Here is a 57,671-nt window from a genome sequence, read left to right on the forward strand (position 1 = left end):
CGGACGTCTGCGTCGTGGCTAGGGACTCGCTCGCCGCCTCAGCCGACGGCTCGGCCGCCAACTGGCCCGCGATGCAGGCCACGAACTGCTGCAGCAGCTTGTCCGAGACGTCCTGCATGACCCCGCGGCCGAACTGCGCCGGCTTGCCGGTGATCGCCAGGTCGGTCGTGACATCGACGCGCGTGCCGCCGCCCGAGGGCGTCAGGTGGATCGTCACCGTCGCCCCCGCGGTCCCGTTGCCGCGCTTGTCCTTGCCCTTGGCCTCGATGATCGCGTGATGGTCGGCGTCGTCGCGGGCGAGGAAGGACCCGGACCCGAGATAGACGAGCGCGATCGGGCCGAGCTTGACCTTGACCGTCCCCGAGAAGCCGTCCTCGGTCACCGAGTCAACCGTCGCCCCCGGGAAGCACCCCCCGACGCGTTCGAGGTCCATGAAGGTCGCCCAGACGTGGTCGACCGGCGCCGCAACGGTGAAGTCGTGGGTCAGCTCCATCGGCCTCAGCCTCCCGCCGCCGCGAGCACCGCACGCCGGGTCAAGACGGTGGCCAGATGCCGCCGATAGTCGGCACCGCCGTTGAGATCGCTGGGCGGGTTGGTTCCCTCTGCCGCCGATGCGGCCACCGCCCGGACCGCCTCGTCCGTCGCCGGCGTCCCGACGAGAGCCGATTCAACTGCGCTGGCACGCAACGGAGTCGAGCCCATGTTGGTCAGGCCGATCTTGACTTCGGCGATCGTGCCACCCTCGACCCGGACAGTCGCGCCGACCGCGACGATCGACCACTGGTGCGCTACGCGCACAAATTTCTCGTATGCCGCTCCCCACCCGGTGTGCTTCGGGATCCGGATGGCGGTGAGCAGTTCGTCGTCGCCAACGGCGGTGGTGAACAGGTCCTCGAAGAAGTCGGCGGCGGCCACCGTCCGCTCCCCGCCCGCCCCAGTGATGACCAACTCGGCGTCCAACGCCAGGACCGGTGCGCCGACATCCCCCGCGGGGTCCGCGTGAACCAGCGCGCCGCCGATCGTTCCGCGGTGCCGGATCTGGGGATCGGCCACCGTCTCGACGGCGGCGGCTAGCACAGCGGCGTGCTTGCGGACGAGATCGGCGGCGAGGATCTCGGCATACGTCGTCGTGGCTCCGATGACGATCGCGTCCCCGTCCTCCCGGACCCCGCGAAGTTCCTCGATCTTGCCGAGGTCGACGACCACCTCGGGTGCGTTAAGGCGCATCCGCAGGATCGGGAGGAGCGACTGGCCGCCGGCGAGGACCTTGGCCTCGTCACCATGCTCGGCGAGTGCGCTCAGCGCCTCGGCGACGGTGGGCGGTGCGACATAGTCGAAGGCGGTGGGGATCACTGCGCGTTCCCTTCTCCCGTGGTGCCGGGATCGGCATTCGTCGAGGCGGCCTGGTCGAAGTGCGCTTGAGCTTCAGCGCTCACCGAGCCGTCGTGCGTGCCGGCCGACTGGATCGCCTTCCAGACGCGCTCGGGGGTGCAGGGCATGACAACGTCGTGAATGCCCATGGGCCGCAATGCATCGACAATGGCATTAACCACAGCCGGTGTTGACGCGATCGTTCCTGCCTCCCCGACTCCCTTGGTGCCCAAGGTGTTTGTCGTGGACGGTGACGTCGTGTTCTCGGTCACGAAGGAGATCGTGTCTGCCGCGGTCGGCAGCGTGTAATCGACAAACGAGCCGGTCACCAGCGTCCCGTTCTCGTCGAAAACCGCTTCCTCCCAGAGGGCTTGGGCGATTCCCTGCACAAGGCCGCCGTGCACCTGGCCTTCGACGATCAGCGGGTTGATGATGTGCCCGACGTCGTCGACGCAAACGTACTTGCGCATGGTGCTCGCGCCGGTCTCGGTGTCGACCTCCATCGCGCATAGGTGAGTGCCGTGCGGGAAGGAGAAGTTGTCGGGGTCGAAGGTCGCGTCGGCGTCGATACCGGGCTCGATTCCCTCGGGGTAGTTGTGCGAGGCGAAGGTCGCCAGCGCCACCTCGGTGATGCCGATGCCCTGGTCGGTGCCCTTGACGCCATACCGGCCCCCGGAGAATTCCAGGTCGTCGACACTGGCCTCGAGCAAGTGGGCCGCGAACCCCTTGGCCTTCTCGATGACCTTGTCGGCGGCCCGCACGACCGCCTCACCGCCGACGACGAGCGAGCGGGAGCCATAGGTGTCCAGCCCCTTGTAGGCCACCTGGGTGTCGCCATGCAGCACCTCGACGTCCTCGAAGGGCACACCCAGCCGGTCGGCGACGATCTGACTCCAGGCGGTCTCATGGCCCTGCCCGTGCGGCGAGGTCCCGGTGATCACCTCGACCTTGCCGGTCGGCAGCATCCGGATCGAGGCGCTCTCCCAGCCGCCCGCGCCATACGACAGCGAGCCGAGGACGCGCGACGGCGCCAGCCCGCACATCTCTGTGAACGTCGAGACCCCGATGCCGAGTTGCACCGGGTCGCCCGACTCCCGGCGACGGGCCTGCTCGGCACGCAACTCGTCATACCCGAAAAGCTCCTTGGCCCGGGCCGTCGCTGCCTCGTAATTGCCGCTGTCGTAAGTCATTCCGGCCACCGAGGTGAACGGGAACTCCTCGTGCGTGATCCAGTTCCGCTCCCGGATCTCCAGCGGGTCGACCCCGACCTCAGCCGCCAGCTCGTCCATCAACCGCTCGATGGCAAAGGTCGCCTCCGGACGGCCGGCTCCACGGTAGGCGTCCACCCAGGTGGTGTTGGTCAGCACCGTCTGGCAATTGAACTGGTAGGCCGGGAACTTGTAGATCGCGTTGAACATCCACGCCCCGAGCACGGGCACACCACCACCGACGATGGCAACATACGCGCCGAGGTTGGCGAGCAACTCGACCTTGAGGCCGGTGACCGTGCCGTCCTTGGTCGCCGACAGCGTCAGCTTCTGGTATTGGTCGCGGCCGTGATGACCGGAGACGAGCGACTCGCTGCGCGTCTCGGTGTATTTGACCGGCTTGCCGAGCTTGCGGGCCACGGCGAGCGTGATGAACTCCTCCGGCGTCGTCTGCAACTTGCCGCCGAACCCGCCGCCGACGTCGGGGGCGATGACCCGCACCTTGGACTCCGGTATGCCGGTCGTCGCGGCGATGAGGAAGCGCAGGATGTGCGGGATCTGGGTCGCGGAATAGACGGTGATCTGCTCGCCGGTCGGGTCGACAACGGTCGAGCGCGGCTCCATGAACGCCGGCACGAGTCGCTGTTGGCGGTATTCGCGCTCGATGACGATCCCGTCCTCGCGGGCCGCGGCAATCGCCTCGTCGACATTGCCGCCCGTGCCGGCCTCGGCCGAGTCGAGCTTCCAGAACGCCGACTTGTTCGTCCCCTTGTCCGGATGGGCGAGGATCTCGTCCTTCATCGCCTCCTGGGCATCGAAAACCGCTGGCAGTTCCTCGTATTCGACGTCGACCAGCTCCGCGGCATCGCGCGCCTCGGCCGCCGAGCGGGCGACGACGGCGGCGACGATCTCACCGGCACACGCCACCCGCTCACCGGGCATCGGCAGGTGATCGGGGGTGACCTGCTCCGGAGTGATCGGCCAGGCGTTGGCGCACGCGCCCATCCCGTCGGGGAAGTCGGCGGCCGTGACCACCGCGACCACATTGTCCGCCGCTGCCGCGGCGCTGGTGTCGATCGAGACGATCCTCGCGTGGGCGTGCGGGCTGCGGACCATGGCCAGGTGCAGCATGCCCGGCAGCACGATGTTGTCGGTCCACTTCGTCCGGCCGGTGATCAGCCGTTGGTCCTCCTTGCGGAGGCGGCGGTTGCCGATCTCGCCGCCGGTGGGCCGCTCGTCGGGCCGGTCGATCTCCGGGCTTTCTTCGGCGATCTCGACGAGGGCGTCGGGACTGACGGTCATCTCACTCACCACCTTGGGAGCCGGCGCACTGGGCGACGGCCTTGACGATGTTGTGATAGCCGGTGCAGCGGCACAGGTTTCCCTCCAAGCCGGCGCGGATCTCCTCCTCAGAGGGGTTCGGATTCTCGTTCAGCAGATCGATCGCCTGCATGATCATGCCGGGCGTGCAGTAGCCGCATTGCAGGGCGTGGCACTCGTGGAAAGCTTGCTGCATCGGGTGCAGTTGCCCGTTGCTGGCGATCCCCTCGATGGTGGTCACCTCGTGCCCGTCGGCCTGGACGGCCAGGACATTGCACGACTTGACGCTGCGGCCATCGAGGTGAACGGTGCAGGCACCGCAGTTGCTGGTGTCGCAACCGACGACGGTGCCGACCTTGCCGAGGTCCTCGCGAAGGTAGTGCACGAGCAGGGTTCTGGGCTCGATGTCGTCGGTGTAGGTGTCCCCGTCCACCGTGACGGTGATGCGCGTCATGCGGTCACTCCTTCGTGCCCTTGATTCTCCGCAGGTTTCGGTTGCGCCCGATCCTGCCTAACCGCCGGGGAGGTGACAAGGGTCACTCAGTCGTATGCCGCATCTGCGGTTCCACTCTGCTCGGCTGTCGCCGGGTATGCGGTCGCGCCCGGCAGGAGCTGCGTCAGCGAGCGGCCCGCCAGGACACCGGTGTCACGTCGCCGGGGACCAGAACGCGTTTGCCGGAACCGTCGAGCGACCGCATGACATACAGCTGGTAGGGCACGTCGGAGTCCGGCTGGTAGCGCGCGGCGATCAGCTTCCCGTCCGGGGACCACGCATAGTTCGTGGCGAAGTCATCTACAGAGTCACTGGCGGCGCTCAGCACGTATTCGTTCCCCGTTGACCACGGTGGTCGCGCTGGGCGCACCGGCAGCAGCGGGCATGGCGCCCACGCCCGCAGACACACCGGTTAAAGCGAGCCCGAGGGCCGCGAGAAGCGACGAGGCCACGCGGATCGATTGCGTTCCCATGATTGTCCTTCCCGCCCCATGTCTTGTCATGGCACTCACCCAACGTCGACGGGGGTGTGCCGGTCGCCCTTGCTTCCGTCTCCGAGCTGTCCGTAATTGTTTCCGCCCCAGCACATGATGCGCCCGCTGGTCATGAGCAGGCAGACGTGCGAGGCTCCGGCCGACGCGAGGGCGGCCGACCCGGAGGTTATCCCCACAACCGGGACGGGTGTGCGTCCCCGGGTCCAGCGCAACGACCGTGATCATCGAGTTCATCGACCGCGATGGGGTCCGCCGGGCCGCGCTCCAGTATTACGGCGAGGACCACCGCGGCTGGCAGCTCGTGCACGTGACGAGCTGCTGAGGGGGCCGGTGGAGCGCGCCCCGCAGCCGCCGCCGACCGGCCGAGCGCGTCACAAAATCAACCGCGCCGGCGAGAGCGTCACCTCGAACGGTTGTCGCGCCGTCCACGCCTGGTCGCCGACAACGTGCGCCACCTGCTCATAGTCCCCACCCACGAGTTCGTATGCCGTCAGGCTCGGCTCGCGGGGATCGGCCAGCCAGAAGGACGGGCACCCCGCCCGGGCAAACCGGGGCAGTTTGCGCGTGCGGTCGACCCGCTGGGTGCTCGGGGAGAGCACCTCGATCGCGAGCAGCGGCGGGCCGGGAAGGTCCTTGTCGGTGAACTCGGCCCGCGGCGCCACGAGCAGATCGGGTTCGAGGACGCTGATGTCGTCGAGCGCGACATCGAACGGCGCCATGAGGACTACGAGTCCAGGGGGGCACGCAGCGCGGAGCGCGAGATGCAACTCACCGACCATCCCCTGATGGCCGAAGCTGGGTGACGGCGTCATGATGAGGACACCGTCGATGATCTCGTGGCGGTAGCCGTCATCGGGCAACGCATCCAACTCGGCCCGGGTCCAGATGTGATCGTCGCGGATCACCACCGCATCGCTTCGGGTCACCGTCATGCCGTCCATGATCCCCCCTTCTTGTCATGTGTGCCAGCTTGGCAGGCCGATCATCCCAGGCGGCTACCGCACGAGGACAGCCTGTGGATAACTCAGTGGTGAATCGGGCCGTCCAACCCGGCCAGGCGCTCCCCGCCCCCGCCCCACTGCAGCGCAATGATCTCGGCGGCGATGCTCACCGCGGTCTCCTGCGGTGTGCGGGCGCCCAGGTCGAGGCCGACCGGCGAGGACAGCCGCGCCAGCTCGCGCTCGGTGAGCCCCACCTCGCGCAGCCGGGCCAACCGGTCGTGGTGGGTCCGCCGCGACCCCATGGCCCCGACATAGCCGACCTCGGGCAGCCGCAGGGCAATCTCCAGCACTGGCACATCGAACTTCGGGTCGTGGGTGAGCACGCAGATCACCGTCCGCCGATCGATCCGCCCGGCATCCGCCTCCTGGGCCAGATAACGGTGCGGCCACATCACGACGACCTCCTCGGCCGCCGGGAACCGGCTGGCGGTGGCAAAGACCGGCCGGGCGTCGCAGACGGTCACGGCATACCCCAAGAAGGTGCCGACCTCCGCGACGGCGGCGGCGAAGTCGATGGCCCCAAAGACGATCATCCGCGGGCGCGGGGCGTATGCCGCGACGAAGACCCGCATCCCCTCACCGCGGCGCTCGCCGTCCGGCCCATAGGTCAGCGTGTCCGAATGCCCGTGCGCCAGTTGACCACGGGCGTCGTCGACGATCGCGGCATCGGCGCGCTCGCTGCCCAAGGTCCCGGCAAACGCCATGGGGCGCACGACGATTCGCCGCCCGACGCGGGTGGGATCAACGTGCTCGACAACCGTGGCCACGGCAACCGGGCGCCCCTCGGCGATATCGGCGGCGACCTCGCCCAACTCCGGGAAGCTCGCGCGATCGACCCTCTCGACAAAGACGTCGAGTATGCCGCCGCAGGTCAGCCCGACCGACTCCGCGGTTTCGTCCGAGACGCCATACCGTTGCAGCACAGGGTGATCCGACTTGAGCACCTGCTGCGCGAGTTCATAGACAGCTCCCTCGACACAGCCGCCCGACACCGATCCGACGGCCTCACCGCCGGGTCCGACGAGCATCGCGGCACCGGGCGGGCGGGGCGCGGACTGCCAGGTCGCGACGACAGTTGCCATGCCAACGGCCGCATCAGCCGACCACCAGGCGAGCAGCTCCGCCAGGCCCTCACGCATCGGCCACCACCTCGATCAGCTCCTCGAACGCCGCCAGCGAATGCCCGGCGACGAAGTGATCGAGGTGCGGCAACGCCGCAACGATGCCCCCTTGGACGGGCTCGTATGCCGCTCGCCCCCGGTGCGGGTTGGCCCACACCACCGCGTGACTCACCGCCCGCAGCCGGCGCAGTTGCTCCCCCAAGGCGGCCGGGTCGCCGCGCTCCCACCCGTCGCTGAAGATGACGACGACGGCGCCGCGCGCCATGCCGCGCCGGCCCCAGCGGTCCAAGAAGGCCTTGATCCCCTCGGCCAGGCGCGTGCCGCCCGACCAGTCGGGCACGGCATCGCCCACCGCGACCAACGCCCGATCGGCGTCCCGATGGGCCAGCGCGCGGGTCACGTGGGTCAGCCGCGTGCCGAGCGTGAAGACCTCGACGGGCATCCGGCTGCGGCAGAAGGCATGTGACAGGCGAAGGAGGGAATCGGCATACGGACCCATCGATCCGGAGATGTCGACAAGCAAAACGACACGGCGCGAACGCTGTCCGCGCCGACGCCGGTGAATCCGCCCGGGCTCGCCCATGCGACGCAACGAGTCCCGCAATGTGCGCGGCGCGTCCACCGGTCCACGCGAGGCGGGGTGGTGGCGGTGATCCCGCCGTAGCGGGGGCCGCGGGCGCAACTGCCCAAAAAGTGCCGCCAGCTGGCGCTTCTCGTCAGCCGACAGCCCCGAGACGTCCCGGTGGCGCAGCACGTCGGTGGTGCTGGCGGCGGCGCGCACCACATCGGGATCGTCGCCGGCACCCTCTCCGGCATCCCCGCTCAGATCAGTGGTCGAGGTCGGCCGGGACAGCGCCGGGTTGCGTTTGGTGCCGCCCTGCTCGCCGGCGAACCAGGAGGCAAAGACCACGTCGTGCCGCTCCAGATCGGCTGGTGAGCCGCACAGCGTCGCCCGGCCGGCGCGATAGACGTGCGCCGGGTGCTCCAGGCCAACAGCGGCGACGGCTTCCAGGTAGGCGCGCTCCCGGTCGGCGCTCACCGCGACCCCGGCTGCCCGCAACGCCCGGGCAAAGCCGAGAAGGATTTCGGCGCCGCCACGCAGCGGGAGGTCACGTCCGCCCAGCCGTGCCTGGTCACCAACCGGACCGGTCACGGGGTCAGCACCTTATCCAGCGCGTCGCGCACCCGCTGCGCATCCTCGCGGTACTTCACCGCCACCCCGAGCGTGGCCGCTGCCGTCTCGGTGTCGAGCGTCCGGGTGCCCAACTCGTGCAGGGCCCGCGCCCAGTCCAACGTCTCGGCGACCCCTGGAGGCTTGAACAACTCCCTGTCGGCGCGGATCCGGTGCACGGCACGGACGACCTGGTCGGCGAGGGCCGGCTCGATCTGCGGGACGCGCACGCGCAGGATGGCCAGCTCACGCTCGATTCCGGGGTGGTCGATCCAGTGATAGAGACAGCGTCGTTTGAGCGCGTCGTGCAGGTCGCGGGTCCGGTTGGAGGTGAGCACGACGGCCGGGGGTGTGGCGGCGGTGATCGTCCCGATCTCGGGAATCGTCACCTGCCAGGTCGAGAGGACCTCCAGGAGGAAGGCCTCGAACTCATCGTCGGCCCGGTCGACCTCATCGACGAGCAGGACGCTCGGCGCCCGGAGCGCGCTCAGCAGCGGCCGGGCGAGCAGGAAGCGCTCGTCGAACAGTGATTCCTCGACGCTCGCGACATCCCGGGCCGCGCCGGCGACCGCCTCGAGCGCCCGCACGTGCAAGATCTGGCGGGGAAAGTCCCAGTCATACAGCGCTTGGGTCGCATCGATCCCCTCGTAGCACTGCAGCCGCACCAGGGGCAGCCCGCTGGCCATCGCCAACGCCTCGGCCAGCGCGGTCTTGCCCGTCCCCGGCTCACCCTCCAGCAGTAACGGCCGGGACAGGCGCAGCGCCAGCCACCCGACCGTCGCCAGGGCGTCGTCGGCCAGGTAGCCGGTGGCACCCACGGCGCCAGCGAGGTCTCCCGGAGTTGGATAGGCGGTGCGCAGGTCCATGCCCCCAGCATGGTCCACGCGCCGGACCGGCGGTAGCAACTGCCGGGCGCGCTCGCGCTCAGCGCTCGTCAAGATCGCTCGGGGTGTCCGCGTCGCGCCCGGTAGCCAGGTCACCGCACTCGATCAGCGAGACCTTGGCGTCGGCCAAGAAGTCGCGCGCGCCCCGATCTCCCGAAGCGGCCGTCATCGCCGCCGGCCAGTGGTCTCGGCCGATCAGCACCGGGTGGCCCGGCCGCCCGTCGTATGCCGCCCGCGCCAGCCGGCGCTCCACCGGCGGGCCGTGCGCCGACGGCCCGGCAGCTGTCGCCAGGACCCGGGCGACGACGTCGGGGCCAATGTCGGGGAGGTCGACCAGCAGGACGAGCGCGGCGGCGGGGCTATCGGCGGCTGCGGCTGACCAGCCGGCCTGGAGCGAATCGAGGCCGGCTCGCAGTGAAAACCCCATGCCTCCAGCCCAGCCCGCAGCCTCCACAACAGCCGCGCCGGCAGCCCTGGCGAGTTCCCCGACCTCGTGCGCTGCCGCACCGACAATGACGACGACCTGGGCGCAGCCACCCACGCGCAGCGCGCCGATCCCGCGCTCGACGAGCGTCGGCCCGTCGGGCACCGAGCGGATCAGGGCCTTGGGCCGGCCCATCCGCCGGCCGGCGCCGGCCGCGAGCAGCAGCCCGGCGACCGGCGGCGCGGTGCACTCGGTCGCGTCAATTCCGGGCGCCGCGGGCGAAGGCACCGACCAAAGCGGGCAGGAAGAAGAACAGCCACGACCAGCCCCAGCCGTCGAAGACGAAGCCGCAGATGAAGAACAGCAGCATGGCGATCGTGCCGCTCGCTGCCGTCAGCCCGCCGAGCCAGTTGGTCCGGCCGACGGCCGAGGCGCCGGATTGCCAGCCGGAAGGCGGGGTTCCAACCGGCGGTTGGGCAGGCGATGGCTGGACCACGGGCGGCTGCGCGGCCGGTGGTGGCGCTGACGTGGGCGGCGGAACCTGGATGGGCTGGATGGGGCCTGGCTGCCCATCCTGCGGTCCATGCGTGGCGCCGTAGTCGCCCGGGCTGGCCGGGCCTGCCGGACCGCTCATGTGCCCGAGCCAGCGGGAGGCGGCAGGGGCGGAGGGGGCGGGTAGTTGGACCCGGATCCGGTCGACGGCTGACTCGGCGGCGGCGGGGCGGCGGTGCTGGCGCCGGAGGGATAGGTGGGGGCGCCCCCGGAGTCGCTCGGCTGACCCTGGGGGGTCTGGCCGTAGTTTGGCGGTGGCGGGGCCTGGCCATAGCCCGGTTGCTGGCCGTAACCGGGCTGCTGGCCGTAGCCGGTGCCGTAGGCCGGCGGCGGGCCCCCCACCTGATTGCGCTCCCGACCGGAACGCACCATCTTGACGATCCCGACGATCGTCAAGATCAGCCCGAGCAGGCCGGCGATCGTCGCTCCGCCGAAGCCGAGCGCCACCGGCAGCAGGGTGCCGCCGATCATGCCCTCGACCTTGTCGCCGGTGATGACCTTGGTCGGACCGGCGGCGCAGGAGATCGTGTAGTCTCCGGCACCGGTCGCCTGGAAGACCCCGGCGCTCTCGTAGCGGCGGCCGCTCACAGTCGCGGTGATCTTCTCGGCGTCGGTCGCCGCGAGAGCGCTGCCATCCGGACCGGTGACATCGCAGGACTGGGTCGCCGTGCCGGTTTCCACGTTGAACTCGGAGCCGCTGCCGGCGGCCCCAACGTCGACCATGACCAGTGCCTTTTCGTTGGCATCGAGTGTCAACGTCCCACCCTGGGAGACGGTCTGGGCGGAGTCGGCGACATCCTTGATGTGCTTGACGCCATACCAGGTGCCGATGCCAAAGAGCAGCGGGGCGACCAGCAGCATCAGGACGAGCCCGGTGATGAGCAGGCCCAGCCCGCGCCGTTTCGGTTTCATGATCTCACCCTTTCGTGAAAGCGCCCGCTCCGCATCCCCAGCGGCTGCAGTGCGTCAGCACATAACTTATGCGCCCCGATGACGATAGCGTCGCAGATGTGACTGACAACGACGTCGAGTTCCGGACGGTTATCGAGCCCTTCCGCATCCACTCGGTCGAGCCGCTGCGCATGACGACCACCGCCTACCGGCGCCGGCAAGCGGCTGCCGTCGACTACAACCTCTTCCAACTGCACGCCGACGACGTCCTTATCGACCTGCTCACCGACTCCGGAACCGGGGCCATGAGCCGCGACCAGTGGGCCGCGATCCAACACGGGGACGAGTCCTACGCCGGCTCGCCCAGCTACTTCGTCTTCCGGGACGCCGTCCAGGCCCTCTTTCCCTACCGGCATGTGATTCCGACCCACCAGGGCCGGGCCGCCGAGCGCATCCTCTTCCAGGTCCTGGGCGGGCCGGGGAAGGTCGTCCCCAGCAACACCCACTTCGACACCACACGAGCAAACGTCGAATACACCGGGGCCGAAGCCGTCGACCTGGTCATCGACGAGGGCCACGACCCCCGGGCAGAGCATCCGTTCAAGGGCAACATGGACATCGCCCGGTTGGAGCGCCTGCTCGCCGAGCGCGGAGAGGACGTTCCGGTCGTCATGATGACGATCACCAACAACTCCGGCGGCGGCCAGCCGGTGTCGCTGGAGAACCTTCGGGCCGTGGCCGACGTATGCCGCGCCGCCGGCAAGCCGCTCTTCCTCGACGCCTGCCGGTTCGCCGAGAACGCCTGGTTCATCAAGCAGCGCGAGCCTGGGCAGGCCGAGCGCGGCATACCCGAGATCATCCGCGACATCGCCGCCTGCGCCGACGGCATGACGATGTCGGCCAAGAAGGACTCGATGGGAAATATCGGCGGCTGGCTGGCCCTCGACGACGACGACCTGGCCCAGCGCTGCCGAACCCTGCTCATCCTCACCGAGGGCTTCCCCACCTATGGCGGCCTGGCTGGTCGTGACCTCGAGGCGCTCGCGCAGGGTCTGAAGGAGACGGTCAGCGAGGACTATCTGCGCTACCGGATCCGTTCGACCGCCTATCTCGCCGACGCTCTTGAGCGACTCGGGATCCCGTGCATCCGACCGGCCGGTGGCCACGCCGTCTATATCGACGCGGCCGCCTTGCTCCCCCACATCCCGCCACTGCACTTCCCCGGCCAGGCGTTGGCCGTCGCGCTGTATGAAACCGGCGGTGTCCGCTCGTGCGAGATCGGCTCGGTCATGTTTGGCCGCCACCCGGACGGCAGCGAACAACCGGCGGCCATGGAACTGGTCCGGCTGGCGATCCCGCGGCGCACCTATACCCAAAGTCACATCGACTACGTCATCGAGGTGGCCGAACGCGTCGTCGCGCAGACTGCGGACCTGACGGGCTATCGGATCATCGAGGAACCGCCGACGTTGCGGCATTTCACCGCCCGCTTCGCGCCGATTCGCTGACCGAGTGGTGCTGGGTGCCGGCCGGACGCAGTTAGGGCCCGACCCCCGGGATGGGGTCGGGCCCTAACCTGCTGTTGCGACGCAACGACTACTCTCGTCTGCCGTTGCGCCACTTCCGGTTCACGGAAGCCACCACATCCCGCCATCGCCGTGGCCGTTTCCGGTGCACTCCGGCGCGGTCGAGGTCGGGGTGCATCCGGTCGGGCCGTCGGCGTGCGCCGGCGCGGCCAGGCCGAGGGTCAGGGAGAGGGAAGCGAGCAGGAGGGCGGGGAGTTTGCGCATGGAGGCGTTCCTTCGTGGACGAAATGTCGGGGCTTCCGCATCGATCTGCATCGAGCCGTCTCCAGTCCCCGCCGCGTCTTGCGGGTTCCTTCGACACCATGAATTCAATGCGCTCTTGCGCTCCCCCACAAGGACCTTCGGCTGTCCTTGGTTGGCCAGGAAATGACCCAGTCCGGACACGGCTATCCACCACTGAGGACTGCTGTCTGATCCCGTCGTGCATCGTCAATACAGTTGTCCCCCAGGGGATTAGATCGACTACTACATGCACGGGAAGGCGCCGCCGTTGCCGGAGCGAACCGAGCCGGTGAACAACGCACCAACACCACGCATCCGGCAAATAGCTCAGGGCCCGACCCCCTTGGGGGATCGGGCCCTGAGCTTCGTTGCGCTGCCGGCTATCGCGCGATGGCGTCGGTCCGGGTCACGGGGGCCACCACATCCCGCCGTCGCCGTGACCATTGCCGGTGGTGCACGCCGCTGCGGTCGAGCCGGGCGGGCATCCGACGGGGCCATCGGCGTGGGCCGGAGCGGCCAGGCCGAGGGTGAGGGACAAAGAGGCAAGGAGGAGGGCAGGCAGGCTGCGCATGGCGAGGCGTTCCTTCGTGGACGTTTTCGGTTGGTTCCCGCATCTGTCGCCGGTCCCCACCGCGTCTTGCGGGTTCCGGCGACGCAATGAATTCAATGCGGGATCGTCTCCCGCCACAAGGACCTCCGGATGTCCTTGGTAGGCCACGGATTGGCCCAGTCCGGACACGGGCAGCGATCTCGCTCTCCACTTGTGTGAATCCCGAATACAGTTGGGCGCCAGAGTGTTCGCGGACTCTCGGGGTGATTTGTCTGGCCGGTCCACCCCATCTACGAATCACTTTGGTGAATAACGGATTAACGCATCTTTGGGGGCATCAGGGTGGCCGCCTCGGCGCCGATGACGACCGGCTTGCCGTGGTCCCTGACCGTGATGGCGACGTGCCGTCCTTTGTCGGCTTGGGCGCGACGCAACACCCGCAGCCCCTCCCAGGGAGCCCTTGCTCACCGAGACGGCCGCGATCACGTCTTGGGGTCCCGTTGCGGTGAGCGGGCCATAGACCCGGCGCACGCTCGTCGACGGCTTGACCTTGGTGGTCTTGCGTTGCGCCTGCAACGGTTTGCTCCGGAAGAGCGCCTCCTCGAGTTTGGGGCTGAGCAGCGCCTGGGACAGGCGCGTTCGGTCGTACTTCTTGCCGAAGGCCGCGGCGTAGGCGGTGGCCAGCGCGGCATCCTGGGTCCGGTAGAACGACTTTGCCCCGGCGAGGGTCATGGCTGGCTGGGGTGGTGGCGCCGACTGGGCGGCCGGAGCCGACGACGTCGTATCCCCGACGGTGCACCCGGCGACCAGCGCCGCGCTCGAGACGAGAAGGATCCCCTCTGGCCGCGAGGAACACCAGGCCTTCATCACCGCGACGATCTCCAGTGCCGCCTCGCTCGTCGCGGACAACATCCACGCCCGCTGTGTGTCGATCTTCCAGAACTGGCTCGCCCCGGCCGGCGCGTCCTTTGAACACCTCCACAAACAACTCGTCGCCATCGACGAGATCGGCGAACGCACCCGCGCCGAATACGAACGGCTGCAATCCGATCCCACCCTCTATCAGCGCTGGGGGCCCGAATTCGCCCGCCAGCATGGGCTACTCATCGCCGAGAACGCCTACGCCGTCGCCTTTGCCGGTGTCGGACACCGCTATCCGGGCGTCGACATCTACACCAAAGTGACCGGAGTGCCCTGGGACCTGCCGGGTGAAGTGATCAACGACTGGGCGGACATGCTGCACGCAACAACCCCGCCCGCTTCGAGGGCGGCACCAATGTCTTCATCAACACCGTCGATCCGTGGACGGTCGCGGGCCGGGTCAAGCAAGTCCTCCACGATCTGCGCGAATCCGGCGCCCTGGCCGACATGACGATCGGCTGAGTTCAACAGCGCCGGCCGGCCCGGCACTCGCGAGCAAGCCGTCAGCGTCGCCCCAGCCGCGCCACCGCGGGCAGCAGCGGCTCGACCTGCTGCCAGCGCGCCTCGATGATCGTGGTCAGCCAGTGGGTGCCGGCGGCAACCACATCCTCATCCAGACCCTGGATCGCCGAGACATATGCCGTTCCGGCCGCCGCCGCGGCGGCCGTCGCCTCGAGGAGTTGAGCGGGAGCGGCGGGGGCTGCGGAGAGGAAGAGGCGGCATACGGAATCAATCTGCTCCGCAACCGCGCGCTGGTGATCGACGCGGTGATCCATCTTGGTCGCGAGCGCCGTCAGGCGCGAGAGTCGTTCGGTGCGAGCAGAATCCAGCGCCGCGAGCGCTCCCTCCGCGACAAGCGGACCGAGTTCCGAGGCGGCGAAGAAGGGAGCACGCACCTGGCGATGCCACTCCTGCAGCGCGTCCAGGCTGGCCACATAGGCGAGGTTCTTGGCCACGATGCGGTTGATCGCCCGATATTCGGCCGAGGCCGCGTCTTGGGTCATCGACGGCGGCGGCCCGACGATCGTCAGGCTGTCCTCCCGGATCACGTCACTGCGCAGGATCGAGCCCGCGCCGACCGTCGCGCCATAGGCGACCTGCACCGGCCCGACGGTCCCACCTTGGCCGCCGAGGAAGATGGGCCGCTCCCGCAGCATGACGCCGCGGGGGATGTCGCCGAACAGGCTCGGGGTCGTCTTGTCCCCGGTGGGGGTGAAGTTGAAGTGAATATAGGACGAGCCGACCTCGCTGTGGTCTTTGCGGCTCGTGCCGCCGGCCATCAGGCAGTCGCAGAAGTTGATCAGGCTGCCGAGGGTGACGAAGGGCAGCAGGATCGTCTGTTTGAGCCCGACGCAATGGGCGACACTGGCCTCCTCCTCCAACAGCGTGCCTTCCCGGATGTGGTGGCCCAGACCAAGGCTCGCACCGGCGAGGAAGACCGAGCGGGCGGCATACCCGCCCTTGAGGGCGACTTTGGGCCCGAGCTGGCAGTCCTCGACCGTGACCGGCCCTTCCCGGCCGAGCTCACAGCCGGCGCTGACCACCGTGCTCGCGCCGCGCAGCCGGGTGCCGGCATGCAACACCACGCCGTCTGCGCTGATGCGGTCGGGATCGATGCCGTCGAGGTCGACGCTCTCGGGGCAGCGGATCGTGACGCCCTTGGCCAGCAGGGCAGCGTGCAGCTCGCTCACCGCTCCACCCAATCACAGGCTCGTGGACGAGGACGGCAGCGGCCCCGCGAGGGCGGTCACTGGCCCGGCAAGCGCCGGCAGGTCGCTGAGCCCACGGAGCAGGTCATTCAAGTGAGTGCAGGTGGTCGGACCGAAGAGATCGAGCGAAACAAAGTCCCGCAGGACGCTCAGTGAGCGGCCGACGATTCGCTGGGCGGACGCCGCCCCGAGAGGACACTCGAGGTGGGGAAGCACGTGCGCGGTCACGTCGATGGCGCTGACCCGGCCCGCGGTCGCCTGCAGCCGCACCGAATATTCGTGCAGCACCCGGACAGTGCCGTCGACGTCGGCGAAGGTGTCGCGGAAGTTAACATCGGCCACCAGGGTGTCCGGTCCATCGGGCCGGACGTCGAGCCGGCGGGCGCGGCGCATGGCATGAACTGGGAGATCGGGCTGGGAGTGTGTGCCGATCGGATCGGCGGCGGCCAGATCGGGAGCCGGGGGGTTCCAGTGGGGTGGCGACGCGCCGCCCCGCGCCAGGCGGCGAGCCGCGTCACTATCGCTCGCCCAGCCGATACAGACGTCGAGCCGCCGGCTGGCCGCGGGCGGCGGCGGGGGCACGCCGGCCGCCTTGGCGGCGCGGCGGCGCGCGAACCCGCTGATCACCATCGCGCCGGGGACGTCATCGAGCAGCAGGTGCACCGGCGAGCCGTCGTCATATCCCTGCGGCAGCGCCCGATAGACGGCCGTCCGGAAGCCCGCGCTGACGCTGCGGCCGACCAGGGCGGCCAGCGCGTCACCGCCGGGGTGAGCGCCAACCTCAGCGACGCGCCGCTCGTGATCGACCCGCAGCCGGAGCAGGCCGGTGGCGCTGGCCCGGGTCCGCCCGTCGCGCTGGGTCACCAGATCGCGCGCGCGGCCGGCCAGGACGAGCGTGCCGTCGGGCTGGGGCAGCAGGTCGAGATTGGTCGTGCGCCGCACCGACCCCGGCAGCCGCGGTGGGGTCGTGGTCGTCGGCCCGGCGAGGCCGGGCCGCCCACTGATCGCTGCGGTCACGGGTCGAGTATGGCCTGCGAGTCCCAAATTGCCTGCGCACCGTCCGTCCCCTCGCCCCCGGGATCCGCCGTCGCAATAGCCTGACCACATGACGCCCACAACCGATTCGCTGACCTTCCTGGGAGCGGCTCAGACCGTCACCGGCTCCAAGTTCCTCCTGCAGATCGGCGAGCGCCGGATCCTGATCGACGCCGGGATGTTCCAGGGCGAGAAACAGTGGCGGCTGAAGAACTGGGAGGACTTCCCGGTTCCGGCCGACACGATCAGCGACGTGATCTTGACCCACGCGCACATGGACCACAGCGGCTATCTGCCGGCGCTCGTCAAGAACGGCTTCGCCGGGCCGGTATGGTGCACCGCCGGCACCCGGGACCTCGCGGCGATTGTGCTGCGGGACGCCGGCTTCCTCGCCGAGCGGGAGGCCCGCGACGCCGCGGCGGGGGGCTGGTCGAAGCACAATCCGCCGCTGCCGATCTATACCCCCGAGGATGTCGAGCGGACAATCCCGCTGCTGACCCCGGTCGACTTCGACCGGGAAGCCGACCTCGGCGACGGAATCGGGGTGCTGTTCACCCGCGCCGGCCACATCCTCGGCTCCGCCTCGGTGACCGTGACCACGCCGCTGACGTCGGTGTTGTTCTCCGGCGACCTGGGGCGGCACGACCACCCGGTGCTGCGCCCACGCGACATCCCCCCGGGCGCTCCGGTCGTGCTCGTCGAGTCGACTTATGGCGACCGGGAGCATCCCGAGCCGGTCAACCTTCCGCACGAGGACTTCGCCGACGCCGTCCGGCGCACCGTGCAGCGTGGCGGGTCGGTGCTGGTTCCCGCGTTCGCGATCGACCGCACCGAGGTCGTGCTGCGCACGATCGCGCAACTGCGCGCCGACGGCCGCATCCCGGACATCCCGGTCTATGTCAACTCCCCCATGGCCAGCGCGGGGCTGGAGGTCTACAAACGGGCCGGGGGCGAGTTGCATCCGGACATCGACGTGGGTGGCTTCGCCAAGATGTCCAATGTCCACATCGTCCGCTCGGCCGAGGAGTCGATGGCGCTGACGAGCGGCCGCCGACGGGAGCCGCACATCGTGATCAGTTCGTCCGGCATGGTCAATGGCGGCCGCGTGCTGCACCACCTTGAACGGATGCTGCCCGATGCCCGCAACACGATCATCCTGACCGGATACCAGGGCGCGGGGACCCGGGGGCGGGCGCTGCTGGAGGGCGCGACCCAGCTGAAGATGCACGGCCAGTATGTCCCGGTCCGCGCCGAGATCGTCGCCGACCGGGAGTTCTCGGTGCACGCTGACGCCTCCGACCTGATGGACTGGCTGCGCGCGCTCGATCCCCCGCCCCGGACCGTTTATGTCGTCCACGGCGAGGAGGAGGCCGCCGCGCGCCTGGCCGGGCGGATCCGCGGCGAGCTTGGCCTGCTCGCGGTTGTTCCGTCGTATGCCGAGCGCATCTTGCTCGACGCCCCAGGCGGCGAGGTCGCGCCCGCAGCCACCTCGGTCCCCGCGGCCCCGGTCGCGGCGGCGTCGGTCCCCGCGGCGTCGGCTCCTGCAGAGTCGGTCCCGGCGGCATCGTTGCCGGTCGCCAGCGCGGACCTGGAGGGGGCCACCGTCAACAGCGACTTGACCATCCGGACGCGCTCGGCCGGGGAGATCGTCCTGGAAGGAACGATCACGATCCGGCTGGCCGCAGGGAAGAACCCGGGATGAGCCGCGGTTGCCCCTGACGTGAGCGCCGAACCGATCCCTGCCCCCGACCCCACCCCTGACGCCGCGCCGCGGCGGTTGGAGGCGCCCACGGACCGGCCGCATGTCGTCATCATCGGCTCCGGCTTCGGCGGGCTGTTCGCCGCCCGGGCCCTGGCCGGCGACGACGTCGCTATCACGATGATCGCCGCGACCAGCCACCACCTCTTCCAGCCGCTGCTGTATCAGGTCGCGACCGGCATCCTGTCCCAGGGTGAGATCGCCCCGTCGACGCGGGAGGTGCTCGCCGGGCAACGCAATGTCAGCGTCGTCCTCGGCGAGGTGACCGGGATCGACCTCGACGCACGAACGGTGACGGCCGAGGTTCTCGACGACACCTTCACCACGGCATACGACCAGCTGATCGTCGCCGCGGGCGCGGCGCAGTCGTGGTTCGGCCACGACGAGTTCGCCGAGTTTGCGCCGGGCATGAAGACGATCGACGACGCGCTGGAGCTGCGCGGGCGGATCTTCGGAGCCTATGAACTCGCCGAGGTCGCGGCCCGGGAGGGTCGGACGGAGGACCTGGCGGGCCTTATGACCTTCGTCGTCGTCGGCGCCGGGCCCACCGGGGTCGAGATGGCCGGCCAGTTGGTCGAGCTGTCCAAGCGCACCCTCAAGCACGACTTCCGCTTCATCCATCCGGGGGATGCGCGGATCATCTTGCTCGACGCCGGCAGGGCTGTGCTCGGCAGCTTCCACCCGAGCCTGCAGGCCAAGACCAAGGCGGCACTCGAGGAGTTGGGCGTCCAGGTGCGCCTCGGGGCGATGGTCACCGGCGTCGACGAGACCGGTATCACGGTCACCGAGAAACATCCCGATGGCAGCACGAGCGAGGAACGCATCACGGCGGTCACCAAGGTGTGGGCGGCGGGCGTGGCGGCGAGCCCGCTCGCCAAACAGCTCGCCGGCCAGGTGGGCCTGGACGTCGACCGCTCCGGCCGCATCCCCGTCCAGCCGGATCTGAGCCTGCCTGGCCACCCCGAGGTGCACGTCATCGGAGACATGGCCAGCCTCGACAAGCTTCCGGGTGTGGCGCAGGTCGCCATCCAGGGCGCGCGGCACGCGGCTGCCGAGATCCGGGCGGGCCTGGCGGGCGAACCGACCGGCGCGCGGTTCACCTATCACGACAAGGGCAGCATGGCGACGATCTCGCGGTTCGCGGCGATCGCCGAGATCGGCCGGATCCGGCTGACGGGGTTTATCGCCTGGCTGGCCTGGCTGGCGGTGCACCTGGTTTACATCATTGGCTTTAAGTCCCGGTTGACGACGCTGATCAGCTGGCTGGTCAGCTTTGTCGGCCGCGGCCGGGCCGAGCGGACGATCACCAGCCAGCAGGTCTTCGGGCGGCGGGCGATCCAACGGCTGGGGCGCCTCGACTCCGAGCGCTGACCAGCCGAGCGAATCCGGCGCGCGATGATCGTGTAGGTCTTTGGCTGCCAGGACGACCAAAGACCAACACGATCGGCTCGGAGCGGGGGGCCGGCCGGACTCGACGCGAGGCGAGTGAGCGGCATACGGTCTGGTCGTGCTTGCAGCCGGTGACCTGACCGTCGGCGCCGCGGCCCTGATCGTCCTCGCGGCGTTGATCATCGGCTATTCCAAGACTGCCCTGGGTGGTCTGGCCGCGATCAGCGTGGCGATTTTTGCCGGCCTGCTGCCGGCCAAGCAGTCGACGGCGGCGATCTTGCTGCTGCTGATCGTCGGAGACGTCATCGCGTGCTGGCACTATCGGCGCGACGCCGACTGGGCCTTGGTGTGCCGGCTGTTGCCTGCGGTTGTCGTGGGACTCGTGTTGGGGACCATGTTCTTGCGGGTCGTCGACGACATCGTCCTCAAACGGTCGATCGGGGTGATCATCCTCGTCCTCGTCGGCCTGCAGCTGGGGCTCAAACGGCGCGGGGATGCGGTGGCCGCCGATGCCCACCACCATCCGGCGGCCGCCTGGAGCGCCGGGACCGCGGCCGGGTTCACGACGATGACCGCCAACGCCGCCGGCGCCGTGATGGCGCTCTATCTCTCGGCCGCCGGGATCGACAAGCGCCGGTTCGTCGGCACCAACGCGTGGTTCTTCCTGATCGTCAACCTGACCAAGGTCCCCTTCTCCGTCGGGCTGGGCCTGATGCACTGGACCGACCTCGGCCGAGCCCTGCTCCTCGCACCGGCGATCCTCGCCGGCGCCTGGCTCGGCGCGGCGACGATCAAGCGAATCAGCCAGGCCCACTTCGATGCCGCCGTGCTGCTCGCCTCGGCCCTCGCCGCCGTCATCCTCCTCGCCCGCAGCTGAGCGCTGGGTGGAGCTGCAGCTGGGGGCCGAGGACCTTCTGCAGCCGGGGGCCGAGGACCTTCTGCTAGCAGGCTTTCCTTGCCCCCCAATAGGCTGCACGGTAGTGGGACACCGACTAACGTGCGCTAGGTGCGCGACGCAGCGGCCCGGCCGGGCACATTCGAGCGCCCACATCGACCACTCGCATCGACCACCCGAGGAGTCAGATCATGTCGCACCGCGAGCCCGGGAGCCCGTTGGCGAGGAACCACAGGGTCCTCGTCGACGAGGCGATGGCCACGATCGAGACGATCCCCCTGGACGAGGCGGCCGCGCTGGTCGGCGATCCGGGCGTGCTGCTCGTCGACATCCGTGATCCGCGCGAACTGGAGCGCGAAGGCACCGTGCCCGGCGCCTATCCGGCGCCGCGGGGCATGCTCGAGTTCTGGGTCGATCCCGAAAGCCCCTATTACAGGGCCGCCCTCGACGACGGCCGCAAGCTGGTGCTGTATTGCGGCGGCGGCTGGCGCTCGGCCCTGGCCGCGAAGACGCTGCAGGACATGGGACGCACCGACGTGGCGCACATCGAGGGCGGCTTCTCCGCGTGGCAGCAGGCCGGGCATCCGGTCCAGCCGTACGAGCGCAAACCCCGTGCCTAGGCTGGCAGCCCAGACCCTCACCACAGGCTGGGAACATGAGCCCGCACAATTGCTCAGGTTGCGGCTGCTTGTATTTTCTACCTATCTCTACCGCCACGCCTAGATATGCCGAGATAATCCGATCAATCTGGGTGCAGCCGCGCGCACGCGGGTTCGCGGTCACGCCAACAGCACCTCGTGCCGGACCTCGCCGGCGTCGATCGTGATCAGCAGGGCACCGGTCGTGCCGTCCGCGCGCTCCCACGTCATCGCGTCGTGCGCGATCCCATAGAAGGTGGAGGGCGCGCCGAGGAGGGGAACGCCGGCGGGGCCGGGAGCGGCATACGGCTCATGGGTATGCCCGCTGAGCAGCGCGAGTGGTGGCCGCTCGGCGAGCGCGGCGTGGACGAGACCCTGGTCGGCAAAGACGAACCAGGGATGGGCTGAGCGCGAGCGCACCGGATGGTGACCAACGACGACGACCTGCCGATCGTCCGGAGCGGCGGCGACCACGCGGGCCAGCGGTGCCGCGGTGCCGGCGGTCTCCCCCCGGATCGTCGTGTCGGCTCCGATGAGGAGCACCTCCCCCAGATCCAGCCAGGGATCGCCGAAAACCGTGCGCACCGGGCCCGGATCGTCGTGATTTCCGGGGACCGCCACCACCGGTCCAAGCGGCGCCACCGCCGCGGCAGCGGCCTCGACCGCGCCGAGCGTGCCGTCGTCCGCGATGTCCCCGCTGAGCACGACGGCATCCGGGACGAAGCCGTGGCCGCGCACGGCGCGCAGGACGATGTCCAAACGCTCGGCGGGATCGGGATAGCCCGCCTCGCCGGGCGTGCTGCGCAGATGGGTGTCGCTGATCTGGAGCAGACGCACCGCCATGTCCTGACGATAGGCGTTTTAGCGGGGCACATCGCGAAACCAGGTCAACCGGTCGGCCGGATCCGGTCCGCGGCGCGGCCGCTCCGGCGGCCGACCATCGATGACCGGAGCATGGTGGTCGAGTTCGCTGACCAGCACCGCCTCGCCACCGGTGAGGTCGGGGAGGCGACTGGTTAACGCGCGCAGCCGGGACGTCGCCACGGTCCCGCGCACCTGCACGTGGCCGTCGGCGCCCGCGGATTCGGCGACCACGGCGCCGCAGCGCCCGAGCAGGGCGGCCACCGCGGGGAAGGCCGCCTCGGGCACATCGAGGTCGAATCGCTCGACCGGCTCACAGACGGCGGTCCCCGCCTGGCGCAGGGCGGCGTGCAGCACGACCGGCGCGAGACTGCGGAAATCGGCGGCGACACTCGATATCGCCTTGTTGAACTTCTGGTGCATCGCGCTCTGGCGCGGCCAGTAGTGCGACTCGGTCATCGTGACTCGGATGTCGGTCACCGCCCAGCCATACCGTCCCTGGCGCAGGCCGGCGCGCACGCCCTCCTCGGTGGCCGCGACGAAGTCCGCCGGGAGGTTGCCGCGCTCGATCCCCGGCGAGAACACGATCCCGCGACCGACCGGCAGTGGTTCGACGCGCAACCCGATGCTGGCCAGATAGGGATTGCCGTCCTCGCCGCATCGCTCGACGCCCGCCCCAGAGCCCAGCGGGCGCTCCAGGCAGATCACCGCGGTCTCCCGGAAGCGGGCGACGACGCCGAAGCGTCGGCGCAGGGTCTCTTCGACGACCTCGCGCTGGACCTCCCCGTGCAGATCCACGCTCGCCTCGCCTGCGTGCGGATCGAGGGTCAGCCCGATCAGCGGGTCCTCGTCGGCGAGTTCGGCGAGCGATGCCCACAGGCGCGTGCGTTCACTGGGCTGGTCGGTCTCGACCAGCGCACGCAGGGTGGCCGGTGCGAATCGATGCCGGCGTCGGCCCGGCGGGGTGCCGAAGACATCGCCAATCCGCAGCTCCAGTCCCGACACTGCGGCGATCTCGCCCGCGTCCACGGCGGTCGCGCGGACGACCCCGCCCGGACGGCTGACGGCCAGCTGGGTGACCCGTCCGCCCTCGCGTCCGGGGACCCGCAGTCGATCCCGTATGCCGATCTGCCCGCCCCACAACCGAATCCACGCCCGCCGCTGGCCTGCTTCTCGGTCGACCGCGAACACCGTGCCGGCGGGTGGCTCGCTCCGACCCCAGGGAATCGCCGGCGGGATCAGCCACGGGAGCACCGCGGTCAGCTGCCCAACTCCGGCGCCCGTGATCGCCGAGCCGCACAGCAGCGGCGTCACTCGCCCGGCACGTATGCCGCGCCGCAGGGCCGCCTCGACATCGCCCTCCGTGGGCGCACTTCCCGGCCCGCGAGACACCGCCGCGAACAGTTGCTCGTCGGCGAGCGCCGCCGTGTCCAGCACGTCAGGCACGCACAGGTCCCGTACCCGCACGTCCGCCGCCCGCGACCCTTGCGCGGTGATCTCGCTCAGCACGACGAGGTCACCGGTCAGACGCCGCCGCACCTGCCGCTCGACGCGACCAACGTCGGCGCCCACCCGGTCGATCTTGTTGACGAAGAGCACGGTCGGCACCCCCAGCCGCCGCAGGGCGCGCCACAGGACGACAGTCTGCGCCTGCACCCCCTCGACGGCGGAAAGAACGAGCACCGCGGCGTCCAGGACGGTGAGCGACCGCTCGACTTCGGCGATGAAGTCGGGATGCCCGGGAGTGTCGACGACATTGACGAGGAGGTCGCCGATCGAGAACGACGTCACGGCCGCACGGAACGTGATCCCGCGCCGCGCCTCCAGCTCGAGGCTGTCGGTCTGGGTGGTGCCGTCGTCGACACGCCCGAGCGTGCTGATGGCCCCGGTCAGATAGAGGAGGCGCTCGGTCAGGCTGGTCTTACCGGCATCGACATGCGCGAGCACTCCGAGGTTGAGGATGGACATGGGTCAGCTCCACGGCTAAACGGATGGGGGTCCGGAGCGTGGTGGCTGTCATGCGAGTCCTTCCCTTGGCGGGATGCCGTGCCGGCGGGTGGCTGCCACTGTGACACGCGCCAACCCGGCGCGCGAGCGGTTTTCCCCGGGCGTGGCCGAGGCTGGGCTGGCCTGGCCGTCCTAGCGGAAGTTGGTCAACCTCCCCCTAGGCAGCAAGGTATTGCCTGCCAACCAACTGCTGCTAGCAGAAGTTCCTCGCGCGGGGCAGGATGCCGGGACGTCAGCGACCGGCGATGCGGACCGGGATCCGGCGGGAGCCGAAGTCCTCGGCGTGGGCCGCGAACCGGCCGGGAACGGCATACGCGCACCGGGGGCAGCGCCCCTCGGGGGTCAGCCGATAACGGCGGATCGCGTAGCGGTCGCGCTCGATCAGCGCGGTCCCGCAGGAGGGGCAGGAGGTCACTTCACCCGCCCGGTTGGTCAGATTGCCCGTATAGACGAACCGCAGCCCGACATCACGCGCCAGCCGGCGGGCGCGCACCAACGTCGCCAGCGGAGTCGGCGAGACGTCACGCATCCGGTGATCCGGATGGAAGGCCGAAAGGTGATGCGGCACATCGGGTCCCAGCTCGCGGAGCACCCACTCGAACATCGCGGTCAACTCGGCGTCGGAGTCGTTGTAGCCCGGAATAAGCAGCGTCGTGATCTCGGTCCACACCGAGGTCTCGTGGACCAGATAGGTCAGCGTGTCAAGGACCGGACGCAACCGGGCGCCGGTGACCTTGGCATAGAACTCGTCGGTGAACGCCTTGAGGTCGACGTTGACCGCATCCATCGCGGCAAAGAAGTCCCGGCGCGGCTCGTCGTGGACATACCCCGCCGTCACCGCGACGTTGAGCAGTCCCCGCTCCCGGCACGCGGCGGCGACGTCCACGGCATACTCGGTGAAAATGACCGGGTCGTTGTAGGTGAATGCCACGCTGCGACAACGCCAATCGGCGGCCGCGCGGGCGATGTCGTCGGGCCCCGCAGAGTCCATGAGCCGGTCCATCTCCCGCGACTTCGAGATGTCCCAGTTCTGGCAGAACTTGCAGCCGAGGTTGCACCCGGCCGTGCCGAACGACAGCACGCTGCTGCCCGGATAGAAGTGCGCCAGCGGCTTCTTCTCGATCGGGTCGATACTAAAGCCCGACGACCGGCCATAGGTGGCAAGCACGAGCTGGTCACCTGCACGCATCCGGACGAAGCAGAAGCCACGCTGACCGTCGCGCAGCCGGCAATCGCGCGGGCAGACGTCACACTGGATGCGGCCGTCGTCGAGCCGGTGCCAATAGCGTGCCGGGTGGCCGGCATTCGCTTCGCCTCTCTCGTATGCCGCAAACCCCTGCTCCCCGTTCATGACTCGCCTCCCGCTGGGCTCGGCTCGTGGAACTCGGTGACCGTGTAGCGGCTCAGCTCGAGGTCGTCGCTCCAGAAGTTCTGGGGCAGGCCGGCTTTCACCTTCAAGGACGCCAAAAATGCTCCGGGGTCGGGGAGTTTGTCCCACACCTGCGGCAGATAGGTTGCGCGGTGGCCGCAGCACTCCAGGACCAGCCCGTCAACCCCAGGACGCAGTTGCGCGAGCGCGTCGGTCTCGTCGGCGAACGACATCGGCGAGGCCGGGGACAGCACGGACACCTCGACCGCCAAGGCGGGCATTTCGGGGGCGGTGACCGGCCCGAATCGGCGATCGCGTGTCGCCGCTGCCACCGCGTTGGCGCGGACATCGGCGCCCAGGCTGCGGCGCGGCTCGATGCTGCCGATGCACCCGCGCAACCGGCCGGCATTGGTCAGCGTGACGAAGCAGGCGCCCGGAGCATCCAACCAGTCCTCCTGCGCGGCATCGGTCTTCGCGTTCACGTCCGCGCCCGCAGGTGCGAACGTCCCCGGACCGGCATCCCCACCGACGGCGCCCGCGATCGCATTCCGGGCGAGCGCGAGCAGCACCGGGCCGGCCTCGGGCGGCAGGGTCACTTCCGCCCCGCCCTGTCCGGAGCGGGCCCGCGACCGGCCCGGGGTCCGGCCGGCCGGGCGGCCGAACGCCCCGTCACCCGGTCGCGGACTCCGCGAGCGCCACCGCGGCATAACCCACCACCCTCTCCTTGTCCCCGGCGGTGTCGCCGGAGTTGCACGCACCGAGCAGGGTCGGCGTCATCCCTCGTCGGCGCGCCGCGACGAGCAGCCCGTTGATCGGCGTAGCGCCACACGCCTGCTCGTGGGTCAACGGGCCGTCGAGGGCGAGCACCTGCTCAAGGGTGGCATCGTCGGCCGCCCGAGCAGCGGCATACGGGAGATAGTGGGAGAGGTCGGAGCTGACGATGACGACGGTCTCGGGACCGCCCCACAAGGCGTCGATGACCTCGGCCACCGCCTCGGGATCGGCTCGCCCGACGGCGAGCGGCACGACCTCGATCTCGCGCAGGATGCTCTGCAGGAACGGCAGCTGCACCTCGAGCGCGTGCTCCTGGGCGTGCACGTCACGGCGGTCGACCAGCTGCGGCATTGCCTCGCGCAGCTGGGCGTCGACCGGGGCGACCCGCACCAGCCCGAGCGGGGTCGCCATGGCATCCGCCTCCGGCAGCGCCAGCCCGTCGCAGGCGACCCGGTGGGTCGGGCCGAGGAGCACCACCCGGGTGATCTCGTCGCGGCGGGCCGCCAGCGAGGCATACCCGAGGGCGGCCGTCGAGCCCGAATAGACATATCCCGCGTGTGGCAGAATCCACGCCTTGGCGTCCGACCACGTCGGCTCGAGCCGCCCCTGCGCCCCCTCAAGCAATCCCGCGACGTCGGCCGCGAGCTGCTCGCGTCGACCCGGATAGAACATGCCGGCTACTGCGGCCGGTCGCACCCGCTGCATACCTCCAGTGTGCCTGCACCGGCCGGAGATCACGACCTGGGCCCTCGATTCGGCAACGAGCGAGCGATGATGGCAGGGTGCGCAACAGCTGGTCCGGTCAAAGCCTGCCCCACCCTCCCGGGCGGCGGCGGCTCCACGGCGACATCGAGAAGGACGTCGATCCCCGCACCCCGGTGCAGAACCTGATGCGGCGCCTCGACGGGTTGCCGCCGCTCTTCGAGATCCGCGCCTACCGGGAGCGGTTCGTCTTCGCCGGCGGGGCCGAGCTGTCCGGTCAGGTGTGCGACGACGCCACCTTCGACAAGGCGCTCGCCCCGGCGGTGCGGACACTGCGGACGTTCGCCGCCGACGGGTTGTTCACGGCATACACGCACGAGCGCAATTGGCAGGTCGCCCACGACCTGCTGGTCCCGGCGTTCAGCCGGCCCGCGATGCGCGGCTACCACGAGACGATGAACGCTGTGGCCGACGACTTCGTCGCGAAGTGGAGCGCCGCCGAGGGCCCGGTGGATGTGTCCGGCGACCTGACCCGGATGACGCTGGAGACGATCGGGCGGACGGCGTTCGGCCACAGCTTCGGGACGTTCGCCACCCAGCAGACCGACCCCTATGTCGTGGCCATGGTTGACTCGCTACGGTATGCGCAGCTGGCCGCCGCGTTGTGGACGCTGCCGCTGGGGCCGGTCTTCACCCGTAGGCAGAACCGGCGGACCCGCGATATCCGCGGCCGGCTGGGCGCGATCCCCGACGCGATCATCGCCGAGCGGGTGGCCCTCGGGCCGCGAGAGGTCGGCGAGGACCTCCTCGGCCGGATGCTCTACCACGCGCACGCGCCGACCGGTGCGCGCCTGGACGCCGAGAACATTCGCAGCCAGATCCTCACCTTCTTGACCGCCGGACACGAAACGACCTCGGGCGCTGTGTCATTCGCGCTGTGGTTCCTCACTCGCCACCCGGACGTGCTCGCCCGGGCGCAGGCCGAGACCGAGGAGATCCTCGGCCCCAACCCCGACGCCCGGCCGAGCTTCGAGCAGGTGCCGAAGTTCCGCTACCTGCGCCGGGTTCTGGACGAGACGCTCCGGCTGTGGCCGACGGCGCCCGGCTTCGCCCGCACTCCGCGAGCGCCGACAACCGTGGGCGGCTACGCGATGATGCCCGGCGACTGGTTGATCGTCTTTCTCCCCGGCGTGCATCGCGACCCGGGCGTCTGGGGCCCGTATGCCGATCGCTTCGACCCCGACAACTTCCTCCCCGAGCGAGTGCGCGCCCGGCCGGCGCACGCTTACCGGCCGTTCGGCACCGGGATGCGGGCGTGCATCGGGCGGCAGTTCGCCATTCACGAGGCCGTTTTGGTGCTCGCCCGGCTGGTGCACCGCTTCGAGCTGACCGCCGATGCGGCATACGACCTGGCAGTGACCGAGCGATTGACGCTCATGCCGACCGGGTTCGGACTGACCGTGCGACCTCGGGTGCGGGTCGGCCAGCCCGCGTGATCGCGGGCGCGGAGCAGCCTCAGGATCGGGCCGCACCGCCGGAAGTCCTTCAAACGAAGGACTTACCCCTCCGGGACGGATATGTATTGGATGAGCGCAGGGAGGACGGCGCACACCTCTCGAGAGGCGGACAGAGTGACCGAAACGTCGATCCGACTGACCGCGGTTGACGATCATCCCGTTGTGGTCGAGGGCATCGGAGCAATCCTGGCCCGGATGGCTCCCGATATCGAGTGGCTGGGAGCGGCGTGCTCGTGGAACTCACTGCAACAGCTGCTGGCCAGCTTCGCGGCGCCGCCCGATGTCGTGCTCTTCGACCTGCACCTGCACGACGGCAGCCAGCCCACCGACGGCATCGCCTGGCTGGCAGCCCGCGGCATCCGCTCGGTCGTGCTGACATCGGAGGTCCGCCCAATCCCGATCCGGGAGGCCGTCATGGCCGGTGCCTCCGGGGTGATCCTCAAGTCCGACCCGCAACGCCGGATGGTCGAGGTCATCCGCTCCGCCGCCGGCGGTGATTTCGCGGTCTCGGGCGATCTGGCCTATGTCCTGGTCACCGACGATTCGATGGTGCCGCGGCTGGCGCCCCGCGAGTTGGAGGCGCTCAAGCTCCTGGCCAGCGGTTTGCCGCGCAAGACCATCGGCCGGCGAATGACGCCGCCGGTGCAGATGTCCACGGTCGTGACCTATTTCAACCGGATCTGCGAGAAATACCGCGAGCTGGGGCGCGACGTCCAAACCCCGCAGGAGGCGCTGCGTGCGGCCTCGGCCGACGGCTATCTCGACACTCCGGAGCCGGAACGCGACCTGTGACGGGCTCGCTCAGGCCGGCAGTTCGTCGTCGACGAAGGTGGGTCCGGCCAGCCGCACCGAGAACCACGACAGCGGTATGCCGAATGCCGCCAACACGATAAGGACGAGCGTCCACCCGCCGGTCGCCGCGTGCAGCAGCCCGACGCCGAAGGGCCCGAGCGCGGCGAGGAGATAGCCGATCGGCTGGACGAAGCCGGAGACCTGCGCGGTCACCGCGGGATCTCGCGTGCGGGCGGTCAGCAGCGCCATCGCGGTGGGGAAGGCGAACCCCGAGACACCGAGCAGGACCGCCCACAGCCACGGCAGGGTTGCCGGCGCGAGGAAGAGCCCGAGGTAGCCGGCGATAAGCAGCACCCCGAAGGACGCCATCCACGCGCGCAGGCCGCGGCCGCGCTCGATGATGCTCGGCATGCTCAACGCCCCGAGGAAGCCGATGCCGGTCAGCAGCGCCGTCAGCGAGCCGGCCGCTGCGGCGGACAGGCCGGCGTCGCGATAGATCTGCGGGAGCCAGCCGAACTGCACATACGCCTGCATGGACTGGATCCCGAACATCGCGGTGAGCGCGACCGTCGTGGGTGAGCGGACCAGGCCGAGGTTGGGCTGCGCGAGCGGGCTGCGGTGATCGGCGGGGAGCCGGTGTTCGCGTATGCCGAGCCACAGCCACAGCGGCACGGCGAGCGCCGCGGGTAATCCCCACAGCCCGAGGGCGGGGCGCCATCCGCCGCCGCTGTCGGCTACCGGGGCCGTGAGCAGGGCGGCCGACGCCCCGCCGACCATGAGCCCCGCGCCGAAGACCGTTTGCAGCAACACCTGCTGCGCCGGATGGGACTTGATCCATGCCGGGACGAGGACATTGCCCAAGGCCATCCCACCGAGCGCCAGGGCGCTGAGGACGAGGAAGACGCCGGGATCGCGCGCCAGCGACCGCAGCAGCAGGCCTGCGACCACCGCGACCAGGCCGATCCCGATGCCGAAGGTCGTTCCGACCAGCCGCGCGAGCGTGACGGCGAGCAGCCCGATCACGCCGAAGCACAACCCCGGCAGCCCGGTCAGGGCGCCGGCCAGCCCCTCAGACATGCCCAGGCCGTCCTGGAGTTCCGCCAGCACCGGCCCCGGTGACGTTGCCCCCGGGCGCAGGTTGACGGCGACCAGCACGATCGCGATCAGAGCGAAACTTCGGCGCACCCGACCGAGCCTACGGGCGTGCCGCGGCCCGAGCTGAGCACCGGCGCACGACCCGCGTAGTCGCATGCCCGGCAAAGGCGTGCCCTCAACCTCACCAATTTGCAGGTCTTCCCCCGTTGGAAGAGGTCACGAAACAGCCCTTTCGGCTTCCTCCTGAGGCACATGGGATGCCCAACCCATCGATGTGTTGGCCAACCCATTGACAATTCTTTGGCACGGTTTTCCTCAATCTTTTAACACCCCAATACGGGTGGATCAACCCATTCCCAAAGACATCCTCGAGATGGAGAGTGGAAACACCAACAAGGAACTCACTCGGGGAGGTGAATGAAATGGAGTGGATCGGCTGGATCGTGCGCTTCTGACGTTTGTGAGCGGCAAACCTGCAGGTCAAGGGCGGGGAGGGCGACCTCCCCGCCCTTCGTCATGCCCATCTCGGAAGCCCCGCACGACTCCCCGGCCAACTCCTGGGTTGATCAACCCATGGCGCAAGTGAGGCATCGTTGACAATTCGCGATGGGTTGCTCAACCCATAGCCGGGACCTGTTCTTCGCTTCGCGCGGTTGCATTCTTGAACACATGGGTTGACCAACCCATAGAGACATTCCGTTCACGGGTTGGCCCACCCATTCCGCTATTCTTCGTAACGGGTAATGCTTCCCGCCATGAGCATGGCAAGGACCAATAGGTTCGGGGGCACCTCGGTGGCCGGGCCAATTCCGGACAGATACCGCGCGATCCCGGTCGCCGCGGTCACCCCAGGCCGGCGCGACCGTCACTTCGCCGGCCGGCGCGGGTTGCGGGCACCAGCCCAACCCGGCCCGCTCGGTGACCGCGGACAGATCCCGCGAGTTCCCGGAAACGCCAGCATGTCTGCCCTTGACCTGACAAGCCACGCCCACCATGCTCACTACCAGCCCCATGCTCGTCGCCACGCGAGGTGGTTCCACGCTCAGGCCAGGCGACAAGCGGATCTAGAATTGACGAATCAAGAACGAAGGAGGTGGACCCAATGCAGTGGGTTGGCTGGCACATTGGAGTCTGATCTAGATCAATAGAGGCGCGCGCGCCTAATCGCGGTGGGGGCTGGATTTCTTCCAGCCCCCATCCTGGTCGTAGCGGGCTTACTTGGCCGAGACCCACCGCCAGGCGATGCCATAGCTCAGGCCGATCTGCAGGCTCTCGAACTCCAGCACGACATCGGGGTTCTCCCGCGGATCGATGAGGGCGCCCGTTGGCGAGTCGTCCCAGGACTGACCCTGCAGGACGCCCCTTAGCTGCCAGGCGAGTTCGGCGGCCGGCGGCGTGCCGAAGTGCGTGGTCGACGTCATCCGTCGGCAGGGGCGATAGGGCGTGAAGAAGGACCGCGGCATCAACCACTCGCGGGATGGGACCGTGACCTCCACCTCGATGGTCTGCGGAATGCCCACCCGCGTCGGCTCCGCCAGCGCAATGTCGTACGTCCAGCTGTTACGCCCCTGTTGGTCGAGCCGCGTGAGTTCCCCGCCCTCGGTGACTCGAATGGTCGGCTCCGGGCCGGTGTCAACCGAGCGGGGCATGAGGAACTGCTCCCGCACGGCGGATACTCCGGCGAGGGTGGGAGTGACGAGTTTGCGACCGCGAAGCACCGGCCGGTGAGTTCGCAGGTCAGTGAGCGAATCGAACTCCTCGATGAACCACGCGCTGCCCATCTCTACGGGGCGCTGCGAGCCGCGCGCAAGGACCGTAGCCACTCCAGTGTTGGCTTCCGTCAGCCGGCGTCGCACCGTGCGGACATCCCGGTCGACCTCCTTGCCTGCGCGGGTCAGCCGGTCGCCGAGAAGAGGCTCGGAGGCCGTCAATCCGGAGGCGATCAAAAAGATGCTCTGCAGGTCGTCGGGCAGCGTGCTCGCCGAGGCCCGCATCGAGGCCACGACGCGGTCGCGGGCCTCCACGGTTCCGACGGAGATGTCGAGGTGCAGGGCGGCCCGCAGCCTCGGGCCGATGGGCAAGGACGTGCGGCGCAGCCCGCGGCCACGATGCAGGTCGGCAATCTCCCCGGCGAGTTCCAAAACGTCATCCACCTGCACATTTTCCTGCGGACAGGCAACGCTCTCCAAGCGGTCGCGCAGGAGATCTACACCTCGTTTCGCCCGCTGTCAGGTCCCTCCTTTGGAGGACATCGCCGCCGGCGGGCGGACCGGGAGAATTGGCGGTGACTCCCCATCAGATCCGAGGACTCCGGAGGCGAACGGCCCCATGGGCTTTTGCACGCAGTGCGGCTACCGGTTCACCGCGCCGGCCAACTTCTGCCCGCGCTGCGGCGCCCCCAATGTGACCCCACCGAGCGTGCCAGAAAGCACCCAGCCGGGGCAGGCCACCGGAGTCGAGGCCAGCGAAGTGGAGGAGCGCACGGTGGTGCGCTCCGACATCATCCCCTCACTCCCGCCGACCCCTCCGCCTGGGCAACCGGACGCAGCCCCACCCGCCCCACCTGCGCCGTATGCCGCGCCTGGGTTCCAGCCGCCCTATCCCCCGTCCCAGCCGCAGACCTACGCTGCGGCGCCCCCGCCGACCCAGCCTCTGCCGGGAACGCCACCGGTTGGCTACCCTCCCTTCCCCACTGGCGCAGCGGCACCACCCGCCGCGAGCGCTCCCTTCGCCTGGACCTCTGCCACCATTCGGGCCGCGGTGGGGATCGGCGCACTCACGCTCAGCTGGGCTCTCGACTGGTCATCCCACCACCAGGGCGTCTACCGCCTGGCGATTCTGGCCGTCCTGGTGGCCATCGTCGGCGGCTGTTTCGCCCTCATCCCGGCTCTGCGGACGGCCGTGCCCAATGCGACGACCATCGGGCTGCTTACTCTCGCTCCGCTCGGCGCGCTCGCGGTTTATACCCTGCTGCGCAGTCTCATTCCGAGTTCGGGCGGCGGTATGGAGGCTCGGGACGCGCCGGGGGCGGGCATGGCTCTCGCGGCGGTCGGGGCCGTCTTGATCACCCAGGCCCTGCTGACCGGTGCGCCCGCGGCGTTGGGCGTGCTGTGGAAGCACGTCTGCATCGGCCTGCTCTGCGCCGCTAGCCTGTGGGGGCTGGTCGGCGCCGTCGACGTGTTCCGCGGCACCCTCACCGGGCTCGACAGCCTCGTGCTGTTCGGGTTCGTGCTGCTCGTGACCGTCATCGTCATCCTCCTGACGCCCCTCTACTTCGCCCTGCAGATCGCCCGGGACCGCTCGCCGGACTGGGCGGCCGGCATGATCCTGGTCCTCGCGTTGGTCGCCGGCTACGTCATTGTCGCAGTCTCCGAGGGGACCGGACCGGGTGACGTGGGCGGCGCGCTGACGTTGTTCTATCTCGGGATGGCCGCCGGCTCGGCTGATCCGGTGGCAGCCCGGATGCGGCCCGCGCTGGTCGGCGCCGACCGCTGGATCCAAGCCGTCGCCGGGGTTCTCGGGCTCTGCGCGGTGGGACTCGGCCTGTCGACCCTCGTCACTCTCGGCGCCTTGAGCGAGTCCAAGGGCAGCCTGATCTTGGGCATCGTCGTTTCCCTCGCCGGCACGATTGGGGCGATCGTCTGCCGGCAGTTGCTGGTGGGCCATGCCCCGATGGCGCGAGTGGCGACCATTGGCTGGGCCGGCGCGCTGACCCTGATCGCCACGATCGTGCAGATCGCCTCCGACAACGCCCACCTGATCGCCGGCATCTACACCCGCGAATACGTCCTGACGATGCTGCCGAGCATCCTGCTGCCACTCTCGATCGTGTTGGCGCTGACCGTTCCCCCATCGGTGCGCGCCCTCGGGCCGCTGCTTCCGGGCCAGCGCGGCCCTGGTCAGCGCGGCTGATCGGCGCATCATTCCTGGGGGGGCCAACGAGGAACTTCTGCTAGCAGCAGTTAGTCGAGGTCCCCATACCTTGCAACCTATTGGGGGGCAAGGAAACTCTGCTAGCAGGAGTTCCTTGGCCGAGCGAGCGCCGAAGCGAGCGCCGAAGCGAGCCTGCGGCCGCTCGAGCGAACCCGCTACCGCACCCGGTGCTGCTGCAGCCGCCGCAAGGTCAGCCACCCGAGCAGGGCGTTGCCGAGTGCCAGCACCAGCAGGCAAAACGCCCAGGTCGTCAGGTCGTGATTCCACAACCGGTCGGCCGGGGCGGCCGGGAAGATCCCCCGCAGATCGACGCCCGCCGCAGCGGTGGCATAACTCCACCGAGCCGGAGCGAGCCAGGACAGCTGCTCCAGCGGCACCCGCCCGGCGATCGGGATGAGGCCGCCGCACAACACCAGTTGAGCCATGACCGAGACGACGAGCAGCGGCATCACCTGCTCGCTCGTCGAGACGTATGCCGAGAGCGCCAGCCCACAGATCGCTCCCGTCACCGCGGCGACGACGACGACGCCAACCAACTCCAGTCCCGCGGACACGACGAGTCCGTCGGTCGGCCCGGGCTTGCGCCACAGGATCAACCCGACGAGCACGACCGCCTGAGCGGCGGTCAACCCGGTGAACGCAACAACCTTGGCCCAGAAATAGGCCACCGGGGAGAGACCCACGGCACGCTCACGCTCGAAGATCGCACGTTCCCCGACGAGATCCCGCACGCTCGCCGAGGTGCCCATGAACGTCGCGCCGACGATCATGATCACCAGCAGCTGCATCGCCTCGCTCGTCGGGGGCCGGCCTGAGGTGAAGCCGGCGCTGCCCGGGACGGCGAGCGCGAGCAGCGCGAGGACGATCGGCAGCACGCCGTTGAACACGGCATACGAGACATCGGCAAGCATCACGCGCGCCTGCCGGCGGCCGATCGTCGACATCTGGCGGACGATCGGAGGTCCGGGCGGCGTCGCCGGAATGACCGCAGGTCCGACCCGCTCCACCGGCCGCGGGCCCCTCCCGCGGTGCCGCTCAAAGCGGGCCTGGTGGCTCTTCGGGTCGGCCGTCAGCCAGGAGAAGACATCGGCCCACTCGTTGGCGCCGAAGTAGCCGAGGACCTGGCTCGGCGGGCCGAAGTAGGCGACCCGGCCTCCCGGCGCGAGCACGAGAACGTTGTCGCAGGCTGCCAGGTTGGCAACGCTGTGGGTGATGACCACGACCGTACGATCGCCGGTGGCCAGCTCGCGCAGCGTCGTCATCACCGACTTGTCCAGGCCTGGGTCGAGGCCCGAGGTGGGCTCGTCGAGGAACAGCAGCGCGGGCCGGGTCAGCAGTTCCATGGCCACCGACGTTCGCTTGCGTTGCCCGCCCGAGAGCCGGCTGACCGTCGTGTCGGCGTGCTCGGTCAGCCCGAGTTCGGCGATCGTCTCATCAACCCGGGTAGCGCGCTCGGCTGGGCTGACGTCGGCGGGGAAGCGCAACTCGGCGGCATACCGCAATGCGTGCCGGACAGTGAGCTGGCGATGGATCAGATCCTCCTGGGGGACAACGCCGATCTGGTGACGAAGGACGGCGAAATGACGGTGGACGTCGAGCCCCTGATAGTCGACCGCCCCCGTGCTAGCCGGGCGAGCACCAGTTAGCACGGCAAAGAGGGAGGACTTGCCCGCGCCCGACGGTCCGACGACGGCGGTGAGTGACCCAGGGGCGAGGTCAAAGTCGACTCGATCGAGCAGCGCACGGCCCGACGGCAGCACATAGCCAACCCCGCGCACGCTCAACGCAACCGACGAACCGCTATCCACTCGCTCGAACGAGGCGCCGTCCCACTGCAAAACCCAGCTGCCGACACCGAGCAGCTGTCCGGGCGCGAGAACTGCCTCGGTGACCTGCACCCCGTCGACAAAGGTGCCATTGGCGCTGCCGAGATCCTGGACGAGGAGCAGGTCTTCGGTGTGCGGGCGGATCCGGGTGTGGAAGCGGGAGACGAGCAAATCGTCAAGGACGAGATCGCATCTCGGGTCGCGGCCGAGCACCCACCCCTGCCAGGCCGGCGTCTGGGCCGCCGACGGCGGCCGGGGTCGAGAGGACCACCGGCTCTCCGAGATGCTGACCGGTTCCAGGTAGGCTCGGACCGCCGGCGCGTTGTCGGCGACACCGAAACGGATCGCCGCCGGTCCGGTGATCGGTCGGCTGGTCACCTTATGCCCGTCGACCCAGGTGCCATTGGTGCTCCCGAGATCGTGGACCTCCCACTGGTCGGTATGGACGAAGCGCGCATGTCGTCGGGAGACCCCGGGGTCGTTCAGGGTCAGCGCGGCCGCCGGATCGCGGCCGACGAAGAAATCGTCTCCGGGGTGCACCACATAGCGCCCCCGGTCGGTTTCGAGCACGAGCAGGTCGCCAGCATCGTGGCGTGCGGAAGCGCTCACGGGGAAGGCGGCTTGAGACGACGCGGCACACAGACATTCTTCAGCAGCTCGCCGCTGCGCTCGGGATAGAGCGTCTGACACGCCGATTGCGCTCCGGCCTCGCTGGAGATGCCGCCGGGATCGCCGAGCAGCACCCACATCCGGTCATAGCCAACCCGCTGACCGGTTCCGAAATCACTGGCCAACAACGATATCGATGGCCAGCCCCGCTGCGCGAGCCGGTCCTTGATCCGATCCTGCTCGGCGACGATGTCAGTGTAATAGAAGGTGTGGCTGCCGTTCTCGGCAGTTTGCAGCGGGTCGTCCATGCCGTTGGTCTTGCTCGCGAGCTGCAGCACCCAACGGCCGTCGAGCCACAACGAGGCCAGGCTCTCCACACGCGCCTCCCGCAGGGACTGATTCGCCGTCCGCTGGGCCGAGCTGTCGTCCGCCGAGCCCTCGGATGCAGTCGAGGAAACCGTCACCGTCGTGGTCGAGGTCGTGGGCGGCGAGCTGGGAGTCTCGCCCGGTGGCGCGCTCGTCGCCGGTGGTGCGGTGGCCGTGTTGCCGCGGGAGGTCTGGGTGCCGCTTTCCGACCCGGCGGCGACGCCGGGCGTCCCTGCGGGGGTGGGATTGTCGCGACTCAGCACCCGGTAGCCCAAGCCCGCGGTCACCGCGGCCAGCACACAGATCAGCCCGATCCCGATGGCCCGCCCGATTCCGCGGGGCTCGGCCGGCGGCGGGGGCGGCGTCGCGGCGGCGGCCACCAGCGGCCGGCCGCACCGGCCGCAGAAGCTGCCCCACGAGGCGGTGCCGCACGATGGACAGATCGTCGCCTCGGGCCCGGTCATGACCGCTCGCTCCCCACGACGAACGACCGGTCGCCATAGGTGACCGTCGCCCCAGGCAGCACGGTGGTCCGCTCTCCCGGGGTGATCCGCGCGGTGCCGCCAGCAGGGTCAGTTATCCGCACTCCGTTGGTGGAATGCAAGTCCTGCACCCACACGCCGGCACCGGCCGGCCCAACCGCGAGGTGCGTCTTGGAGATCGAGCGTTCACCGTCGGCGACCGGCAATACCCGGGCGTCCTCGAATCCGGTCATCTGGGCGGGGTTGCGCCCCAGGAGAATCACGTGATCCACGGTGGCCACCTGTCCGTTGTCGAGGTGGATGATCGGCGAGCTTGCCCCGCGCCGCATGGTCGCGGCGAGGTCGTCCTCGCCATCCACCGGCGGCGGCATCGTGGTGTGCGCCGCGACCGATCTCATGTCCTTGACGATCGGGCTGGGCGTCACCGGCCACTGAGGGCTGGCCGCTGCCGTCTCCGGAGGTGACCAGCCGCCGCCACGCGGGACCTCACTGATCACTGGCCCGTCTGACGGCAAGTGCGCAGGCGTCACTCCTGCATGGCTTTGCCCGTATGCCGCTCCGGACGGCTGTGCCTGGGCGGTCCAGGTCGCGGGCTCCTGCCGCTTCCGCGGGTCGCGGCCTCGCTTGATGTCGACCACGACGACGCCCGCCGCCCGGTCGGCCCAGTGCTGATTGGCCGGGGGCCGCAAGAAGAGCAGCGCGATACCGGCAATGCCCAAGGTGATCGTTCCAACCAGACCCTCGAGGAGGTGTTTGAGGAAGGTGCCGCCGCCCGTCAAGGCCCCGGTGGCGGTCGACACATGTCGCAAACCGATCATGAGTCCGCCGATTGTCGACGATGTGGCGAGCATGACGATCGTGGCGATGACGGCATAGACGAGGGGCCCTAGGAGCCACACGATGAGTCCCGCGGAAGCCGTGGCGTCGTTCTCCGTTGAGATCCCCTGGGCGAGAATGGCGATTCCGATGACCGACAAGACCGCGACGATGACGTTCTCGATGACCCGGGCAGCGACGCGCTGCCCCAAGGTCGCCGGGAGGTAGCCGGCCAGGGCGGGGTACTGGGTCTCAATCCCCGTGCCCACGGGCGGGGGTGTCGCGCTGCTCAACACTGCTCCTTACGGTGACGGGGCCAAACCGGGCGGCGGGCTCGGCGCCGACCCTCGGGCGGCTCAGGTTTCCCGCCCGCGAACGAGCGGGCCGACCCGGATCGTCGTCGCAGTGAGCGTAGCGAGAACCGGGCTCGCAGGGCACGGCGGCGACCCACCGATCCGGTCATGCCGGCGAGCACCGCGTCGACCTCGCGCCACAGCGCGTCGATATCGGCAGCGGTGGGCTCGTCCGGGCCGAAGACCCGGCTGTCAACGCCGTCGGCCACGGCGACCGCTGAGACGGCCGGGAAGGTGCGGCCCAGATATCCGGCGCTCTCGTGCCGGGTCAGCGTGGGTGGCACGGGGGCGCCGAGATCCGTTGCGTGGTCGAGGATCTCGGCCCAGCCGCCGCTGACCCGGTCGGCACTTCGGGAGGCGTGTTTCCGGCGTCCGCGGCGGCGTCGTTTCAGCGCCAGGATGGTGACGAACGGGGCGGCGAGCAGCAGCAGCCCGGCCACGACGAGGGCGCCGAACTTCAGCACGCGGTGCCAGACCGGGACGCTCGGCTCGCTGGCCGGCGGGCGGCGCGAGGTGTCGACATCGGTGGGGCGGTCGACATCGCTGCGGGGCGGGTCCGGCGGCGGCAACACCTGGGGCTTGGGCTCGCTCTTGGGCCGGTCGGTCCTGGTTTTGGGCACCCGGTCGTGATCCGGCGTGGGGTCGAAGCTCGCCCACACATCGGGTTCGAAGGCGACCTCGACCCAGACGTGGGCGTCCTTGCCGGTGAGGGCGACCGGCGCCGTGGTGGCCTTCCCTGCTTCGGGATAGAACCCCATCACGACGCGCGCGGGCAGGTCGAGCGAGCGGACCATGAGCGCCATCGCCACGGCATACTGCTCGTCGTTGCCGATCAGTTGCTGCCCGGACAAGAAGGTGTTGATCCGGTCGGCGGAGTGCCCCGCGCGGGACTTGCCGTCGGAGCCGTCGGAAAAGAAACCGGTCTGGCGCAGCTCGCGCTCGATCGCGCGCACCTGCGCATACGGCCGGGCGATGCCTTGCGTATAGGTCGCGGCGGTCTTGGCGACGATGTCGGGAACTTTATCGTTGGCAGGCAACGGGATATCACGCACGCCCTGCTGCTCGAGGTCCTTGTCCTTCGGCTGCGCCGGAAGCACGACATCGATCCCGTATGCCGTTCCGGCCCCCGTTCCCGCGGACGTCAGCGCGGTCCCCGTCCCGGGGTTGTAGTAGAGGCTCTTGGCCTGCTCGGCCGCACCCGCACCGGTGAAGTCGACCTGGCGGATGTCGCCGCCCCCTGCCAGCCAAGGACCCGCGAGTTTGCCGACGGTGACGCCGAGGTGGGTCGGCTTTCCCGAGGGCGGGGTGACCTCCACCCGGTGACCGACCTTGACATAGCTTGCCGAGGACGCGGCGACGTTGTAGACGATGCCGTCGTAGGTATCCAAGGTGGCCAGCCGCACGCGGTCGCCCTCGGGGAGTCCGGTGACCGTCACCAGGGTGTCGTCCTTTAGATCGGTGACGAGGTGCCGGTATTGCGTGAGCGGGCTGGCATAGGCGCGCGGATCGAGGGGCGGGACGATGTCGTCGCGCAGGATGTGCCGGTTGGTTTGGGTGAGCAGGGCGGGGCCGAGGACGGCAGCGGCGACCACTGCGAGGACGATCATCGCCGCCGCGAGCCCGCCGCGGCGCAGGTCCCACCCGCTGCTCGTGCGCAGGCCGGCTTCGGGATCACCGGCGACGCGACCGCGCGCGAGGACTGCCCACACGAGCGTGAGGACGGCGAAGGCGACGCCCTGCCCGACGGCATACGGGGCGCTCTTGATGCCCCAGAGGATGCCGACCACGAGGAAGGCCAAGGCGGTGAGCACGGCGGCGACCTGGCGTCCACGCAGGACGAGGGAGCTCACGAGCGCACCCGCGGTCAGACCCGCGGCAAATGGCACGACCGCCGGACCGGAGTAGCCGTCGGCGGGAATGCCGACGGTGAGCAGATCGCGCCAGGACTGGGCGAGGAGTTGGGCCAGCCGGGTGAGGGTCGTCAGCGTCGGGATGACACCAGCGATCGTGCTGTCCGACAACGCAATCGCGCCGCCCAGGAGGATGTAGCAAAACAGCACAGCGGCAGCGGTCGTCAGCACGCCCCACCCGGCCAGCCGCGCGATGACGGCAATGACAAAGCCGAGCACCACCCCGATGGTTGCCGCGGCATAGCCACGCGCGCCACCGAAGACCGGCCCGAAGGCCAGCACTCCGACACCGAGGAGGCCGAGCGCAAGGAGGATGTCGACGAGGCTGGCGCCGGTCAGGACCGAGCGGGCGCGCACTGTCGTCCCCGTGCTGGTGTCGGGGCTGATCAGGATGCGCTCGCTCACCGGATCACCCGCATCGCCCGGGGCAGCTCGGCGAGCGCCGGCACGTCGACAACCGTCATGCCGCCCAGGCGACGGCGGGCTCCGACATTCTCCGGGCTGCACGCGCGGACGGCAACGGTCAGGACGTCGAGCGGCGCGACGCGATGGGTGGCGTGCAGGGCGTCCGGGCTCGTGGACGAGCCGGTGACGAGGACCACCATGGAAGCGCTCGGGACCAGCGCCAAGCCATGGACCAGGCTCTCTCGCAACGGGATCGCCTCGGGCGCGAAGTCCAGGGCGCACAGCTGGTCGAGCAGCGCCGCTGCCGAGGGGACCGTGAGTCGTCCCGTGCTGGTCAAAACGTCGACTTGGCGTTCCTCGCGACGTGCCTGCAGCACAAGGGATCCCACCGTCGAGATCGCCAGTTCCAACTCCTCGGGCGTGGCGTAGTCGGCCGCGTGCAGGGATAACAGGACGAGCAGGTGCGACCGCCGGGTTTCCTCGAACTGCCGCACCACCATCCGGCCGACCCGGGCGGTCGTTCGCCAGTGAACCGTGCGCAGGTCGTCGCCGTTGACATAGTCGCGCAGCGCGTGGAAGGCGACATCCGACGAGGTGAGATTGTGCGTGGTGACGCCCTCGACGTCACGGAGGAAACCCGTGGTGCTGGCGGCAATGGGGACCGTCGGTGGATGGACAAAAAGGTCGGCACGCTCGGTCCAGTTGCGCTCGCGGCGGAAGAAGCCGAACGGGTCGGACTTGACCGAGCGGAGCGGGCCGATGGGAACGATGCCGCGACGCCTGGTGGGCACGGCGAAGAGGATTTCATGGTCCTCCTCGCGCGCCAGGCCAGGCAGCTCGAAGGTGCGGGCGCGGCGCCCGACCGGCAGTTCGATGCTCGACGGCAGCAGCGTGCGAGAGGCCTGATTGCGCACGACGACCCGGCCGAGGGCCTGCTCGCCCGCGGTCACGCGGGTGGAGTCGAGGTCGATGGAGGCGGCATACGACATCCGGCCGAAGGTCCACACCAGCGCGAAGGCGACGGTCGTGAGGATCGCGATCCCGAGCACGAGCAGTTCGACCCAGCCCTGGTCGAGCCCCACCCACACGGTGGCCGCTCCGCCGGCAAGCGCCGCCCAGCCCAAGGTGGTGACCGGCGCCGTCCAGCGCCGTGCTCGGGCGAGGACCGGGTCGAGGCGGGCGGTTGCCCGCGGGCCGAACTCGCTGATTCGTCCGCGCACGCTGTCCAGGCGTGGCCGGATGCCGCCGGTCATACCAGGCAGCCGCAGTCGCCGAGGCGGGCGCAGGGCGCGCGGCCGTCGGCTCTGGGCTGATCCGGTGGCAGCGGTCATGTCGTCAGGCCCCGCCGCGAATCATTGGAGCAGCGACATCGTCCAAGGCGCGGCCCAAGACCGATGTCGCTGTGGCGCCGTGGAATTCGGCGTCGGGTGACATGACGATCCGGTGTGTCCAGACGGGCGCGACGAGTTCCTTGACGTCGTCGGGCAGCACGTAGTTGCGACCGTGCGCGGCCGCCCATACCCGAGAAGCACGGACCATGGCGATGGCGCCGCGGGTGGAGACGCCGAGGAGGGCGTCGGGGTGTTCGCGGGTGGCCTCGACGAGGCGCTGGACGTAGTCGAGGACGGCGGCGTCGACGTGGTTGTCCTTGACCATGTCGGCCATCTCGGCGACCGCCTTGGTGGCGATGATCGGGCGCAACTCCTTGGTGCGGTCGGGGCGGGCCGAGCCGGCGAGCACCTCGACGGCGGCGGCCCGCTCGGGATAGCCGAGCGCGGTCTTCATGAGGAACCGGTCGAGTTGGGCCTCCGGCAGGCGATAGGTTCCGGCCTGCTCGATCGGGTTCTGGGTGGCGATCACCATGAACGGGCGCGCCGCGTCATACCGCGTGCCGTCGACGGTGACCTGGGACTCGCCCATGATCTCCAGCAGCGCGGACTGCGTCTTGGGGGAGGCACGGTTGATCTCGTCGGCGAGGACGATCGAGGCAAACACCGGGCCGCGGTGGAACTCCCACTGCCCGCGCTTTTGGTCATACATCGTCACCCCGGTGATGTCCGACGGCAGCAGGTCGGGAGTGAACTGAATGCGCGAGTGCGTGCCCTGCACGGTGGCCGCCATCGCCCGGGCAAGCGCCGTCTTGCCCGTGCCCGGCGCATCCTCGAGCAGTAGATGGCCCTCGGCGAGCAGGCAGGTCAGCGCCAGCCGGATCGCCGGCGCCTTCCCGAGCAGCGCCTGGCCGATGTTGTCGGTCAGCCGGGCGAAGGTGTCGGCGAACCAGGCTGCGTTGTCAACTGCCACGGGCATGGGTGTCCTCGAGTCCTCTCATTGTTGGGTGCACTCGACGGTGTTGACTCCGTCGCCAATCCGATCTCCCGCGGAATCGAAAAGCGCTGCAGGCGATCCCTCCGAACTCGGCGGCGCGTAGCCGTTGCCGTCCACCGTGCGATAGGAGGTCCAGTTTGCGGCGCCTGAGCCGGCCACGAAGCACCGAACCGTCGTGCCCGGGTTCCAGCGGTGGAGTTCGACGTAGACGTGCTTACAGTCGGTGTAGCTGCAGGTGAATGAGTCGCCATGGTTGGTCACTTCATAGGGGACATCCCAGGTGCTCGCCTGCTGGGTGCCGGACCATGGCCCCCAGTTGCCCTCGCTGTCCTGTGCTTGCGCCCGGATCGCCTTGGTCTGGTTGCGGCCGTTTCCCTCTTGCTTGGAGCCGGTGACGGAGACGACCTGGTCGCCGCCGTCGGTGGTGTTGATCCGGACGGCGCTGATCGCGCGGCCGTTGCCTGCCCCGGAGCCATTCCAACTCAGCTTGACGTCGGTGACATTGCCCGAGGCGCTGACCGACGGCATGTTCGGCGGCCCATAGGCATTGACGACGACACCACCAGACGGGAGGCTGTCGGCCTGCACGCCGTCGACAACCGCCCGGGCGCGGACCGAGACGGCGACATTCTGCCCGTTGGGGAAGGCGGCGTCGGTGATCGTGCCGCCACCGCTGGGCAGGCTGCCGCCCGCGCCGCCGGCCGACCAGAGGTAGCTGATCTCGCTGGGCAGGGCGCCGTTGGTGGCGCCGGGGGTGAAGCTGATCTGAACCTGGTTGTTGGTTCCGGTTGGGCGGGCCGAGACATTCGTCGGTGTTCCCGGGGCCTTGAAGGCACGCACCGCATTGGAGGCGGGTGACCAGCCGCTCGGGCCGGCCGAATTCGTTGCCTGCACCGCAAACGTCAGGCTTTGCTCGCCAACGGGGACGGCCAGCGTAACTTCTCGTGAACTGCCGGCGGAGGTGACCTGCCCCGTGGCGTTGTTGCGGACCTCATAGGTGAGGCTGTCGTCGCCATTGCCGTCCGCGGCGTCCCAGCTGATCGTCGCCGACGGCGGCAACGTCTTGTCGGGGTTCATCGTGGCTCGCGGAGCGGTCATGCCGACCGGCCTGCCAAAGGGCGTGGTCGGGGCGGACTCGGCGGACCAGTCGGACTCCAGCGGCTCGTCGGTGGTGCCGGCGATCGCCTTGACCTTGACAACATACGGGGTGCCGTTGGTCAGGCTGGAGAGGGTGTATGCCGTTGCCGCGCCGACGTTTATCTCCCCCTGGCCGCCCGGGGGCGGGCTGATGGACAGGACGTATTCCCGAACCGGCGAGCCTTCGGTGGTGGCTCGGGGCCAGGTGAGCGCGATCTGTTTGTCCCCGGCGGTCGCTGAGGGTGGGCCCGGAGGGTTGGGCTTCTCGTCCGGGCGGACCTCGTTGGACGCCGCTGACGGCTTCGAGTCACCGACGTCGTTCGTGGCGACCACCTGGAAGCGATAGACCGTGTTGTTGGTCAGGCCCGTGATCGTGCAGGTGGTCACGACCTTGCACTTCTGTGACCCGCCGGACCAGGTGACGGTGAAGCCGGTGATCGGGGCGCCGTTATTGGCGCCGGCCGTCCAGGAGACCGTCGCCGTCTTGGAGGCGTTGGTCTCGGCGGTCACCCCGGTCGGCGGGTCGGGGGCGCCGCGGACGGTGAGTAGCACGCGTCCTTCGACCTGGCGATCGGCGCTCTGGGTGGCGTCGGCGACGCGGTAGCTCACGGTCAGTTCGCCGTGCGAGCCGGCCTTCGGGGTGATCGTTAGGTTGGTCCCGGCGGCCGTCACGCTTCCCTCTCCGGCAACGACTGCGGGCCGCCCGACCAAGGTGATCGGTTTGTTTTGGTCGGCAAAGGGATTCGTCACGTAGTCGGCCACGTCGACGTCGCGTGCTTCGCCGGCGTTGGCATCATTAATGACCGCATCGCGCGTGGTCATCAGCGGCCGGGTCGAGGCCAGCACCGTAAGCGGCAGTTGCGCCCGAACGGGGTCGGTCGAGCCGTCGGTCACCTCGACCGGGATGAGGGCGCCGGTGTTGGGTTCGGTGTCGGCGGGCGCGGAGACGCTCAGCGTCGAGCCGTCTAGGGAGATGTCGAATCCCGCCGGGGTGCTCCCCAAGGAGAAGCGGAGTTTGTCCAGGTCGCCGGGGTCGGGGTCGGTGACCATCGGTTTGAGGTCGACCGTGCTCGCCTCCTCTCCGGCCGCCACGGTCACCTCGGAAGGCTGAAAGACCGGCTGGGTGTTGCCCTTGCCGGTGACGTCGATCGGGATGGTCAGCACCGAGGTGAGCCCCGCGGGGTCGTCGGGGCTCTTGCCGTCGGTGACCTCGAAAGTGACCGAGGACTGGCCTGCGAAATCGGCTGGGGCGGTGAAGGTTAGCGTCTTGGAGTCCTTGACGAGCGGCGAGCCGTCCGACCCTGCGGATGCCCTGACGGTCTTCTCGTAGGTGATCTGCGGGCTGTGCCCGTCGCGGACGCGCACATAGTCGGCGAGCGGTAGGACGATGGTCTCGCCGGCGGTGATCGCGACCGGGATCTTGTCGGTGCGCAAAGCCGGGGGCGCCCCGGACGCCGCCGGCACGACGACGACGGCCGATGCTGCCTGCTTGTCGGGGTCGGTCACGGTATAGACGAGGACCTGACGCTCGTCGGTGACGGGGATGACGAGGCGGTCCTTGCCGTCGACGTCGACCCGGTCGTCGCTGGTGCTGACCTTGAGGTTGGCGACGGTCCCGTCGGGGTCTTCGTCGTTGTCGAGGACGGCGACCGTCACCGATTGCCGGCCCACGACATCACTCGGGTCGACGATGTCGTCTCGAGCGACCGGCGGCTGCAGCGGCGCCGTCGGCGTGACGGTGACGGTGAGCACGCCGCGAGAGGCTCCGCCCCGCCCGTCGGTGATCGCGTAGTAGTACTGCAGCGTCCCTTCCTTCTTGGGGGTGACCAATTCGGCTCGGGACCCGGCTGCCGTCGCGGTCGTCGTGGTCTGCGAACTGACCGGTGTCACCGCGCCTTGGGTCAAGGTGATCGGGTCGCCGTCGCCGTCGAAATCGTTGACGGTGACCGGGATCGCCAACTCTGTCTCGGGGCGAGCGGTGATCGTGTCGGGGACGGCGACGGGTGCCTGGTTGACCGGTGGTGGCGGGGCGATGCCCACCTGGACGGTGGCGGTGCCACGCGCGCCGAACCGATCGGCCACGGCATACGAGAACGTGTCTGTCCCGGATGCGTCTGCGGGAGCCGAGTATTCGATGCGACCGGCGGCCACGCGCGCCGTTCCCTTGGTGGGCGGCTTCCCCAACCCGACGAGGAGGGCGGAGTCGCCGTCGGGGTCGATGCCGTCGGTGGGGACGCGAATGCTCACGGTGTTGCCCGCAAGGACGCGGGCGACCAGCGGTTTGGGTGCCGGCGGTGCGTTCTTGCCGTCGAGCGCCCGGATGGTGATCGCCACATCGGCCGAGGCGAAGTTCCCCCGGTCGTCGCGGATTGTGTATGTCGCCCGGGCGCGTCCAGCGTCGCCGCCCGCCTTGAAGCGGACGGTGTCGTTGGAGACGAAGAAGGTGCCGAGATCGCCGCCGGTCACGATGTCGATCGCCGGGTCGACGTGGATGGTCAGCCCAGATGGTGAGGAGTCGTTCTCCTTGACCGGGACGGTGACGACGTCGCCGGCACGGACCAGGCCGGGGTCGTCAACGGCCACTGGCGGCTCTGGGTTGGCCTTGGGTGGGATGGGCACGACGGTGACCTGTCCCTTCGCGCTGGCTTCGCCGTTGGACATCGTGTAGGCGAAGGTCGTCTGCTGCGGCAGGCCTCCGGGGGCACTGATGCGCAGCAAACCGTGGTCGATGACTTCGACGGCGAGGGGGGAGTTGGTCGGTACCGTCACGATCTGGACGACCAGGACCCCGCCGAGGGGGTCGTAGTCGTTGGCGAGGACGTCGACGAGAACCGAGCCGCCGGAGGGCAGCAGGGCGAGGTCGCCGTCCGCGACCGGGGTGTGGTCCTTGGGCCGGTCGACGACGTCGATGCGCACGATGCCGTCGGCAACCGACGGCCCGTCGGTGATCCGGTAGTCGAGGTATTGCGTGCCGATCGTGGTGGAGCTGAACGTGAACCGGCCGGTGGACAGGTTGGTGGTCACGGTGGATCCGCTGGCCGGCCGGCTGACCTGGACCAGGCGCAGCGGGTCGGCGTTGGCGTCGATGTCGTTGGCGAGCGGGTCGACGACGATCTGGCGGTTCTTGAACACGCGGACGTGGTCGGGGTTGGCGATCGGCTGGATATTGCCGGCGCTCTTGACGTCGACGCTAAGTGTGCCTTCGCTCTGTTTCTTGCCGTCGCTGACCGTGAGGGCGACGTCTTTGACCCCAGCGGCGGTCGTGCCCAGATCGCGCACGGTGATCGGGCCGTCGGCGCGTGAGCGGACCTGCAGGCCGGGCGGCGCGCTCGCGCTGGCCAGGGTGACGGCGTCCCCGTCGGGGTCGATCCAGTCGGGGAGGATGTTGTAGCGGATCTCGCCCTTGCGGTCGATGACGACCTTGCTGGCGCGCAGCGGTTTTGGTGCTTCGTTTTGGGACCACGGGTGGACGCTGATGGTTGCGCGGCCGGTGGCCTCTCCGCCACGGCCATCGCTGACGGTGTAGGCGATGATGGCCCGGCCGCTCGCCTTGTCGGGCACCTCGATCTGTAGGGCCTCGCCGCCGCGCACCTGCCGGATCGAGCCCAGGGACGGCGATTTGGCCACCGTCGCCGTGAGGACGTCGCCGTCGGGGTCGGCGTCATTGATCAGGACCGGCAAGGTGGTGGATCTGCCTGGGCGGACGCCGAATTCGTCGTCCTCGGCGATCGGTGGATGATTGTTCTTGTCGCGCTTGGCAGCAGCGGTCTGAGGGACCTCCTGGCTGGCGTTGTTCTCCTTGTCGGAGCGCTCCTTGGCCTGGTTGGTGATGTCGGTCCAGTTGTCGACCAGCTGCATCTCGTCGTTGACGAGATAGATGTCGCCGTTGGCGACGTTGTTGAGGACGACGACGTTCCGGTTGACCCGGAAGACCAGGTCATCGGTGTCGTCGAAGGCCAGGCCGGTCTTGGTCACATCATCGGCGGTTCCCGGGCAGTCGCGGACGTAGGCGCCGGAGCCGGACCAGGCGGCATACGCACAGCCGGCGACCACCACCGGGGCGGCGGCGCGCCCGGCACCCCCGGCGGGGAGTTCTGCGACATCACCGCCGCTGAGCGGCACCCGCAGCAGCGCGTTAGCCGTTGCGAGAGTGACGCTGTCGCTGTTCTCACCGGGCTGCTGGACGGTGACGACCTCGCCCGCGTCGAGCGCTTCGCGGCCGTGATGCGACCAAACCACGCGCTTGACCGTGTCGACCGCGACCACCTGGTCGCCGACGGCGCTCAGGACGACGCTCTGCGAGTCCTGATAGTCCTTCAGCTCGCCGTCGTCGGCGGTCTGCCAGCCATCCTGCTGCGCCGTGATCCGCCGCACGGCGCCGTCGGGAGTGACCAGGCGCCCTACACCGTCGAGCCCGACGACCGCCTTGACGCCCTTGACCTTGGCGACCGTGGGATCCGCCTCGGGCGAGAAGGCGTTGAGCTTGCCCGCGTCGAGCGCCCATATCCGTCCGCCGCCGGAGTCGACGACCAGCGCGGTGCTCCCCCCGTGGACAAGCCGCATCCCCTCGGGGATTTTCAGGGCCGTCCCGAGGATGGCGAACGCGGGGTCCACCGGCTGGGCCTGCGCATGCTCGGTATCATGCAGGACGATCGAATTGCCGGCCTGGGTGATGTCGAAGTCGCCCGCGCTCACCCGCAGCCCGCTGTCCAATGTGCGCGACGGATAGTTCAGGTGCGCCACGAGCCCATCGGTCAGGTTGGTGACCCAGACGCCGCCGTCATTGAGCCGCAGGTCCGCAACCGGCACGCCCCGATGAAACGCGGCAAGGATCCCGACGGCAAGCACCACGACCGTCAGCAGCACCGCCCCACGATGCTGGGTTCCAGCCTTCATCCACTGCACCCGGGCCACCTCCCTTGCGCGTTCCGGCATATCGTTGACCTGGGCCTCAGCCGAACGCCGAGGAGTCGGTCTCGGCGAATCTCTCGGCAATTTGCTCTAGTTGCGCGGCAAGATCCGAGAGGGTGGAGATGGTCACGTCGGCGGATCGGCCGAAGTCCTCGACCCGCTGCGCGAAGGCAGCGGACGAGCGCTCGGTGACAAAGCCGCTGGCCACCAGGTTCGACACCCGGCTCTTGAGCGCCGACAACTCGCTCCTGATCTGTTCTTCGTCTCGCCGCAGGGCGGCTGCCTCGTTGCGCATCGACTCGTAGTCGATGCTGATTATCGCCATTGTTTGCTTCCCTTCCGATCGGTCGGGCACAGACCCGGAGTCATTCGAACCATTCCTCGCTCTCGAGCAGCAGCGGTATCAGGGCATGCGCCAGGACTGCCGCTTCGAGGTCCTGGCTGGCGCCGACCGCAACCACATCGATTTGGCCAAACCCGGACTCGCGCCGCACAACGAACCGGGAGACGGCCAGCGGAACGGCGCGACTGAAGATGCCGTTTCCGGTCGGACTCGAATCCCGCACGTGAAAGACCTCGAGACCAATCGTGCGGCCGTCGCCTGCGGTTACCTCCCGGACTGATCCGGGACCGAAACCGTCGGCCCCGAGAAGCACACGATGGGTAGCCGCCATGTCCTCGGGGGCCCCTTCGGCAGTGAGGACGATCAGGTCATAGGCCACCCCCAGTCCGGCCAAATCGGAGAGGAATACTACTCTCCGACTGGTCTCCTCCCCGGCCGGAAGCATGGCCAAGCGCTCCAGGGTCGCGGCCGCCCTCTCGGCAACGACTCCGCTGCAGCCCAACTCCGTCGCCGCCTGTGCAGCAGCCGTGCGCGCCCACTCCGCTACAAGACCCGCGGGGGCCCAAAGAGGTGCCAGATACCACGCCGGGTGCTCCATCGACCATGTCGGTCTGCGCGTTATCGGGTCAATGTGCATCACGGCATCCAGGCATACGAAGAGAGCAGGGAGTCGAACGAGTCCTGCAGGTGCGCGGCGATGTCGTCCGAGCCGGGAATGTTGGGGATCGTCGCAACGCACAGCGCCTCAATCCATGACGCCGGCTGATCGGCAAGCCCAATCCAGTAGCGGAAGATCTCGCGGAGATAAGCGGCGGCCCCATCCGTCGGGGGATCAATCGTCGACGTTCGAACCCTCGCGTCCGCGTCGAGATCGCTCCTCCCCGCGGGAAGGTCCCCGTCTGGAATCGGTGCCGTCCGGCGGGTGCGCAACCCCACCGCCACGGGTAGCGTCAGCATGCGCGCAGACCGGTCCTGGTCAGCGAGCGCCAACAAGGCGGGCAACGGCTCCACTCCGGCGCCCCAGACAAGCGGGCCGATAGCGATGACGGGCCGGCAAGCCGAGGCAGACACCCAGGCCGCGGGGGCGTAGACGACGGCCTTGCCCTGGATGGACAACTCGCGCAGGTGATCAAGCGTCAGTTGCAGCCTCGAACTCCCTTGGCCCGATGTGGGCCCGAGAAGGCATTGCTCGCTCAGCGCGCGGATCAGCGCGGGATCGGGCGCCGCAGCGTCTAATCCGACCCAACCAGCCGGGACGCTCAGCGTGAACGCGCTCATAGCGTCCCCACCGCCCGCACGATCATCGCGATCCGGTCGATCGCGAAGGCCGGCGCAGCCGTCCAGACGACATCGGCGGCTTGCTCGATGCCGGACTTCACGATCTCGGCCTCCAGGTGATCGGCGACCTGAGCGGGGATCAGGACATGGCGATGGTCCCCCGGTCGAATACGGCGGGCGACGCCGTCGAGCGCCTTGAATTGGTAGTCCATCCCCGTGTCCCAGAGCGCCCCGGGAAGTCGGCACAGTTTCGTCAGCCCGCTGCCCTCGCCCAGTTCCTCGCGAAGCCGCGTGGTCGGGCTACCGTGCTCCAGTTCGGCGCGGCGACGTCGGTAGCTTTCGGTGACGCCGCGGCGCTTGAGGCCGCGCACCATCCGAACGTGGCCATACGTGATGAGCAACTCCCATGCGGTCACGCCAGCGAACTTGAGCCAATTCCCCGACCGCTGAGCCGCGGCAAACTCCTCTCCGATCGACGTCGCAGCAGTCAGGCCCCACCCCACGGAGGCGACCGGGCTGACGGCATGCGTGAGCGGTGACACATGGGCAAGGACGGTTGCCCCGGTCGACATCCAGCCCAGACTGGTGATGTCGTCGACTACGTGGTGTTTCGTCCAGGTGGCGGCGGTCCCCAGGGCGGTTTGCGCCGCATGCGCGACCGAATCCGCGAGCCCGTTCTCCTCCATTGCCGTATCGATAGCGCGTGCCGCGGACCGCGCGTCCTCGTCTCGCTGAGCACAGGCAAGCCGCAACTCGCCCTGCAACTTGTTCAGATCTGCAGAGGACGCGAGCCCATCGTGGTCCAGGCCCGACCCCCAACCGCCGTCGGCCCCGGAGACACCTCCCAGGACGCGAGCCTCATCCAGCAATTCGATGGACCGCCTCTGGTGGTGGGATAGCTTCTCCCCGTATGCCCCAAGCGCGACGGCCGCCGCATCATGGCAGGCCCGCACGCGGGTCAACAAACCGATGAGGGTCGCCGCCTGCTCGTGCAGTTCGACGACGCGCATGCTCTGCGCGCCGCCATCGAGACCGTGCAACGCTCGTTGCGTGTCCGCGAGTGTGACGGCCAGACTTCGCAGAGCGGCTGCCACCTCGTGCACCTGAATTGCGTCCCCGGGCACCGGGTCTTCCGTCAGCCCGAGTGAGGCCCAGTCATGGGCAGACCGCGCGCTCACGACAGTTCCCCCGGACCGATGCCTGCCACGGGCTTGGTGAGCTGGTCGAGAACTCTCCCTGCGGCGAGGGCACGCTCGAGGCCGTTCCTGGACGGCGCATCCGGCGCCGCCTTAGGCGCGGCCGCACCAGGGCCGTCTGCGGCGCCGGAGCCGCTCCCCGAGTCGGCTGTCGGCTCGACGTGCTCTGAATGCCTGACTTGCCCTGCGCGCCTACGACGCTGCGCAAGAACGGCTTGCGTGCCCGCGCCGAGCGCTGCCAGGGGAAGGCCGAGCCGACCCAGCCTGTCGGCTTCCTCAGCCCACCGGCCGATCAACGACTCCGATGTGTGGCCGGCGCCTTGGCCGGGCCCCACTGAGGCAGCCGAATCGTGCCCCTCACCCGCGGGCGCCTCGGCCAGGGCAGTGTCCGTCCCCTTGAAATCGAGCCGGACGCGATCTAGACCGTCCGCCAACGAATCAAGGCCCATCATGAGCGACGCCCGGCTCGCCTGCCACGCGTCGGATAACCGATTCATCGCGCTGGCGAGATCGTGCTGCCCGAACGACTCGGCCGGGACATCATGGCGCGGCGACGTCCCTTCCAGCACCCCTCGCACGTCACGGACGCGCCGCACAGCGTCGACCAATTGGTCGAGGTCGACGCGGACGTTGGAGCCTTCGGCCATGAAGTGCTCTCCTTCTCGCAGCGAGGGGGTCACTGGGCTAGCCGACCAGGGGTAGTTGAAGTCGGACAGCCTTGCCGCCGGCGATCCAGAAGCCGCGCCCAGGGGGGAAGTCGGCGCGCTTGCACCGAGGCAGGGGGGTCCGCAGCAAGGTCTCGCCATCGGCCTGGTCGGGGGCGAGCAGGAGGCCCGCCCTGTCGGCCTTGCACTCGTTGGCCAACGGCGTGAACTTCGACCAACTGGAGATCTCTCCGTGAGCCAGCAGGAAGTGCCCGTTGCGCCGGCACATCGTGATGAGCTCAAGGAGCGGGGACTCGGCAACCGTGCCCGCGAACTCGGGCAAGTATTCGATGAACACGGCCATCGTCGGATGGTCGGGAGGCGCCGGTTCGCCCGCGAGCCCGCGCAGCACGTCGAGCAACTGCGTCAACCCATCGGCGCCGCTGTGGGAATGGCGCCAAATCGGCTGACCGACCAATGTCGAGCGACGCGCGGACAGATGCACCAGTGGCGCGTCCGGATAGCGACGGTGAATGGCCTCCGCCAACCACCTCACTGAGGCGGTTCGCCCCGACTCCGGCGGGCCCGCGAGCAGTTGCACACCGCGGACGAGGAAGCCCTGATACTCCAGGTCCAGGTCGCGCATTCCCGCGACTGGCAGCGAATTCACGTGGTCCGGAACGTCAGCGGCCGGGATGAGCGTCGGAAGGCTGCGGATGGGCTGGGGTCGAAGCGTGTGGTGTCGCTCCAGGGAGCGGGAGAGGCTCTCGATGAGCTTCGACTGAGCCGCGACGTTGTAGTCCGTCCCCAGAAGGGCCAGTTGCAACTCGTTGTGTCGATCGACCAGCATCCCCCTGCCCGGGCCACTTGCCGCCGTGAGGACGTCGCGCGGGACTCCCAGATGCAGGTAGGCATCCTCGCCGGATTGTCGCAGAACGACTTTTCGCTGGAACGCGGACATCACCGAAGGCGGCACCACCGCTGGCCGATCGGCCGACATGGCCAGATGCACGCCGACTGCGCGCCCTTCTGCGACCACGGCGGCGAATTGGTTATAGATGCCCGATTTGCCCGGAACCAGTTCGTATTCGCTGCGAAAGGTCGCGAATCCGTCCACAAGCAGGAGCAGGCGGGGTTCACTGTCGTCCTGGAGGATCTGGCGGTACTCGGTGAGGGTGCTCGCACGAACATCGGAGTAGCGGCGAGAGCGATCTTCGATCACGCCCTCCAGATGCCGCAGTAGTCGAGCGACCCGCTCCTCATCGACGCCGTCGATGACACTCCCTACGTGTGGCATGGGCGTCAACAGACTCAGGGCGCCGCCCGCGAAGTCGAGCGCGTAGACGTGAACCGGTCCCGAGCGCGGAGTAATGGCCGAAGCGATCGCGATGCTTCTCAAGGCGGTGGACTTGCCCGACCCGCTCGCCCCGACGACGAGGATGTTGCCGTCGGTATCGGGTCTGAAGTACTCCACCACCTGCGCTTGGTGGTCGGGATCATCCAGCACTCCGAGGACGATCTCGGTATCCCGGCGTTGGGGAAGTTTGAGCAGATCGTAGGATTCGGCGAGCGGGTCGAGCCAAGGTCGACGCGGGGGCGGGATCGCCCCCGAATTGGCCGCTGCGAGGATCGTGTTCACCACTCGGTCGATGTCCCTGGCGACGCTGTCACCCACCTTCTGCGGCTTCGGCGTTTTCCAATGCACACCGGTGCCGAAGTCGAGTTCGATGACTTCCACGGCAGGTGGGGGTGGCTGGGCCGGTGTTCGGGCGCTCGGGTACGACGATTGGAAGGCCTGTATGCGGCCGGGCCCGGTCTTGGCCGCGCCCCGCCGGGGGATCGTCGGATCGAAGTGCGCGGCAAGGCTGTTCCCGAGCACGTCGGTCGAGTCGTGCTCGTCGGCCATGCGCAGGGCGATGCGCAGGTTGGTGTTGGCTCGCAGGTTGTCCCGAATGACGCCAGCTGGCCTTTGGGTGGCGAGGATGAGGTGCAATCCCAAGGACCTCCCCCGCTGAGCGATGTCGACAACCCCGTCGACGAACTCCGGAACCTCTGTCACGAGAGCGGCGAACTCATCGATGACGATGATGAGGCTCGGCGGGCAGTCGGGATCTCCGGACCTCTCGAAATCGACCAGGTCCTTGTGTCCCCGCTGTTGGAGAAGATGTTCCCGATACCGCAGTTCGGCCCGCAGGCTGCGCAGGGCCCGGCGCACGAGGTACGGGGACAGATCGGTGACCAACCCGACGCAATGGGGGAGGTCGACGCAGCGCGCGAATGCCGCGCCGCCCTTGTAGTCAACGAAGAGGAAGCTCACCCGGTCCGGGCTGTAGGCGTGTGCGAGTCCGAGAACCCAGGCCTGGAGGAACTCGCTCTTGCCGGAGCCGGTGGTCCCCCCGACCAACGCGTGCGGACCCTGGGCGCGCAGGTCGAGAGTGAAGGGCTCGGATCCGGCGTGACCGACAATGGCTCGCAGGTCACCCGCGCGCTCGCGGGGGCGCAGCGGCATACCGTCGCGCGCAACCCAGGAGAGGTTCTCGCGCCAGCGAGTGAGGACCAGCTCCGAGTGGTCGACCGCCTCGGCACCCAGGACGGACACGACGGGCACGGATCGGGGTAGGTCGGTGTCGTCCACCGCGGGCGCGCCAACGTCCGCGACCGGTGCGAGAGCTCGCGCCAGTGACGCCGCCGATTCTGCGTCGACCGTCTCGATCCGCACCGGCTCGATGGTCGTGCCCTCGCGCACGTGGCCCACATGGGCGCCGGATCGATCCGTGACTTCGAGGAAGGTGCGACAGGCAGCGGGCAGATCGGATCGAATGGGCGTCACCCAAACGACGAACACGCCGGCGTCGGGACCGCGCTCTGCCAACCGCGTGAGCCGGCTTCTGTCCGCCAACGGATCATCGACGATAACCACGAGCGCCGGCAGTGGCGGCGCTGCGGGCTCCTTGTCGCTTGCCACCTGACCCCGAGGCGTGGGATGCGGGGTCTTGGCACGCTGATCGACGACCTCCTCGAGGCGTTCCATGAGGATGCGGGCAGATCCCGAATCCGCGGACAGGTGCATTGGCGTGGGCGACCGTGGCGACGTGACGTGCGGCAGCCATTCGAGCCAAGCCCACCTAGTCCGTCCCTCAGCCGACGTGAAGCAGCAGATGACCAGTTCGGTCGGTGAATGCAGACACACTGTCTGGGCGACAACCGCGCGCGCGGCGCCCTCCAGGGCGCTCGCTGCGCCACAGAGGCCGAGGCCCCCGCTCACTCGCAAGTCAGCCGTCACCGGGGCATCCGTCAGCACGGCCAGCCGGTGCGCCAGGTCCCGCGAGGGTTCCGCCAACTCCGGCAGGCCGTTGGTCACTCGCGTCACGGGCCTGGTCAGCGCCGGGAGGATTCCCACGCCCAACCGCACCTGCAGGAACTCGCGGTGCTCGGGCCGTCGAGACCAGAGCAACTCTCCACGGGAGTGAGCGTGGGCAAGACAATCGGCAACGGGAGGATGTAGTCGCTCGAGCGCCTCCCGGTCGGTCGCGTGGCTCGCCGAGAGTTCGTCCTCGATCGACCGGAGTTCAGCCGTGAAGGCCGCGACCGCGGCGCGGTGTCGAGCGGCCGACTGGTTGCGCTGGGCGAGGTAGTTGCCAAGCATGAGCATGGGCGACATCGCGACGAAGACCAGGCTCAGGCCCCGGTGACTTGACAGCGCAAAGAGGGCGGCGCCCATGGCCAGGGGGGCGATCATCGCGACCCAGGGGAAGGGCGGCGGGTCTGGCGCCGCAGGCACGTTCGGCAGTTCGACGTCGCGCGACGACGGATGCGCCAACACGCGAGGCGAGCGGACGAAGGGGATATCGGTGGACGTGAGTTGGCCTTCTGCTGACGATTCCGAACGCGAGATCGTCAACTCCGTGTCACCCAGGCGGACCGGCTCTCCCGAGCCCACGGTCGTGCGTGCCACTCTGACCCCGCCGACGATCACGCCATTTGCCGAGTTGGCATCGACGACATCGATGGTGTCACCGACGTTGACCCGCGCATGGAGCTTGCTGACCAGGGGGTCGGTCAAGCGCACCCGCGCGGTCGCGGACCGGCCGATGTCCGACGCGCCATATGGCAGTTGAACTTCCACGCCGACGTCCGGGCCGGCGACCACGCGCAGGACCGCTGCGGTGGCAGAAGGGGCACCATCTGACTGCGCTGAGTCGACGATCTCGATGATCGAACCGGAGCGGATTCCGGACTCGAGGAGCGAGGCGCTCGGACTGACCGCCGTGGCGCCGTGAGCGCTCCTGTCCCGGACGCGCAGCGTCGGGTGCGCGCCTACCGTCCCCTCGGCTCCCAGCGGATCAGCGCAGGCGAGCACGGTTGCCACATCGCCCACGGTCGCCA

General features: G+C 69.2%; 47 protein-coding genes and 1 pseudogene (2 of these 48 running past the window's edge). 10 read left to right on the forward strand and 38 right to left on the reverse strand.

From position 1 onward, the window contains the following. From V9G19_RS20210 to V9G19_RS20235, 6 genes are all read right to left on the reverse strand, one after another. Positions 1-493 carry the 5' portion of an SRPBCC family protein gene (locus V9G19_RS20210; RefSeq protein ID WP_462287208.1) on the reverse strand. It extends 248 nt beyond the left edge of the window, so only the first 493 of its 741 coding nucleotides appear in the window; it begins with the start codon at positions 491-493; its stop codon lies off the left edge, out of view. 5 nt (positions 494-498) lie between these two features. After that, positions 499-1,353, reverse strand: a complete 855-nt coding sequence (locus tag V9G19_RS20215) for an FAD binding domain-containing protein (protein WP_462287209.1) — start codon at positions 1,351-1,353, stop codon at positions 499-501. Further along, positions 1,350-3,881: a xanthine dehydrogenase family protein molybdopterin-binding subunit gene (locus V9G19_RS20220; RefSeq protein WP_462287210.1), complete on the reverse strand. Its 2,532-nt coding sequence runs from the start codon at positions 3,879-3,881 to the stop codon at positions 1,350-1,352. The genes V9G19_RS20215 and V9G19_RS20220 overlap by 4 nt, the downstream gene beginning before the upstream one ends. Position 3,882: 1 nt before the next feature. Next, a complete protein-coding gene (locus tag V9G19_RS20225) occupies positions 3,883-4,353 on the reverse strand; it encodes a (2Fe-2S)-binding protein (RefSeq protein ID WP_462287211.1) in 471 nt (156 codons plus the stop codon). Between the two features lie 163 nt (positions 4,354-4,516). Beyond that, complete coding sequence (locus tag V9G19_RS20230) at positions 4,517-4,720, reverse strand: hypothetical protein (RefSeq protein WP_462287212.1); 204 nt, start codon at positions 4,718-4,720, stop codon at positions 4,517-4,519. A gap of 180 nt (positions 4,721-4,900) precedes the next feature. Next, positions 4,901-5,062 (reverse strand): hypothetical protein, encoded by a 162-nt coding sequence (locus tag V9G19_RS20235; RefSeq protein ID WP_462287607.1) that lies wholly within the window; start codon positions 5,060-5,062, stop codon positions 4,901-4,903. An 11-nt stretch (positions 5,063-5,073) separates the two neighbouring features. Between V9G19_RS20235 and V9G19_RS20240 the strand changes: the two genes are divergently transcribed. Continuing rightward, on the forward strand, positions 5,074-5,208 hold the full coding sequence (locus tag V9G19_RS20240) for a hypothetical protein (protein ID WP_462287628.1): 135 nt from the start codon (positions 5,074-5,076) through the stop codon (positions 5,206-5,208). Positions 5,209-5,257: 49 nt separating this feature from the next. Here V9G19_RS20240 and V9G19_RS20245 read toward each other — a convergent pair whose 3' ends face one another. The 7 genes from V9G19_RS20245 to V9G19_RS20275 all read right to left on the reverse strand — a co-directional run bounded on the left by V9G19_RS20245 (position 5,258) and on the right by V9G19_RS20275 (position 10,951). Further along, positions 5,258-5,818 (reverse strand): Uma2 family endonuclease, encoded by a 561-nt coding sequence (locus tag V9G19_RS20245; protein WP_462287213.1) that lies wholly within the window; start codon positions 5,816-5,818, stop codon positions 5,258-5,260. 92 nt (positions 5,819-5,910) lie between these two features. Then, the gene (locus V9G19_RS20250) at positions 5,911-7,026 is read right to left on the reverse strand and encodes an XdhC family protein (protein ID WP_462287214.1); all 1,116 of its coding nucleotides are present in this window, start codon (positions 7,024-7,026) and stop codon (positions 5,911-5,913) included. After that, positions 7,019-8,161, reverse strand: coding sequence for a vWA domain-containing protein (locus V9G19_RS20255; RefSeq protein WP_462287215.1), 1,143 nt, complete (start codon positions 8,159-8,161; stop codon positions 7,019-7,021). The genes V9G19_RS20250 and V9G19_RS20255 overlap by 8 nt, the downstream gene beginning before the upstream one ends. After that, positions 8,158-9,045, reverse strand: a complete 888-nt coding sequence (locus V9G19_RS20260; RefSeq protein WP_462287216.1) for an AAA family ATPase — start codon at positions 9,043-9,045, stop codon at positions 8,158-8,160. The genes V9G19_RS20255 and V9G19_RS20260 overlap by 4 nt, the downstream gene beginning before the upstream one ends. 58 nt (positions 9,046-9,103) lie before the next feature. Beyond that, positions 9,104-9,775, reverse strand: coding sequence for a nucleotidyltransferase family protein (locus V9G19_RS20265; protein ID WP_462287217.1), 672 nt, complete (start codon positions 9,773-9,775; stop codon positions 9,104-9,106). After that, entirely contained in the window at positions 9,747-10,121 is a 375-nt protein-coding gene (locus V9G19_RS20270; protein ID WP_462287218.1) for a hypothetical protein, read from the reverse strand. The genes V9G19_RS20265 and V9G19_RS20270 overlap by 29 nt, the downstream gene beginning before the upstream one ends. Beyond that, positions 10,118-10,951 carry a hypothetical protein gene (locus V9G19_RS20275; RefSeq protein WP_462287219.1) on the reverse strand — a complete coding sequence of 278 codons (834 nt, stop codon included), beginning with the start codon at positions 10,949-10,951 and terminating at the stop codon, positions 10,118-10,120. The genes V9G19_RS20270 and V9G19_RS20275 overlap by 4 nt, the downstream gene beginning before the upstream one ends. Positions 10,952-11,049: 98 nt before the next feature. Between V9G19_RS20275 and V9G19_RS20280 the strand changes: the two genes are divergently transcribed. After that, positions 11,050-12,438 carry a tryptophanase gene (locus V9G19_RS20280; protein WP_462287220.1) on the forward strand — a complete coding sequence of 463 codons (1,389 nt, stop codon included), beginning with the start codon at positions 11,050-11,052 and terminating at the stop codon, positions 12,436-12,438. Positions 12,439-12,558: 120 nt separating this feature from the next. Here the strand turns inward: V9G19_RS20280 and V9G19_RS20285 are convergent, their stop codons facing one another. The 3 genes from V9G19_RS20285 to V9G19_RS20295 form a co-directional block, all read right to left on the reverse strand. Beyond that, on the reverse strand, positions 12,559-12,720 hold the full coding sequence (locus tag V9G19_RS20285; RefSeq protein ID WP_462287221.1) for a hypothetical protein: 162 nt from the start codon (positions 12,718-12,720) through the stop codon (positions 12,559-12,561). A 424-nt stretch (positions 12,721-13,144) separates the two neighbouring features. Further along, positions 13,145-13,309: a hypothetical protein gene (locus V9G19_RS20290; RefSeq protein WP_462287222.1), complete on the reverse strand. Its 165-nt coding sequence runs from the start codon at positions 13,307-13,309 to the stop codon at positions 13,145-13,147. A 276-nt stretch (positions 13,310-13,585) separates the two neighbouring features. Continuing rightward, entirely contained in the window at positions 13,586-14,020 is a 435-nt protein-coding gene (locus V9G19_RS20295; protein ID WP_462287223.1) for a hypothetical protein, read from the reverse strand. On the opposite strand from V9G19_RS20295, the pseudogene V9G19_RS20300 reads away from it, so the two are divergent. After that, positions 14,019-14,671, forward strand: a pseudogene (locus tag V9G19_RS20300) (DUF4921 family protein). The gene V9G19_RS20295 and the pseudogene V9G19_RS20300 sit on opposite strands and share 2 nt — an antisense overlap. Before the next feature lie 41 nt (positions 14,672-14,712). Here the strand turns inward: V9G19_RS20300 and V9G19_RS20305 are convergent. Further along, positions 14,713-15,900 (reverse strand): UDP-N-acetylglucosamine pyrophosphorylase, encoded by a 1,188-nt coding sequence (locus V9G19_RS20305; RefSeq protein WP_462287224.1) that lies wholly within the window; start codon positions 15,898-15,900, stop codon positions 14,713-14,715. A gap of 12 nt (positions 15,901-15,912) precedes the next feature. Next, the gene (locus V9G19_RS20310; RefSeq protein WP_462287225.1) at positions 15,913-16,935 is read right to left on the reverse strand and encodes a DUF2889 domain-containing protein; all 1,023 of its coding nucleotides are present in this window, start codon (positions 16,933-16,935) and stop codon (positions 15,913-15,915) included. Between the two features lie 88 nt (positions 16,936-17,023). On the opposite strand from V9G19_RS20310, the gene V9G19_RS20315 reads away from it, so the two are divergent. From V9G19_RS20315 to V9G19_RS20330, 4 genes are all read left to right on the forward strand, one after another. Continuing rightward, the gene (locus V9G19_RS20315) at positions 17,024-18,655 is read left to right on the forward strand and encodes an MBL fold metallo-hydrolase RNA specificity domain-containing protein (RefSeq protein ID WP_462287226.1); all 1,632 of its coding nucleotides are present in this window, start codon (positions 17,024-17,026) and stop codon (positions 18,653-18,655) included. Between the two features lie 75 nt (positions 18,656-18,730). Then, a complete protein-coding gene (locus V9G19_RS20320) occupies positions 18,731-20,083 on the forward strand; it encodes an NAD(P)/FAD-dependent oxidoreductase (protein ID WP_462287608.1) in 1,353 nt (450 codons plus the stop codon). A 136-nt stretch (positions 20,084-20,219) separates the two neighbouring features. Then, positions 20,220-20,978 carry a sulfite exporter TauE/SafE family protein gene (locus tag V9G19_RS20325; RefSeq protein WP_462287227.1) on the forward strand — a complete coding sequence of 253 codons (759 nt, stop codon included), beginning with the start codon at positions 20,220-20,222 and terminating at the stop codon, positions 20,976-20,978. A gap of 209 nt (positions 20,979-21,187) precedes the next feature. Continuing rightward, positions 21,188-21,616, forward strand: coding sequence for a rhodanese-like domain-containing protein (locus V9G19_RS20330; protein ID WP_462287228.1), 429 nt, complete (start codon positions 21,188-21,190; stop codon positions 21,614-21,616). Positions 21,617-21,775: 159 nt separating this feature from the next. Here V9G19_RS20330 and V9G19_RS20335 read toward each other — a convergent pair whose 3' ends face one another. The 5 genes from V9G19_RS20335 to amrB form a co-directional block, all read right to left on the reverse strand. After that, positions 21,776-22,477 carry a metallophosphoesterase family protein gene (locus V9G19_RS20335; protein WP_462287229.1) on the reverse strand — a complete coding sequence of 234 codons (702 nt, stop codon included), beginning with the start codon at positions 22,475-22,477 and terminating at the stop codon, positions 21,776-21,778. Positions 22,478-22,495: 18 nt separating this feature from the next. Continuing rightward, positions 22,496-24,463, reverse strand: a complete 1,968-nt coding sequence (locus V9G19_RS20340) for a GTP-binding protein (protein WP_462287230.1) — start codon at positions 24,461-24,463, stop codon at positions 22,496-22,498. A 271-nt stretch (positions 24,464-24,734) separates the two neighbouring features. Next, positions 24,735-25,853 (reverse strand): AmmeMemoRadiSam system radical SAM enzyme, encoded by a 1,119-nt coding sequence (amrS, locus tag V9G19_RS20345; RefSeq protein WP_462287231.1) that lies wholly within the window; start codon positions 25,851-25,853, stop codon positions 24,735-24,737. Beyond that, a complete protein-coding gene (gene amrA, locus V9G19_RS20350) occupies positions 25,850-26,467 on the reverse strand; it encodes an AmmeMemoRadiSam system protein A (protein WP_462287232.1) in 618 nt (205 codons plus the stop codon). The genes amrS and amrA overlap by 4 nt, the downstream gene beginning before the upstream one ends. A 73-nt stretch (positions 26,468-26,540) precedes the next feature. Then, entirely contained in the window at positions 26,541-27,350 is an 810-nt protein-coding gene (gene amrB / locus V9G19_RS20355) for an AmmeMemoRadiSam system protein B (protein ID WP_462287233.1), read from the reverse strand. A 77-nt stretch (positions 27,351-27,427) separates the two neighbouring features. On the opposite strand from amrB, the gene V9G19_RS20360 reads away from it, so the two are divergent. Together V9G19_RS20360 and V9G19_RS20365 are read left to right on the forward strand one after the other, a co-directional pair. Next, positions 27,428-28,843, forward strand: a complete 1,416-nt coding sequence (locus V9G19_RS20360) for a cytochrome P450 (RefSeq protein WP_462287234.1) — start codon at positions 27,428-27,430, stop codon at positions 28,841-28,843. A gap of 135 nt (positions 28,844-28,978) precedes the next feature. Further along, positions 28,979-29,656 (forward strand): hypothetical protein, encoded by a 678-nt coding sequence (locus V9G19_RS20365; RefSeq protein WP_462287235.1) that lies wholly within the window; start codon positions 28,979-28,981, stop codon positions 29,654-29,656. Positions 29,657-29,665: 9 nt separating this feature from the next. On the opposite strand, the gene V9G19_RS20370 is transcribed toward V9G19_RS20365, so the two are convergent. After that, on the reverse strand, positions 29,666-30,841 hold the full coding sequence (locus V9G19_RS20370; protein WP_462287236.1) for an MFS transporter: 1,176 nt from the start codon (positions 30,839-30,841) through the stop codon (positions 29,666-29,668). Positions 30,842-31,965: 1,124 nt separating this feature from the next. After that, a complete protein-coding gene (locus V9G19_RS20375) occupies positions 31,966-32,904 on the reverse strand; it encodes a hypothetical protein (RefSeq protein WP_462287237.1) in 939 nt (312 codons plus the stop codon). Between the two features lie 175 nt (positions 32,905-33,079). On the opposite strand from V9G19_RS20375, the gene V9G19_RS20380 reads away from it, so the two are divergent. Then, complete coding sequence (locus V9G19_RS20380; RefSeq protein ID WP_462287238.1) at positions 33,080-34,663, forward strand: zinc ribbon domain-containing protein; 1,584 nt, start codon at positions 33,080-33,082, stop codon at positions 34,661-34,663. Positions 34,664-34,839: 176 nt separating this feature from the next. Here V9G19_RS20380 and V9G19_RS20385 read toward each other — a convergent pair whose 3' ends face one another. The 13 genes from V9G19_RS20385 to V9G19_RS20445 all read right to left on the reverse strand — a co-directional run. Continuing rightward, positions 34,840-37,119, reverse strand: coding sequence for an FHA domain-containing protein (locus V9G19_RS20385; RefSeq protein WP_462287239.1), 2,280 nt, complete (start codon positions 37,117-37,119; stop codon positions 34,840-34,842). Then, a complete protein-coding gene (locus V9G19_RS20390; protein ID WP_462287240.1) occupies positions 37,116-37,949 on the reverse strand; it encodes a hypothetical protein in 834 nt (277 codons plus the stop codon). The genes V9G19_RS20385 and V9G19_RS20390 overlap by 4 nt, the downstream gene beginning before the upstream one ends. Continuing rightward, positions 37,946-39,076, reverse strand: coding sequence for an RDD family protein (locus V9G19_RS20395; RefSeq protein ID WP_462287241.1), 1,131 nt, complete (start codon positions 39,074-39,076; stop codon positions 37,946-37,948). Before V9G19_RS20395 ends, V9G19_RS20390 begins: the two co-directional genes overlap by 4 nt. Then, positions 39,073-41,451: a transglutaminase-like domain-containing protein gene (locus tag V9G19_RS20400; protein WP_462287242.1), complete on the reverse strand. Its 2,379-nt coding sequence runs from the start codon at positions 41,449-41,451 to the stop codon at positions 39,073-39,075. The genes V9G19_RS20395 and V9G19_RS20400 overlap by 4 nt, the downstream gene beginning before the upstream one ends. Continuing rightward, entirely contained in the window at positions 41,448-42,782 is a 1,335-nt protein-coding gene (locus V9G19_RS20405) for a DUF58 domain-containing protein (RefSeq protein ID WP_462287243.1), read from the reverse strand. Before V9G19_RS20405 ends, V9G19_RS20400 begins: the two co-directional genes overlap by 4 nt. Positions 42,783-42,786: 4 nt before the next feature. Further along, positions 42,787-43,758: an AAA family ATPase gene (locus V9G19_RS20410; RefSeq protein WP_462287244.1), complete on the reverse strand. Its 972-nt coding sequence runs from the start codon at positions 43,756-43,758 to the stop codon at positions 42,787-42,789. A gap of 18 nt (positions 43,759-43,776) precedes the next feature. Next, entirely contained in the window at positions 43,777-49,809 is a 6,033-nt protein-coding gene (locus V9G19_RS20415) for an Ig-like domain-containing protein (protein WP_462287609.1), read from the reverse strand. A 55-nt stretch (positions 49,810-49,864) separates the two neighbouring features. Beyond that, positions 49,865-50,149: a WXG100 family type VII secretion target gene (locus tag V9G19_RS20420; RefSeq protein WP_462287245.1), complete on the reverse strand. Its 285-nt coding sequence runs from the start codon at positions 50,147-50,149 to the stop codon at positions 49,865-49,867. Positions 50,150-50,189: 40 nt separating this feature from the next. Next, a complete protein-coding gene (locus tag V9G19_RS20425) occupies positions 50,190-50,546 on the reverse strand; it encodes a hypothetical protein (protein WP_462287246.1) in 357 nt (118 codons plus the stop codon). A 257-nt stretch (positions 50,547-50,803) separates the two neighbouring features. Further along, a complete protein-coding gene (locus V9G19_RS20430; RefSeq protein WP_462287247.1) occupies positions 50,804-51,445 on the reverse strand; it encodes a hypothetical protein in 642 nt (213 codons plus the stop codon). Beyond that, positions 51,442-52,623: a hypothetical protein gene (locus tag V9G19_RS20435; protein WP_462287248.1), complete on the reverse strand. Its 1,182-nt coding sequence runs from the start codon at positions 52,621-52,623 to the stop codon at positions 51,442-51,444. The genes V9G19_RS20430 and V9G19_RS20435 overlap by 4 nt, the downstream gene beginning before the upstream one ends. After that, entirely contained in the window at positions 52,620-53,288 is a 669-nt protein-coding gene (locus V9G19_RS20440) for a hypothetical protein (protein ID WP_462287249.1), read from the reverse strand. The genes V9G19_RS20435 and V9G19_RS20440 overlap by 4 nt, the downstream gene beginning before the upstream one ends. 37 nt (positions 53,289-53,325) lie before the next feature. After that, positions 53,326-57,671, reverse strand: the 3' portion of a protein-coding gene (locus V9G19_RS20445; protein ID WP_462287250.1) for an FtsK/SpoIIIE domain-containing protein. Its footprint extends 73 nt past the window's final position; only the last 4,346 of its 4,419 coding nucleotides appear in the window; its start codon lies off the right edge, out of view; its stop codon occupies positions 53,326-53,328.

The organism is Nostocoides sp. (assembly GCF_037045025.1).
In the GTDB taxonomy this organism is placed as follows: Bacteria; Actinomycetota; Actinomycetes; order Actinomycetales; family Dermatophilaceae; genus Nostocoides_A.

Coding starts and splice junctions, on each gene's coding strand:
- V9G19_RS20430 (WP_462287247.1), bottom strand. CDS start 51,445: ATGAGCGCGTTCACGCTGAGCGTCCCGGCTGGTTGGGTCGGATTAGAC.
- V9G19_RS20315 (WP_462287226.1), top strand. CDS start 17,024: ATGACGCCCACAACCGATTCGCTGACCTTCCTGGGAGCGGCTCAGACC.
- V9G19_RS20220 (WP_462287210.1), bottom strand. CDS start 3,881: ATGACCGTCAGTCCCGACGCCCTCGTCGAGATCGCCGAAGAAAGCCCG.
- V9G19_RS20270 (WP_462287218.1), bottom strand. CDS start 10,121: ATGAGCGGTCCGGCAGGCCCGGCCAGCCCGGGCGACTACGGCGCCACG.
- V9G19_RS20440 (WP_462287249.1), bottom strand. CDS start 53,288: ATGGCCGAAGGCTCCAACGTCCGCGTCGACCTCGACCAATTGGTCGAC.
- V9G19_RS20275 (WP_462287219.1), bottom strand. CDS start 10,951: ATGAAACCGAAACGGCGCGGGCTGGGCCTGCTCATCACCGGGCTCGTC.
- V9G19_RS20340 (WP_462287230.1), bottom strand. CDS start 24,463: ATGTCCATCCTCAACCTCGGAGTGCTCGCGCATGTCGATGCCGGTAAG.
- amrS (WP_462287231.1), bottom strand. CDS start 25,853: ATGAACGGGGAGCAGGGGTTTGCGGCATACGAGAGAGGCGAAGCGAAT.
- V9G19_RS20390 (WP_462287240.1), bottom strand. CDS start 37,949: ATGACCGGGCCCGAGGCGACGATCTGTCCATCGTGCGGCACCGCCTCG.
- V9G19_RS20380 (WP_462287238.1), top strand. CDS start 33,080: ATGGGCTTTTGCACGCAGTGCGGCTACCGGTTCACCGCGCCGGCCAAC.
- V9G19_RS20415 (WP_462287609.1), bottom strand. CDS start 49,809: ATGAAGGCTGGAACCCAGCATCGTGGGGCGGTGCTGCTGACGGTCGTG.
- V9G19_RS20410 (WP_462287244.1), bottom strand. CDS start 43,758: ATGCCCGTGGCAGTTGACAACGCAGCCTGGTTCGCCGACACCTTCGCC.
- V9G19_RS20405 (WP_462287243.1), bottom strand. CDS start 42,782: ATGACCGCTGCCACCGGATCAGCCCAGAGCCGACGGCCGCGCGCCCTG.
- V9G19_RS20290 (WP_462287222.1), bottom strand. CDS start 13,309: ATGCGCAGCCTGCCTGCCCTCCTCCTTGCCTCTTTGTCCCTCACCCTC.
- amrB (WP_462287233.1), bottom strand. CDS start 27,350: ATGCAGCGGGTGCGACCGGCCGCAGTAGCCGGCATGTTCTATCCGGGT.
- V9G19_RS20295 (WP_462287223.1), bottom strand. CDS start 14,020: ATGACCCTCGCCGGGGCAAAGTCGTTCTACCGGACCCAGGATGCCGCG.
- V9G19_RS20225 (WP_462287211.1), bottom strand. CDS start 4,353: ATGACGCGCATCACCGTCACGGTGGACGGGGACACCTACACCGACGAC.
- V9G19_RS20250 (WP_462287214.1), bottom strand. CDS start 7,026: ATGCGTGAGGGCCTGGCGGAGCTGCTCGCCTGGTGGTCGGCTGATGCG.
- V9G19_RS20330 (WP_462287228.1), top strand. CDS start 21,188: ATGTCGCACCGCGAGCCCGGGAGCCCGTTGGCGAGGAACCACAGGGTC.
- V9G19_RS20285 (WP_462287221.1), bottom strand. CDS start 12,720: ATGCGCAAACTCCCCGCCCTCCTGCTCGCTTCCCTCTCCCTGACCCTC.
- V9G19_RS20335 (WP_462287229.1), bottom strand. CDS start 22,477: ATGGCGGTGCGTCTGCTCCAGATCAGCGACACCCATCTGCGCAGCACG.
- V9G19_RS20420 (WP_462287245.1), bottom strand. CDS start 50,149: ATGGCGATAATCAGCATCGACTACGAGTCGATGCGCAACGAGGCAGCC.
- V9G19_RS20260 (WP_462287216.1), bottom strand. CDS start 9,045: ATGGACCTGCGCACCGCCTATCCAACTCCGGGAGACCTCGCTGGCGCC.
- V9G19_RS20245 (WP_462287213.1), bottom strand. CDS start 5,818: ATGACGGTGACCCGAAGCGATGCGGTGGTGATCCGCGACGATCACATC.